The sequence below is a fragment of the Candidatus Omnitrophota bacterium genome (genome assembly GCA_040755155.1).
Classification (GTDB): domain Bacteria; phylum Hinthialibacterota; class Hinthialibacteria; order Hinthialibacterales; family Hinthialibacteraceae; genus JBFMBP01.
On record JBFMBP010000039.1, the window covers coordinates 1 to 55,383 of the forward strand.

The window sequence follows — 55,383 nt, forward strand, 5'->3', positions numbered from 1 at the left end:
GCAACAACGCGCGCTGGACTTGCTTCGCGTTCCCCTGTAGCGCTTTTGTACCCAGTAATCAACCTCCCGTTTGGGTTTATCTCCCAGAGTATTATATACTTATGACTTTTGAGGGGGGGAACTTCGGTTTAGGGATTGGATACCGTGTTTCTACAGATTTTATATCAGCCGTCGAATCCGAGCCGTAGGATTGTTTCAGTAATAGGTCGTTATGCAGCTTCTTATTATTATTCTCAATAAAGAGGAGTATCTGGACGATATCCTGGCCGAAATGGTGGAATTGGAAATCACCGGCGCTTCCGTCGTGGAAGGGGTGGCGATGGAGCGGGTGCTGGCGAAAGACGTTCCCATCTTCGCCGGTCTATTGCAATCCACCCGCGGATCGCGCGCATACAACAAGAATATCTTCGCCCTGATTCCATCCATGGAAATCGTCCAAAGATTGATCGCCATTCTGCGCGATCTCGACATCGATTTGACCGATCCCGCCATCGGAACTCTCTTTACGCTGCCGATCGGCTTTTTTCTTTCCGCCAAAAACAATCGGCATTAAAATACCCTCATTTCAAGCGAATTTTTACGAGGTGGATTTTATCTTACGATGAACGCAATCGCCGGATTCGTTCTCATTCTTCTTCTGGGTTTCGCCGGATCGCGTCTGGCGTTGTTCCGCGGCCGTTTTTCCCTGGGGCTGCAATCCATTTTTTTGGCGGGAACGGAATTTTTGTTTATCGGAGTGATTCTGGGGCCATACGCCGCCAATGTGTTGACGGAATCCGCCTTGCAGCGATTGGCGCCTATTCTTAGCTTAGGGCTGGGGTGGATTGGATTGTTGATCGGGCTGCAATTCGACCGGCGCGTCGTCCGGCGCATTCCAGCGGCGATCTGGTGGACTGGCGCCGCGATTTCCCTCGTCTGTTTTTCGACGGTGTTTCTGGCTTTATGGAGCGCGAGAGGTCTTCTCTTGCGAATGCTGCCTCTTTCCTTCGCGGACGATCTATCCTGGTCTCGTTTCGGAACGCTGGCGGAAACGAGTTTTTGCGTTTTGCTGGCCGCTGCGTCGACGGAATCTACTTATACCGCCTTGGCGTTGGCGAAGAGAAGGACGGATGCGCGGGGGGAGACGATCAAGCTGTTGCAATTGCTTACCGATATCCGCGCTCCCCTCGCCATAATCGGCATGGGCGCATGGTATTGCCTCTACCATATTTCAAACCAGGGAACTCTAAGCGGAATCATCCCGGAAAACGCTTCGCTTCCCAACAAAATCATGGATGCGCCGCTGGATGGAATTTCCTTGGAGGCATTCTATTGCCCCCCGATCATGCACGGCGGCTTATGGCTGGCGGCGGCGCTGCTTCTTGGCGTTTCGCTTGGCTGGATGCTGCATTATCTGACTAGCGAAAGAATGGAAAGCCGGGAAATGCTATTGGCGCTGACCGGATCGGTAGTGTTGTCGACCGGACTAGCCGCCTCTCTGCACTTATCGCCTTTATTCGTCAATTTCATCATGGGCGCGACGTTGTCCAATCTACCTAATTTCGCACGCGGGCGCGTCTCGAATCTATTGACGGCGATGGAGAAGCCGTTCTTCGTTATCTTTATGATTCTAACCGGAGCGCTGTTGCCGGCGATTACTCCAATGGCGCTCGCCTTCGTTTCGCTTTATCTTTTTGCGCGAGTTTTGGGATTATACGCAGGAATGCGCTGGGCAAACGCTTTGTTTTTGAAAAGCAAAATCCCCATCCTTCCCCGCTTAGGGTTGGCGATGCTTCCGCAAGGCGGAGTGGCCATCGCTTTGGCGATCGATTACAAATTGATCTATCCCGGCCGCTGGGCGGATTTGGCGCTGAGCGTCGCGATCTTATCCGTTCTCGTCAATCAACTGATCGGTCCGGCGCTGCTGATGCGGGCGTTAAGGCGATCGGGCGATATCTCGGCTCCGGATTGGCGGAACTTAGCAAAATCCAATTCGTCTTAAAGGATCGTTCATGCGCTCTCGGTCGATAGCGTTTTTTATTATGGCGGCTTTGATTCTAATTGTCCGCCAATACCCCTTTCCCTTAGGAGAAAGCGGAATAGGCGGCATGGCCGTCGCTTTGGGCGGGGTGATTCTCGCCGCCTATCTAGCGGGGGAAATTCTGTCTCGCTTGCGGCTGCCGCGCATTTCCGGATACCTCTTCACCGGCATGGCTTTGGGTCCTTATATCGGCGGCTTTTTGACGAATGACATGATCCGCGATTTTTCCTTGATCGATCAAATCGCGCTGGCCTTGATCGCGTTGTCCGCCGGGGGGGAATTGCGCTTCGCCTCTATACGACAAAGATGGCGGGGAATCGCCTACATCACGCTGGCGCAAACGATTTCTCTCTTTCTAGCCGGAGCCGCCGTTTTTTTCGTTATAATTCATTGGCTGCCTTTTCTTTCCTCGCTCTCTTTTCGCGGGCGGTTGGCGGCTTCGGCGATTTTCGGCGTTATATCCGTCGCCCAGTCGCCTTCTTCGACCATCGCCGTTATCACGGAAACTCGTTCTTCGGGAAAGGCTACGGAAGCCATTTTGGGCGTCGCCGTCGTCAAGGATGTTTTGGTGATCGTACTTTTTACGGCGTTGATTCCCCTTGTCAAAATTTCAGAACAGGGCGGCAGCTTCGAATGGGGCTTTTTGGGCGAGTTGGCCGAAGAACTCGTCTTTTCCTGCGGCGCGGGATTATTAGCGGGGTGGATGATTTCGCAATATCTGAAAATGATCCGCATCGACGCCATTCTCTTTGTGCTCGCCTTTTGCTATTTAGTTTCTGAAGGCTCGAAGACGCTGCACTTGGATACGCTGATTATATGCATCATCGCCGGATTCTGGGTTACGAACGCTTCGAAGCAAGGCAAAGATTTGATCGAGACGATCGAAAACAGTTCGTTAATCGTCTACGTGATTTTCTTCTGCATCGCCGGCGCTTCGTTGAATTTAGCCGCTTTAGCCTTAGCCTGGGCGGCGACGATCGTTTTGGTATTGGCGAGAATGCTGGCCATGGCGGGATCGACGTGGATCGGCATTCGTCTTTCGAGAGACATTTATCCTTCGGCGTCAAGTTTATGGACGGCGTTCCTGGCGCAGGCGGGCGTCAGCCTGGGTTTGGTTACGATCTTGCAAAGAGAAGGCATCTCCTGGGGCGCCGATTTGAAAACTATTGTCGTCACCGTCATCGCCGTGAATCAAATCGTCGGCCCTATCGCATTAAAATTCGCGCTGCAGCGTTCCGGGGAGACGGGGAAGCATCGGCGATGACTTCTAATCCGAAGTTCCTAAATAAATAATTGGAATATTAGGCGTAACCTTTGGATATTTTTGAGGTTGCGCTTTTTTGTGCTGCAAGGAATGTAGTCATGTAAATATGTAGATAATTTTATAACTCTCGCACTTGCCGGGAACGGGATTTAGTCGTCGCTATGATCGCCGCTCGCATTTAGCAACCCTCCTCGAAATTGGCGCTGTCTCATGAGTTGAGGGAATGGAGCGCCTCGACCACGTTCGGAAAAAGTGGTGGAATCCTACAAACGGCTTTCCACGGTGGAACGGGCTTTTCGCAGACTGAAGAGCGTCGATACCGGCCTTTAAGAAAATCACTCAACCCAATCCGATGCAACAACGCGCGCTGGATTTGCTTCGCGTTCCCCTGTAGCGCTTTTGTACCCACTAATCAACCTCCCGTTTGGGCTTATCTGTCAGATTATTGTATACTTATAACTTATGAGGAGGGGAACTTCGGCTTAATTTAATTTTTTTTGGTTGATAATATCTATTTTTTGTTATATATTATTAATAAAAGCATAATTATTTTACAATTCTTCTTGGGTTCATCCTTTTCGTTGGCGAGAAGAAATCATGATGGCGGTTTTGTTGGGGGTTATTCTATTACTGATAGGAGGAATAGCGCTAGCCTTGTTTACGGCTCCAAGCGCAGCCTGCGACAACAAGAGGATTCTAGAGGACTTAGGGATTGTCGATTCCTGGGCGGGCGAAGAGACGGTTCCCTTTTTCAAATGGGGATGGCATGAGGAAGAAGAGGGGCGTATTTCGGCGGAACGCATCGTTAAATTAGCCTTTCAAAAAACAGACTTGTGTCTGGATGCGGACGATCTCGCTTTTTTCGAAAATTTATGCAAACGCCACCAGTTGGGAATCGAGATTAAAGCCGAAGAAGTCGAAAGCCGCATTCAAGAGATCGCTGGGAAAGCGCAAATCATTCGCGATTGGGCCGCCAAGGAAGTTGGGAAATCGATCTTTTTTGTTGTGGGAGCTTCTCCCGCCGAAACGCAATTGCTGCTCAAGCGCGCGGGGGTTCAAGCGGAGCCGGACAAAGCGCAAGGCCGGCTTTGCGCTGTGGAATTCCAGCGGTTGATGAGCCGGTTGGGAATGCAGTTTCTCCGGCGCGAGACAACCGGCTTTATCATAGAAGATTCCGCCGCGCAAAAAGAGATTCGGCTGTGCGGATTGGACGCCTGGCTGCAACTGATTGGGATTTTCAAAGCGGAAATCGAACGGCAATCGGAAAACCAGGCGCATGTTTTTTATCCTGCCGTCATGCGGGCTTTGAAGCATATAGCGGGAGACGGGGGACTGTTTCAAGAGTTGGAAAGGGATGTCGAGAAGGCCAAATCGTTCCGCAAGATATTATCCAACTCTTCGAATCGCAGCGATTTTTCCATGAATGTAGAACGGGCGAAACAATGCGACTCCCTGTTCTACGAATGGAAATACACGGAGGGCGTTCCCTTCAATCAAATCGATCAAAACCGCTTCCGCGATCTATTGACCAACGAAACGCTTTCACCGCACTTTCGCCAGATTTTATTGGAACGCATCGACGAAGATATCCGCAGCCTCGCCAAACTCGTAAATATATTTCCCCGCTTCGTTATCTTTTATGGCGGAACCCCAACGTCCCGTTCTTTTCTGTGCGATCAATATTCCCACCATCTCATGGTGTTGCAGGAGACGTTGTCGGCGGTCGCCAAATGCGAAATCGCCCCTCCTACCATTCTTCTGTTTCCGGAAGAGGAAGTAGAGGAAGTTCGTAAATCTCCCAGGCGGGGGCCTAACGCGGCGCATCTCGATAAAAGAATGGCGGAAAAACAGAGCGTGATCTGCATGGAACTGGGATTGAACCAGCAAGTGGCGGAAACGCGGGGCTGGCTGGTCAATCTCGGCTTGAACGATCCCAGCGACAACGAAGTGGAAGCGCTGGGGAAAGACCCTTTCAAGCGCTATCTCCGCTTCAATTGCAATTCCGCCGGTGATGTCGATTTCGCCAATAACACGTTCAACGCCCGCAAGTCGCGAGTCGATTTTTTCAACATGGCTCTCGACTCTCTCGTCGTCATGCCGCCTATTCAGAAGAAGAAAGGCGAGTCCAACGAAATCACCTCGGCGAAGGCGTGATTTTTATATTCCGTTTCTTCCAATTGGAAAGAGTTTTTCCAATAAAAATGGATAGTCCCTTTCTACTTACAACGACCATCCTTCGCGGAACGTTGGATGGACGATGGCGTTGGCTTTATCGTTGTTTTTGATTTCCATATGTTGCGGATCCCAATACAAGCGTTCGTCTTTGACTTGCATGGCGAGTACGCCTAACAGCGCCATTTCGGTCAAGGCGCCGCCGTATTCGAAACTGGCGCTGGAGGGCTTGCCGTCTTTACAGGCGCGCAGCCAATCCTGCACGTGTCCGCCTTGGCCGCCCTTTACTCGCGGAATCGTCGCCGGGGGGCGATTATATTCCTTCATTAGCGATTCCGGTTCCAAGCGAAGGCTGCCCGCGCCGTGGGAGCCATGCAGGATAATTCCCTTCTCGCCTACGAACATGGCGCCGTTGCCGCCCAGCTTCTCTCCATTGATATAATTCGCCGGGATGGGCGGCTTCAACCTGCCGTCGAACCAAGTTAGTTTCACTGGAGGATGAATGCCGCGAGCCGGAAATTGGTAACGCACGATGGCGGCGCGGGGATAGGTTTCGGCGCTGATTTCCGGCTCCCAATGGGTGGTTGTCGCTTCCACGTATTCGGGAGCGCCGAGGTTCATCGCCCAGAAGGCCGGGTCCATGATATGGCATCCCATATCGCCGATGGCGCCGGTGCCGAAAGCGAGCCAGCTGCGCCATTTCGTGGGGCAATAATCTGGGTGATAAGGACGGAAAGCGACGGGGCCAAGCCATAAATCCCAATCCAAACCTTCTGGGACGGGCGGCGTTTCTTTGGGACGAGCCTGCACTAGAAACATCGACCAAGGATCGCCGCCGACGGGGCGGTCGCTCCATGCGTAGACTTCGCGGATTTCTCCCACAACGCCATCGGCGATCCACTCGCAGAGCATACGAATCTCGTCGGAGGAATGGCCTTGATTGCCCATTTGCGTTATCACGCCGGCCTGGCGCGCCGCTTCGGTTACCATCCGCGTCTCGTAGATCGAATGGCATAGTGGTTTTTCGCAGAACAGATGCTTCTTGCGCTTCAACGCGGCCATAGCGGCGACGGAGTGGCAATGATCGGGAGTGGCGACGAGGACGGCGTCGATTTCTTTTTCCATTTGGTCGAACATGACGCGGAAATCTTTAAACGGTTTGGCGTTGGGAAATTGCCTGAACGAACGCGCGGCGCTGCGGGAATCCACGTCGCACAAGGCGACGATATTTTCCGAGACGGCGTTTCGAAGATCGTCGCCGCCCCGTCCGCCTACGCCGATGGCGGCGAGATTCAATTTATCGTTGGGCGAGGCAACGCCGTTGCGTACCAGAACCGAATTGGGAACAATGGTAAAAGCGGCGGCGCCCATCGCGCCGTTCTTAAAGAAACTGCGTCTCGTGGTTTTCGTTGCTTTCATCGGATTCTCCTTAACGCTAAATGAACATGATTTAAGACAATTCTATTTTATACAAAAACGATAAGATTTCGATAGAGGAGCGAATGGGCAACTTTCTAAACTATCATTATCTGGCGCGTAACAATCGCCAGTAACTGTATCTCCACTGCATGCAGCGACCAACGTTTCAATCCACATTGAGTCCAAATTGCATATACATTTGTTATCATACGCATCGAATTTATTATCGAACGCCAATACCTATTTTATTCCAGTTGATGGGACCTATCATGAAGACGACGAAAGAAAAATCTCTAATTGTTATTGCATAAAAATATTCCGCTGCGCGGGGGTAGCTTTATGGATATGAATTGCTTATCGATTCGTACATCGCTATGGATTTTAAGGCAGTCTCTCAGAATCAATCCATCGTCTAAGCCAAGCGTATGGACGGGAACGAGCAAATTCTTCCATTCATTGAAATTGTTAATGGCAATGATTGCGGCATGTTTATCGAGGATGCGCGCATAGACATACTCTTGGTCGTTTATGACAAGATGGACTAAACGCCCGCCGCGCAGCGGCGCCATGGTTCGGCGCAATGATGCGAGCGTCTGGACGTGTTTCAATACGCTTTGCTCTTGCTCCGTCCGGCCAGATTCATAAAACGCATTGCGCTCGTCGTCAGGCCAACCGCCGGGGAAATCTCGGCGATTGTCCGGATCGCCGCCGCCCGGCATGGCGATTTCATCGCCGTAATAAATAAGAGGAACGCCGCGCGTCGTCATCAAAAAGGTATAGGCGAGTTTCAATCCTTCCACCGTGGCGTTTTCTTCGTTCATGAAGCGGGCGACGTCATGCAATCCCAAAAACGTCACAAGCAACTCTGGATTTTCATATAACCAATCTTTGCTCAATGCGATAACGGCTTCGCGCAAGGATTTTTGTTTCGCGAACGCGTCGCGTATTTTGTAAAATAGAGGAAAGTCAAATAAAGCATCGATTCCGGAATCGATGCCGTCGAAGCGAGAGCGGCCGCCTTGATAGAACGATACTTTGGCAGGATCGCCGTCGAACATTTCGCCAAGCAATATAAAATGAGGATACTCTTTCTTAACGGCTTTCGCCCAGTCGCGCCAATAGGAACGAGGAACATAAGGCAGCGTATCTTGTCGAATGGCGTCGATTCCCGATACGCCAATCCACCAAAGTGAATTTTGGATTAAGTATAATGCTGTTTCCTTGTCGTTTTGGTTTAGGTCGGGCAAAATGTCGATAAACCATCCCTCAAGAGTATCTTTTTGAGCCGCGTCCGACGCGTAGGGATCGTTTAACGTCCATGTTTGCCAGACGTTCTTCAAATGCTGGCCCTCGCTGCCATTATACCATGTAGGCGTTGGCGGATCTTTCACCCAGCGATGATAAGGGCTTGTATGGTTCGCCACTTGGTCCATGACGACTTTGATTCCATGCGCATGAGCTTGATCGACAAGTTTGCGAAACAAATCAAAATCGCCGAAGTGTTCTTCCACGCCATAAAAATCGACGGCTCCATAGCCATGATAATCCGTAATTGGACCTTCGTCGTAAATTTCCTTCTCATTGAGCGCGTTATGGTTGTCGTAAATGGGATTTAACCATAACGCCGTAACGCCGAGATCTTTGAGATAAGGCAGTTTGTCAATAATGCCTTGAAAATCTCCTCCATGATAGTAGCGCGTTTTTAAGCGGTTGCACAATCCAGCCGATTGGGAAGGATTGTCGTTGCTTGCATCTCCATTGGCAAACCGGTCTGGCATTAACAAATAAATCACGTCATCGCTTGAGATGCCTTGAAAGCGTCCTTCTCGCGTTAGGGGCTTTTGCAGAGAAAAAGGAATTTGTTCCTGCTCATCATGAGTGGAAAGTTCTAAAGAAACGTTTCCAAGACCGGCGTTTTTATCGATATGCAGATCGACAAATGCATAGGTTCCGCTCTGATTTATGCTTACTAATCCGATTTGAACGCCGTTGTGATGCGAAACAACGCGAGCGCCTTGCAAGTTTTTTCCATGGATTAATAGGCGAATGGGATTCCAGGAATGATTCGTCCACCAATTGGGCGGTTCGACTTTATGGATGATGGATTGCGATAGAACCGAGTGAGTAAAACAAGCGATGATAAAGGCAATAGCAATCGAACGAGTTCGTTTCATGATGAGACCTCTATGGAACTTTCTTCGCGATGCTGTTCTTCAACGCGAAGAACAAGAATCGCCGCCGTAATCATGCTTGCTCCCGCAACGACAACCGCCGCCAGCCGGTTGTTGTGAAGCGCATGGCTCATAATCCAGCCGCCGCCAACCGCCGCAAGAATCTGAGGCAGTACGATGAAGAAATTAAATACTCCCATATACAACCCCGTTTTTTCTTTAGGCAGGCAGCCTGCAAGGATCGCATAAGGCATAGCCAAAATGCTCGACCAGGCGACGCCGACGCAAATCATGGGGATGATAAGCAGATAGTGATTGCCAACAAATAGAATCGCAGACGCCAAACCCAGTCCGCCCAAAAACAAACAAATCGAGTGGGTTTGTTTGTTCCCAAATACTCGGGCCATAGTCGGCAATAATAAAGCCATCGGCACAGCCACCCCGTTATAGACGGCGAAGCAAATGCCTCCCCAAGCGATTCCATCGGCGTAGAGAGGATCTTGCGTCGATGTTGCGCCGAAAAAATGAAACGCGACGGCGGGCGAAAAAAACAGCCACATAATAAACAGGCACAACCAAGTGAAGAATTGAACCAGGGCGAGTTGTCTCATGGTTTTGGGCATGGCGAGAATGGAATGGAATATCTCGCGAATCGCTCCCGCCGCGCCTGCGGTTTTCGCTTTCTTCCGTTTGAATTCTTCCAAATTATCCGGAGGATATTCTTTGGTAGTGAAGATCGTCCATAAAACGGCGAGCAGAAAGACGCACGCGCCGATATAAAACGACATTTTCACGTTTAACGGAATCGCCATTTCGGATGTGCTTTCGCTGCTGATTCCTAAAATGTTAATCATGATCCACGGAAGCGAAGAGGCAATCACTGCGCCTAAACCGATCAGAAAACTTTGCATGGCGAAGCCGAGCGTTAATTGTTCGTCGGGTAGCAAATCGGCGACAAAAGCGCGAAATGGCTCCATGCTGACGTTTACGGACGCGTCGAGAATCCATAATAAGCCTGCCGCCATCCATAATGCCGATGAATTGGGCATAATGACAAGCGCGAATGAACTTAATAATGCGCCCATCAAAAAGTAAGGACGGCGACGGCCTAAGCATCCCCATGTTCGATCGCTCATATAGCCGATGATGGGTTGAACAATCAATCCGGTGAGAGGAGCGGCTAACCACAATATGGGAATCTGGTCCGGATTGGCGCCGAGATATTCATAGATCGAACTCATGTTGGCCATCTGCAGTCCCCAACCGAACTGAATGCCGAGAAAGCCAAAACTCATGTTCCAAATCTGCCAGATTTTTAAGCGCGGTTTAACCACTTGAGGTTCCTCCCCAAAGGAAAATTCACTCGTTTTCGGCGTTTCTAATTTTTGGAATACGGCCGTAGGTTTCCGTCAGTTCGAGCAAACGATCTCGGATTTCATCCGTCAACCAATCGGCTTGCAATCGCCATTGCCAGTTTCCTGAAGGACGGCCGGGAAAATTCATGCGCGCTTGGCCGCCTAATCCTAACAAGTCCTGCACGGGGATTATCGCGGCGTTCGCAACCGACGCCATCAATGCGCGAATAAAATCCCAATGAATTTCCTCTCCGTTCGTATGTAAATATTTGCGCGCGTATGCCTTTTCTCGATCGACTTCTTCCGCAGTGCGCGTGCTGTCGTTCTCTCCGCTTGACAACCACCACGCCATGGTCGTGTCGTTATCGTGCGTGCCTGTGTAGGCTGTAATATCTTGGGGATAATTATGAGGAAGGTCTTTGCAGTCCGAGCCGCTTCCAAAGGCGAATTGCAATATGGCCATGCCGGGGAAATGAAAGCGCTTTCGTAAATTTTCTACTTTGGCGGTGATTACGCCGAGATTTTCGGCGATGATCGGCAACTCGCCGCCGAATTCTTGCTGCAAGCGTTCAAAAAATGCTGCGCCAGGCCCTTCGATCCATTCGCCGTTGATGGCGGTCTCTTCGCCTGCGGGAACCTGCCAGTAGGCTTCGAATCCGCGAAAATGATCCAATCGAACAATGTCGACTTGTTTGAATATATGGCGAAAACGATCTGTCCACCATGAATAGACCGGGCCGCGTTCGATGTCCCATCGGTAGATGGGATTTCCCCATAATTGTCCTGTTACGCTGAAATAATCGGGGGGGACGCCGGCGACGACGGTCGGAGAACCGTCCGCCTCGAGCTGAAACAAATGTTGATGGGCCCAGACATCGACGCTATCGTGAGCGACGTAGATAGGAATATCGCCGATAATTTTTATTCGATGGCGATTGGCGTATTGTTTGACATTCTCCCACTGTCTGTCGAAGAAATACTGCCATACTTTAATCGATTCGATCTCGCCGGACAATCGTTGATTCCAATGATCGATCGCCTCTTTATTTCTATGCGCTAACTCCGGCGGCCACTGCGTCCAAACGGCTCCTTTATGGCGATCCTTCAATGCAATAAATAACGCATAGTCATCGAGCCACCAATGATTGTCCTCCAAAAACCGATGATAATTGTCGCGGTCGCTTTTCGATAATTTTTCGCGAAACCGTTTCGCCGCGATTTGCAATAATCGCAATTTGGCGGGAATGACGGCGCCGTAATCGACATGATCGTCCGGAAAAGATGGCAATGAGTCGAGTTCGTTTTGCGTAAGCCAAGATTTTTGCCGCAAGAGTTCCAAACTTAACAGTAATGGATTGCCGGCAAAGGCGGAGAACGATTGGTAGGGGGAGTCGCCGTACCCGGTATGCCCTAGCGGCAGCACCTGCCAGTAATGTTGACCGCTTTGATGGAGGAAGTTGATAAATTCATATACAGAGCCGCCCAAATCGCCGATGCCATATCGTCCCGGCAACGATGTTGGATGCAACAAGAGTCCGCTGGCTCGTTCAAAAATCATTAAAGATGCAATTCTCTATAAACCGGGATTTCCCATTTAAAGCGAAAAATATTTTATACTTCTTAATTTCCAACCGATTATCCCGCGACAGTCAGCGCCATGTCAAGCGACTTAACAAACATGTTTTTGACTCCCATTCGATCATAAATTTCCGTCTTTGATCGACAATCCCCGGCTTAACTTAAATTGCGGCCTTTGATACGATCTTCGCATCGTTTCTTGGGGAACAGCGGTAATCTTCGGAAAAGCGAGGGAGGAACAAACGCTCATGCAACTGCAATTGAATGCGATCGATATCGCGATCGTCATCATTTATCTCGTCGTCACCATCGGGCTGGGATTTTGGGTGTCGCGCCGGGCTGCAAAAAACCTCGATTCCTATTTCCTGGGCGGCAAATCGATGCCGTGGTATATTCTGGGCGTCTCCAACGCATCCGGCATGTTCGACATTACCGGCACCATGTGGCTGGTCTACATCGGCTTCGTGTACGGCCTCAAAAGCGTCTGGCTGCCGTGGTTGTGGCCGACTTTCAACCAGATTTTCCTCATGGTTTATCTCAGCACCTGGCTGCGGCGCTCCAACGTGCTGACGGGCGCGGAATGGATAACGTTCCGCTTCGGTTCGGGCCGGGGCGCCAATCTCGCCTACATCAGCGTCGTCATCTTCGCCTTAGTCAGCGTAGTGGGCTTCCTCGCTTACGACTTCAAAGGCATTGGAAAATTCGCCTCCATCTTTCTGCCCTGGGATATCTCGGAAAACGCTTACGCCGTCATTATTCTCAGCGTAACCGCCGTATACGTGGTAAAGGGGGGAATGTTCAGCGTGGTGTTGACCGAAATATTGCAATTTCTCATCATGACGATCGCCTCCATCGTCGTGGGCGTCATCGCCATGTGCAAGGTCTCGCCCCAGATGATCGAACGCATGACGCCGGATGGATGGCAGAACCTCTTTTTCGGCTGGAAACTGGATTTGGATTGGACGGGCGTTCTCGATTCGGTGAATCAAAAAATCGTAGCCGACGGCTACTCGCTCTTCGGCATCTTCTTCATGATGATGATGTTCAAAGGAATTTTGGTCAGTATGGCCGGTCCGGCGCCCAATTACGATATGCAGAGAATTTTAGCCACCCGCAACACCCGCGAAGCGAGTCTGATGAGCGGATTCGTGAACGTGGTGTTGTTCATCCCGCGCTATATGCTGATCGCCGGATTAATTATTTTGGCGCTCGGCTATTTCATTCCGGAACTCAAAGCGATGGGAGACAAGCCCGATTTCGAGTTGATCCTGCCATACGCGATCAAAAATTTCGTTCCGATTGGATTGATGGGTTTGTTGATCGCCGGACTTTTGGCGGCGTTCATGTCCACATTTGCGGCCACGGTCAACGCCGCTCCGGCTTATATCGTCAACGATATCTATAAGCGTTTCATCAATCCCCATGCGGAGCCCAAAAAGTATGTCCGAATCAGTTATGCGGCGTCCGTCGCCGTGGTGGTGGTTGGCATAGGCTTCGGCTTCGTCGTGGAATCGATCGACAACATCACGCAGTGGATCGTGAATGCGCTTTGGGCGGGCTATGCCGCCTCCAATGTTTTGAAATGGTATTGGTGGCGCTTCAACGGCTATGGATTTTTCTGGGGGATGATCTCCGGCATCGCCGCCGCCTTGATCGCGCCTATCGCGATGGCGGCTTATTATCCCCATCTTCACGCTATATACGGTTTTCCGCCCATTCTGGCCGTTTCGACGCTGGGCTGCATCCTGGGAAGCCTTCTGACTCAACCGGAAGACGACGCCGTCTTGAAAAAATTTTATATGAGAGTACGCCCGTGGGGCTTCTGGGGACCGATTTACCAGAAAGTAAAGCAAGAGAATCCTGAGTTTCAAAAAAATAACCGATTCTGGTTGGATTTCACGAACGTTCTGGCAGGCATGGTCTGGCAGGTCGGCTTAGTCGCGCTGCCTATGTTTATCGTGATTCGCAAAACCGAAGGCATCCTAACGTCGCTTGCCGTTATCGCCGCGACTACATTCATATTAAAAGTGAATTGGTACGATCGTTTGGAAAAAGAAGACGCTTTGCCAACGGAAACCGAATATTCCGCGCGATAACGTCGTTTCGGAGGATGAATCATGAAAACCGCCATTCTTTCTCTCTGCTCTCTTGTCGCTTTGACGACATCCGTTTTCGCCTATGGCTTCGAACATTTCATCACCCGCGACGGCGATCGGTTGATGGACGGGAAAGAGGAGTTCCGTTTCGTTTCCTTCAACATTCCCAACCTTCATTACGTTGAAGACGATATGGAATTCGAGCGCGTTATGCCTTTTCGAATGCCGGACGATTTTGAAATCAACGATGCGTTGGAAACTATCCGGCAAATGGGGGGACGAGTAGCGCGCACGTATACTCTTGCCGTATTCAAAGCAGGGGAACCGGCTAATACGCCCAAATACGTAGTCGGTCCGGGAAAATTCAACGAGGAGGCTTTTCAAGCCTTGGACAGAGTCTTGGCGGCGGCCAACCGCTGCGGCATTCGCCTTATTATCCCCTTCGTCAATAATTTTCAATGGTGGGGCGGAGCGGCAGAGTACGCCGCTTTCCGAGGGAAGAAGAGAGACGAATTTTGGAACGATCCCGAATTGATCGCCGATTTCAAGAAGACCGTCCATTTCGTCCTTACCCGCGTCAATACCATCACCAGTGTTCCCTACCGGGAGGATAAAGCGATTCTGGCTTGGGAAACCGGCAACGAAACCATGTGCCCGCATTCGTGGACTCATGAAATCGCAGCCTATATCCATTCGCTGGATGCCAACCATTTGGTTATGGATGGCTACAACACGACCGTTCTGCGGGATGAAACCATTGCCGACGGCGCCATCGACGTTGTACAGACGCATCATTACGAAAAAGACCCGCGCGAGATGCTTTCCCACATCGAAGCCAGCGCTCGCAAAGCGGCGGGAAAGAAGCCTTATATGTTGGGCGAGTTCGGATTCATCGGTACGGAAGGCGTGCGGATGATTCTCGACGCCGTTCTGCGGGAACGCCTATCCGGCGCGTTGATTTGGAGCCTGCGCTATCACCATCGCAACGGCGGCTTCTTTTGGCATTCGGAGCCATCGGGCGGCGATTTCTTCAAGGCGTACCATTGGCCGGGATTCTCCTCCGGCGAGATTTACGACGAGAAGAATTTGATGGGGTTGATGCGCGCCAAGGCCTTCGCTATTCAAGGCCAACCGGTTCCGGAACTCGAAATCCCAAATCCGCCCGTATTATTGCCTATCGAAGACGTTGGCGCCATTCGCTGGCAAGGATCGGCGGGCGCCTCCGGCTATGACGTCGAACGCGCGGAAAGCGGTCAAGGCCCTTGGAAGCGCATGGCGCAAAACGCATCCGACGCGGAATTCCAATATCGCCCATTATTCAATGACGATTCGGCGGAGATCGGAAAGGAGTATTACTATCGCGTGCGGGCGGTCAATAGTTCGGGAACCTCTCAACCGAGCCATGTCGCGGGGCCGGTTTTAGTGAAGCATCGTTCTTTTATCGACGAATTCGAGAACGATTCCAAAATTCTGATTCGATCCAATAAGCTATACTTGGCGCGCAACGAAGCGCGCAAGTACAAGGAGGATATTCACCGCCTCAACGGAGATCGGAACGAGTGGTTGATCTATCGCGTGGAAGGGCCGATGAAGGCCTGCAAACTCTATTCCTTTTTCGCGGATGCGGCGTCCGATTTGACATTCGCGATTTCCGCCGATGGCAAAGAGTTTAAGAAGATCGCAACGCAAAAAACCGATTTCTCCGCTGGAGAGGGCGAGTATGGCTATTTGCGGCCGATTCTGTATACGCTTGATTCTTTTCCGGAAAATGCGCAATTTCTGAAAATCGAATTCGCCGGGCCGGGAAGCCTTTCCCGCATTGAAATTCAATATGGACAATAAGACAATTCTCGATTTTAAAAACCGAGTCGGACGCGAACTTAACGAGGATATCCTTCCCTTTTGGCTGGAACGTTCGCTGGACGGTAAGAACGGCGGATTCATCGGACGCATGGCCAACGATCTGACCGTAATTGAGGACGCGCCCAAAGGCTTGATCCTCAATGCGCGGCTTCTATGGACGTTCTCCTCCGTCTTTCGCTGGAACTGCGATTTTCGTTGTCTCGAACTAGCGCAACGGGCTTACGAGTATTTCGTACGCTTTTTCTGGGATGGCGAATACGGCGGGGCCTTCTGGCTGCTCGATGCTCAAGGCCGATGTCTCGACGATAAGAAAAAAATCTACGGTCAGGCGTTTTGCGTCTATGCGTTGTCGGAGTTTAGCCAAGCCTTTCGCTGCGAAGCCGCCCTGCAACGAGCGCAGAACATATATCGTCTGATAGAAGAATATAGCCATGACGAGGAAGGATTGGGGTATTTTGAAACCTGCAACCGCGATTGGACGCTCGCCGAGGATTGCCGGTTGAGCGACAAGGACATGAACGAAAAGAAGTCTATGAACAACCACTTGCACCTCCTCGAAGCCTACGCCAATCTGTATCGGGTTTGGAAAGAGGATAGTTTGCGCCGCCGTCTATTGGAGTTGATCGATATCTTCCAACAGAAAATTTTCGATCCCGCACAAGCGCATTTCCGACATTTCTTCAACGAACGTTGGATTCCCCAATCCGCCTCTTACACCTTCGGCCACGATATCGAAGGCAGCTGGCTGCTTTGGAAAGCTGTGGAAGCATTGGGCGATAAGTCGCTTGAACCGAAGGTGCGGAAAATGGCGCTGTCGTTGGCCGATGCTGTATTCAGCCAAGGATTCGACGCCGACGGCGGCTTGTTTTACGAAGGAGAACGGGAAACCATCATTGACCATAATAAAGAATGGTGGCCGCAGGCGGAGGCGGTGGTGGGACTTCTCAATGCTTATCAATTATCCAGCGAAGATAAATATTTCCATACGGCGCGCAAATGTTGGGATTTTATCGAGAACCGGATCGTCGACCGTCAGCGCGGCGAATGGTTTTGGCGCGTATCGCGGGAAGGAACGCCGGATGAAAGCGAACCCAAGGTTTCCGAATGGAAAGGCCCTTATCACAATACCCGCGCCTGCCTGGAAATCCTGCGCCGCTTGCAGCGAATCGGGAAAGGGATTGAACCATGACCAAAAATGAATTCGAAAAACAAACTCAAAAGATTTTTGAACGGCATCAGAAATTATTGAAGCAGAAAAATAAAAAGCTGGAATCGGGGAACGGGATCTTCGACCGCTACGAATATCCCGTCCTGACTGCCGCGCATGTTCCTCCATTTTGGCGCTACGACTTCAATCGCCAAACCAATCCCTATCTGATGGAGCGCATGGGAATCAACAGCGTCTTCAACGCGGGCGCCATCGAATGGGAAGGCAAGATGTGCGTGATGGCGCGCGTGGAAGGATGGGATCGCAAATCGTTTTTCGCCGTCGCTGAAAGTCCTACAGGCGTGGATCGTTTCCGCTTTTGGGACGAGCCGGTAGTAATGCCCGATGCGGACGAACAGGAAACCAACATCTACGACATGCGCCTGGTCCGCCATGAAGACGGTTGGATTTACGGGCTGTTCTGCGCGGAAAGCCATGATCCCAAGCAGCCGGACAATCTATCCGCCGCCGTGGCCGCCTGCGGAATCGCGCGTACGAAAGACCTGAGAAATTGGGAGCGCCTGCCAAATTTGAAGACGAAATCCAACCAGCAGCGCAACTGCGTGCTTCATCCCGAATTCGTCAACGGCCAATACGCATTCTATACGCGCCCCTTGCGCGATTTCGCCGCCACCGGCTCCGGCGAAGGCATCGGTTGGGGTTTGTGCGGCGATATGGAAAACGCCGTTATCGAGGAAGAGATTATCATTGACCGGCGCGAATATCATACCATTAAAGAAGGCAAGAACGGCCTTGGACCCGCTCCCATTAAAACCGAAGCCGGATGGCTGCATCTCGCTCACGGCGTGCGCGACACGGCGGCGGGGATGCGCTACGTCCTCTATTTATTCCTGGCGGATTTAAAAAATCCTGCGAAGATTATCAAAGAACCCGGCGGATATTTTCTCGCTCCCACCAGCGAAGAGCGCGTCGGCGACGTATCGAACGTCGTCTTTTCCAATGGTTGGATCGCGCGCGAAAACGGCGACGTCTTCATTTATTACGGATCTTCCGATACGCGCCTGCATGTGGCCGCCTCTACCGTCGAACGCCTGCTCGATTATACGCTGAACACGCCGTCTGACGGATTGCGCTCGTCCGTTTGCATCCAGCAAAGAATGGAATTAATCGAGAACAATCGCAAAATCATGGAAAAATGGGATAAAACAATCCGTATTTGAATTGTCGCTTATAAGTTCCCTCGCCCTTTGGGAGAGGGCTGGGGTGAGGGAATAGTAAGTCAATTATTATCAACCCTCACCTAACCTCTCCCAATCTTGGGAGAGGAAAAAAAACAACATTCTCATTGCAGGTTGGAATGACGAATCGAGCCGATAAATCATGATCCAATTTCCCGAAAACTTTTTATGGGGATCCGCTACTTCGAGTTATCAAATCGAAGGGGCGTGGCTTGAGGGCGGAAAAGGGCTTTCCGTCTGGGACGCCTTCGCGCACGAACCGGGAAGAATCCAAAACGGCGAAACTGGCGACGTCGCCGCCGATCACTACCATCGCTTTCGCGAAGATGTGGAGTTGATGGCGGAGATGGGATTGAAAGCCTACCGCTTTTCCATCTCCTGGCCGCGCATTCAGCCTTCCGGACGCGGCAAGATCAATCCCGAAGGCATCCGTTTTTATTCCCAACTCATCGACGCTTTGCTGGAGAAGGGAATCGAGCCGTGGGCGACGCTGCATCATTGGGATTTCCCTTTGGCGCTGCAATTGGAAAGCGGTGGCTGGCTAAATCCCCGCTCGGCGGAATATTTCCGCGATTATGCGGATATTTGTTTTCAACATTTCGGCGGTCGCGTCAAGCATTGGATCACCCTCAACGAACCTTGGGTTACCGCCGTGTTGGGATATGGGCAGGGCTTCTTCGCGCCGGGAAGAGTCTCCAACGAAGAGCCGTATATCGCCGCCCATAACCTGCTGCGCGCCCACGCCCTCGCCGTGGAGGCTTACCGGCGAAAGCATCAAGACGAACAGAAAGGAGTTATTGGAATCGCCAACAACTGCGATTGGCGCGAGCCGCTCACGGATTCCGAATCCGACAAACTGGCGGCTCAACGGGCGGTGGAATTCTTTTTGGGTTGGTTCGCCGATCCCATCTATCTCGGCGATTATCCCGAAAGCATGAAGTCGCGCGTAGGGTGCCGGCTGCCGCGATTTAGCGAGAAGGATAAAGAACTCGTTATAGGTTCCGCCGACTATTTCGGATTGAATCACTACACGACGATGTACGCCGCCGATGCGGGAGACGCGGATTCGCTGCAAGAGGACGTAAAAAACAACAGCGGCCTTTGCGAGGATCACGGCGTGCTTCTCTCCGCCGACGAAGCCTGGCCGAAGACTGATATGGGATGGAGCATCGTTCCTTGGGGATGCCGCAAGCTGCTGGAATGGATCGACGAACGTTACGGACATCCCGATATTCTGCTAACCGAAAACGGCTGCGCAACGAAGGATGAGGTTGCCGACGGCGAAGTGAACGATCAAGACCGCATCGATTTCCTCTCGCAATACATGATGGAATGTCATAAGGCGATTCAAAACGGAGTACGATTGAAGGGCTATTTCGTCTGGTCGTTTATGGATAATTTCGAATGGGCGTTTGGTTACTCCAAGCGCTTCGGCCTTCATTACGTCGATTACGCCTCCGGCCAACGCATCCCGAAAGCCTCGGCGAAATGGTATCGAAGCGTAATCCAGCGGAATGGATTTTAAAAAAAGGCGGAATTCATTCGAAATCGGCCTGCGAATCTTCCATAATACGATTTCAAGTCAATTATAAGGTGTTTGCAGGCGATTCATATATAAGCAGTTGTTTTTCCAACCTCTTTTCTATGGTTGAAAGAGAGAGGATATGGTTCGCCGTCATAAGACTTATTGATCCCTGCTATTCTATTTGAAAATAATGGAGAACGAGATGGACTCTTCGAACCGGCGTCAATTTATCAAGCAAATGGTAATCGCTTCCGGAAGTTTAATCGTATTGCGGAGTTCTCAGGCAAAAAGCGAAAATGATATCCTCGATGGAATTCTGACTTTTATCCATCGAACTGCGAATAAGAATGGTTCATTCCAGCCGGGAATCGATCCCCTATATAAAGGAATATCGGATACGAATTTATCGGGGATTGCGGCTCCCGTATACGCGACTATTCTTTGCCATACGTTCGATTGGAATCTCCCCAATTCCAATGAAACCAAAGACTTTCTCTATCGATGTCAAAAACCCGATGGCGCTTTCTATCCCCCAACGGGCAGTATGGATCCCAATTCTCCCCAAGCGAAATTTTACAATACCGCCCAAAGTACGGTAGCGTTGAAATTATTAGGTGAAAAACCAAAATACGATCCAACGCCGGTTGCCGAATTCTTTTTCAAGACGGAGGAACTGGAAAAATTGCCTCTGTATATGACCAGTTTTTTCCCCTACTTCTACACGGTCCTTGGCGTCTCGATGCCGGATAAGATCGATCGGTTTCTACGCGGTTTAATCGAACGGAAGCAAACTGAGGACGGTTATGTGGGAAACCACGTAGCTTCCACGTTTCACGCCGCTCATTATTACCGATTAATCGGTTTGCCGACGCCGAAAGCCGATGCGATGGTAGAACGGGCGTTGCGCGATCAAAAAGAAGATGGCTCGTGGCATTTATGCGAACCGGATTGGGATGTGCACGCCGCATTCGACGCTCTTTTCATCTTGCGGCAGTTGGGGAAGAGCGAAGATTCTCGCATTCAAAAATGCTATAAGCGCGCTAACAAATGGATTATGAAATGCCGGAAGCCGGATGGCGGATTCGCCCATTATCCGGAGAATCTGGATTCCGATATGGACGCCGTCTATTTTCAAACCGGCTCGCTTGTCCAAACTGGGATTTTGCCCATCGCGAAAAAATTGCAGTATGAAGAGATACTGGGTTGGGGACACGCCATGATTCCGGGAAAAAAGTATTCATGTCTGGCGGGCTGAAATGACCAAATCATGGAAAGGGTTGATAAGGAAGGAAATATTATCGGTTTTTCAATTTTGAATATCAGTTCGATCAAGAAACAATCCATCGAAGTCTCATTGGCGGATTAAAAACAGAATATCTCTTATCTCCTGAGACGATGGGGAATACATCTAACGACGGAAATCTTTCAATATAGATGAAGAAATGATGTCCGTCGAAATCCGTCTTAATGTTGGCTATTTGTTGACTAGGGTTTTGGGGCGGAAAGAATGAATATGCGTAAGTCTAGGAAAATCAATCAGGCGTGGAGGGACTCGAACCCCCGACCTGCTGATTTGGAGTCATTCAAAACCTGATTTCTTAGAGTTTGGAAAATTGAAAGTTATTGATTTTCCTCGATTTTATTTTGCTGAGACCTTGGAACTGTTAGCTAAACTTGTTACCGTGGAGTTACCTTGCTTTTTGATGACCGATCGGGATGGAAACTCCATGAAAATAACCGCGAAACTTCTTAAATCTCTCGCTGATCCTACTGTCTCCGCCGCTTCCGCTTCCCCTGGAAAGGATTATTCGATCTTTGACGATGACATCCCCGGTTTTGGCGTTCGAGTTTATCCCAGCGGAAAGCGCGCCTTCATTTTCATGTACCGTCATGGAGGCCTCCAGAAAAAACTTACCCTAGGCCGCTATCCGGCTATTACTGTTGACCAGGCGCGGCGCATGGCCGCTGAGAAAGCGCTGATCCTCGCCAGCGGCATCGATCCCGCTCGATCCGGTGAAGCGATAACGGTGGGCGCCTTCTGCGCCAAGTACCTGGAGCGCTGGGCGAAGCCGCGCAAGAAGACTTGGCGTTGCGATGAGCGGCGTATCAATCGAGTGATTCTACCGCGCTGGGGATCGAAGCGGCTGGAGACGATCCGGCGGGCGGATGTGGAGAGGCTTATCGTTGAGTTGGGACGAACGGCGCCTATTGAGGCGAACCGCATCCTTTCCCTTCTTCTCAAGATATTCAATCTCGCCGTTCAGTGGGGCGCGGTTCCTAACGGTTTCGTCAACCCAGCGCAGCGTGTGGAAAAGCATCGCGAACGCAAGCGTGAACGCTGGTTGACGCCGGCGGAAATTCCACGATTCTTAAGGGCGGTGGCTGAAGAGCCGGATATCTATGTTCGGGCGGGGATAATCCTCTATTTATTCACCGGGCTGCGGAAACTCGAGCTTTTGCATCGCCGGTGGAGCGATCTGGATTTGGATCGGCGCGTCTTGCGATTGGAGGATACGAAGGCGGGACGGGCGTTCGAATTGCCGCTTTCCGAAGCGGCGGTAGAGGTCTTCTGCGCTCTCCCCCGGCTTTCCCCTTGGATTTTTCCGGGGAAGGGAGATAAACCTGTCCAGGATTTCTATCGCAAGGCGTGGGCACGCATCCGGGCGCGGGCGGGAATGCCTGACCTCACGATTCATTCGTTGCGCCATACGTTTGCCTCTTGGCTGGCTTCGAGCGGGGAGTCCATGCGGATCATCGGCGGGGCGCTGAATCAGAGCACAGCGTCGATTACCGAGCGATACGCCCACCTTGGCGACGATCCTCTCAGACAGGCGGTAGAGCGGCATGGGAAGCGGCTTCCTGGAGCCTTGGAGATTGTGAATCCCAGAAAAAAAGAAGAGGCTATTTAGAAACGCAGTTAACTTTTTGAAATGAATATTGTAGTATGGCGTTCTAGTGTTAATTACACTTCAGGAGGAGACGATGGAAGAGTTAACTATAAAGACAAGCCGTTCTTATGCTTTTTGGTGCTTTAAGACCATAAAATTTTGGTTTCCCGATAAAATGACGCTTAATCAAAATGGAATTAGTACCGTAAAGCGCAAAAGCGTCATCCTTTTTTGGATAAAGGAAAACGAACAGATACCCTATGCGCGGATCGCTTCTGTTCGCCATATTCGCGGCATGTTTTGGGATAGCATCATCCTCGAATCATCCGGCGGTTCCAATACTCTTGACGTAATCGGTCTTAGAAAAAGAGACGCAAAAACCCTTGCCGAAAAAATCAATGCTGAAATAGCTATGAAATAAATCACCCCCCTAAAGAGACTACGGTTTACTATATCCCCCGCCGGTTGCGATCAGCGGGGATTATTTTGGAGACAATTCAATATAGGTATCAACTCCAGACCAAAAGCCACCGGAAACTTTAATTCTGTAACGATTTTGTTGTGGGATATCAAAAAGAAGAAATCCTCTTCTGGCTACACCTGGATTAAGACTTTCAAAAACTGTTGTAATAAAATTATCGCCCATCCCCCGATGACTCATTTCATATTCTGCCCCCCTTTCATCAACTAAATTGAAAGGAGGAATGCTCCTTGCCTTCAAGTCGTCATTCCTAATAGAAATCTCAACGAATAGATACACGGCATTCGGCTTCACGTTCAAATAGGGGTTGTTAGAAATTCGGTTTGACCACCATGATCGATAGACGTAATAAGACATATACCCGATTTTTGCATCCTGTTTTTCCTTGAAATATCGCGGGGCTGGAGTCGGCGTCAACGTTGGAGGAGGCGCTAAGGTTGGCGTTTTAGTTGGTTTTGGTTCCCGCATTGGCAAGGTTCTAGGCGTCGATATATTTAGAATCAACGACGATTGAGTATTTTCGTTATTATGTATAGAGTTATCCGATTCAATTAAAAATCCAATAAAAACGATGACAAGGAAAAACGCTAAAATTACGCCAACGAAACCTAAGATTATTAAAAACAAAGGCTTAGATGCGTTAATTATATTGTTATATAGGTCCATAATTATTTCTGTCATTCAAAAATTAGGGATTCGATTGATTGGAATTCTTCTGGACTTCTTTTATAATTTCTTCTTTCGGTTCTGCGCTTTCTTGAATATCTACATCTTGCTCTTCCTCGTTATCCGGTTTCTCCAATTTCTCGGTCGCGTTTTTTGGAGATTGTTTGTTGGCCGTGACTTTTTTAACCTTCCGAATCGATGCCTTCAATTCTTCTCCGTCGAATATCTCTCTCTTTATGACCTCGCTTGTCAGCGTTGCTTCGATTTCGTCGAGATCGACTTTAATGTTTGGAGCCAACCGCCGGAGCTCGCGTCGAAGAAACGAAAGCCCGGTTTCGCTCAGCAAAACGGCGGATATGCAATATTTACTGGTGGCCTGTTTCTTATTGTGAAAATCTTCGAGGGCGGATTTTCCCAACGCCTCTTTGGTGAGAAGGAATAGGCTTTCAATGTGACTGCCGGTTCGGAAATTCAATTCCGATAAATTGATCTGGAGCACCAGCTCAAAAGTTATCGGTTTTGTAAAAGAAACCTTATAGATGTGCCATATTGCTCCATTGGTTAAAGCAACCCATTCGACTCCCTCGTTCGAAGCGTAATCGACGGCTTGGCGGACATGATTTTCTTTGAGTTCCAATCCAATGGCCTTTACCTCAATAAGCAATTGGATTTTACCGCTCAAGATGATCGCCAAGTCAACATAGGTGCCGCGAATGCTGTGCTCCCGTGTTATCTCCGTATATTTGTCGAAGCCAAAAACATCGGCCAGGAGATCGGTGACCAGAGTAACGGTATCCGATTCATTAACGTCCTTATCTTTCAGTGAAACAATGATTGGTTGATATTTTTTCAATCCTTCAATCAACCTATCTTCAACCTTTTTAGGAATATCCGCCATGACACAAGTCGCTCCTTTATAAAATACCATCCTGAATTTCGGCAAATATATCAAACATTAATTAATTAGTAAACGCCATTAGTCAGCAATATATGGATTTTTTTTATCCGTTAAAAAAGGGAGTTTTCGGGGGGCGTTTTGGGGGTGATTCCCGCCTTTTTCTCTTCAAATTCCGCAAAATGACGGTGAATTGACGGCAAAATAGGGGTGAATGGGGGATGAACGGGTGGTGACTTTCGGGTTATTCTTTTGTCTTGAGTACTGAACACTAGTTCACCAATTCGGACAAAGGGAGATTCATATGAAAACGTTGCGGCAGTCGGCGAGATCGTTAGGCGTGGAGGCTGAGACATTGATTCGGGCGGCAGCTTGGTGGGTGGGAAGGTTGCCAGAGGAGGAACAATTCAGGATTTTGAGGTTGTATTTTCAGAGGAATGCTTCCGACGCGCCATCTCTTCCAGCTTGCCATAATAATCGGCAATACGCTTGCGGCGATCCGGGAGAGAAAGGGATTTGAATTGTTCCACCGCCACATCCACAAGACGACCAGGAGTAAGACCGAGTTCGTGGGCGAGAGAGTAGATTTCTTTAATATCAGATTCATGAAATAAACGTAAAGCAGATAAAACAATATCTGTTTTATTTTCAAGTGAATCCAACCATTCGATTAAATCTTCAGGTGGACGAAAAGCAATTATTTTTTCTTTTTTCATAAAAAAAGTATTGACACTGCGTTTTACGTGCGTTATACTTGTGTTATACACAAAAGAATCATAAACGAATCATCTACAGTGAAAAACGAATCATGAATGATAGCACAAAATTGGTTCCAGTAACAGTGAGGTTGACGGAAGAGGAAGCGCAACGTCTTGATGAGCGCCGCGGACAACGCTCTCGCCAATATATTTTCAAAGGTCTGGCATCGGCATTCATCGACGGCAAGCTTGATGTACCGCAGCCGCCGCCCACGGTGGTAGTAAGTGGCGAAGGGAAAGGCGAGGCGGCGTGATGTCAGGCGACATGGTCACAATTTGCGACCGTTTACGAAAGAATCACGATTCGTCCTTGGGCGGCCAGGCGGGGTCGAAGTACTTGGCGATGATGGCGGCGCGCTCCGAGGGCGTGCAATGGATCAGATGATAAGTAGCAATCTCAACAAATTTCGTAGCAGAGATATCCAAACCGGAAGACGTTTCATTCAAACGATCAACCAATTCTTGAGGAAAATAAATTTTTCGTCCAACTTTTTTTTCATTTGGTGTTGACATGGTGTATCTTTTACCCTATAATTACACCATAAGGTGAACAAATATAAAGCCGCCTAGTCCTCCTTGGGCGGCCAGGCGGGGTCGAAGTACTTGGCGATGATGGCGGCCCGCTCCGAGGGCGTGCAATGGGTCACATAGTAAATAATGATTTCGCCTAATTTGCTTGTAGGAATATCCAATTCAGAAGCGATCGATTTGAAATGGTCAATCAAATCGCTAGGGGCATAAATACGAAATTGTTCTTTTTCGATGTTTTGTCTTGACATCGCCTAATATTTAGGCTAATATAGCCTATAAGGTGAACAAATAATGAACAAGAAACGCAGCGTAAGAATACCCGTAACGGAGCAAATGCTCAAGGAACTGCGCCAGAAAGCGCGGGAAAACGATATTGACGTAACCGATGCGACGCGCATTTTTTGGCGCGATTGGATTACAGGGAAGATTCATATCGGTTCTCATGCGAGATATCAGCCGCCGGTGGAAACGGCGTAAAAGGAGAAGGAACCATGCAAGAAGAATGGAAAAAGAAACAGATCAATGAATTTCGCTATCATCCGCCGACGCATAGAGCCTCAAACGATCTTAAGATTCTGGAGATTATCTACAGCAATCCGAATATTGTTCCGACACGAGAGACGGTTCAGGAACAATTCAATCTGATTGTCGATCTGCTAAATGCGGAAGAAGAGCCGGTAATTCCCGATAAATCGAATCAAACAATCTAAGCGCGGCCTGTCCGTCCATTTCTCCTTTTTTTATGCACACATTAGGAAGATTTTGCGGCGTTGCATGTTGAAGAATGGCGACAGTCAAACCAAGGGCGATTTCTTCACGCGAGGTCATAACGCATTTCCTTTCAGTCCGATTTGCCCAAGAGGAATTTCAGGATGATCTTTTCGCGATCTTTTTCCGGTATCGAGATGAAGTATTCAAGGGAGATTTCCACGATGTCGGTAACATTTAATCCTCGATACTTATTGGAAAGCATTTTCAACTTTTCCAGCAATTCGGGTTCAAGACGAAAATTTCTTTGAATTTTTGGCATAATCCTATTGACAATACAGCCCAACGTATATACGATGATATAACGACGGGGCTACACGGTAAAATACAATGAGTAGACGAGCGCAAATCAATATACGGGTTTCCCAAGAGGAAAAGAAGGCTTGGGAGCAGATTTCCCGGCAGCACGATATGCCAGTTTCGGAGATCGCCCGGCGATTTCTCAACGCAATGGCCGCTGGGAAGATCAAGACGATACCCATCGTCCCGCGTCCGCTTATGGAAATTCAAACATCGGTCTGTTTAACGAGAGATTAATTATTCGCCTAGTCATCTAAAAAAGGGAGTTACCCGTAACGGAGCAAATGCTCAAGGAACTGCGCCAGAAAGCGCGGGAAAACGATATTGACGTAACCGATGCGACGCGCATTTTTTGGCGCGATTGGATCGTAGGGAAGATTAATATCGGTTCGCACGTGAGCCGTCCAACGCCGCAGGAAACGGCGTAAAAGGAGAAGGAACCATGCAAGAAGAATGGAAAAAGAAACAGATCAATGAATTTCGCTATCATCCGCCGACGCATAGCGCCTCAAACGATCTTAAGATTCTGGAGATTATCTACAGCAATCCGAATATTGTTCCGACACGAGAGACGGTTCAGGAACAATTCAATCTGATTGTCGATCTGCTAAATGCGGAAGAAGAGCCGGTAATTCCCGATAAATCGAATCAAACAATCTAAGCGCGGCCTGTCCGTCCATTTCTCCTTTTTTTATGCACACATTAGGAAGATTTTGCGGCGTTGCATGTTGAAGAATGGCGACAGTTAAACCAAGGGCGATTTCTTCACGCGAGGTCATAACGCATTTCCTTTCAGTCCGATTTGCCTAAGAGGAATTTCAGGATGATCTTTTCACGCTCTTTTTCCGGTAAAGATAAAACGTATTCCAAGGACGCTTCGATGATATCCGTCATCGTAACGCGCTTTAGATGTTCCGCCTCATCAATCAAGCGATTTCTAATAGATGGATGCAAGCGAACGGCAATTTGTATTTTTTTCTCTTTCTTCATAAAATTGACTTGACAGTGGTATTCGTTGCATATACAATGAATACCGCAAGGAATAGACAATGAGTAGACGAGCGCAAATCAATATACGGGTTTCCCAAGAGGAAAAGAAGGCTTGGGAGCAGATTTCCCGGCAGCACGATATGCCGGTGTCGGAGATCGCCCGGCGATTTCTCAACGCAATGGCCGCTGGGAAGATCAAGACGATACCCATCGTCCCGCGTCCGCTTATGGAAATTCAAACTACAGCCTGTTTGACGAGTGAATAACTTAAGCCTAGCCATCATTCAAAAGCCGATTCGCCTTTGTGCGATAGGCGAGACGTTGGCCCAATGAAGTCCGCCCCGGCGAAAGCGGGGAGACAGCTTTGAGGGATTTAAAGATCAACATGCAAGTAGTGGAGCGCGCCTTGGGCTAGTCAAGCGCTCTAAAAGCTACCCAAGGCCACGAAAGTATGTTGATCTTTAAATCCCTCAAAGAAAGCGTGATGGAGGCCTCCAACGCAGGGATGAACGCGAAGCGAAAGAGCCTTTAAGCCATCGAAGACCCTCCAGTATGTGAGTGGAAATGAGGCTTCGTGCTATTTGGATTTTCGGACGGATAGCACCGTCAGTAACCGGACGTAAGTGATAGGCGAAACCTGCCGAGAGACTTGGTTATTGAGTGGTTTGGCGGTCCGGAGAGACGGACGAATTCAAAATTCCAATTTGGAGGAATCCATGCCATCCAAAATAGGAAAAGTACGCGGACGCGAAATTGTTTTGAACTGGCAATCCAGCAACGGGAAATTAGTTTTCACGGCCATCGACAAAAAGACCGGCATTCGATCCTTCCAGAAGTTTTCCAAGCAAGACGCCATCAATTCTTTGTTTGAGCGATTAGAATCCGCCGGTAAAGAAGCGGCGGAACTTACCCAGGGGAGCGTGCGATGACAAACGAATTTACATGTCCACTGGCGGGAATGCTGGAGACGATGACCAGCTTGCTCAACGAGATCAAGTCGAAGCAGTCCCCGACAAACCATCAACTTAATTTTACCTCCAAGCAGGCCGCCGAGATATTGGGCATCTCCGAAGCGGAACTCTCGCGGATGCGGGCGCGCAATAACGGACCGAAATTCCATATCCTGAATGAGGTTGGTTCCAAACCTCGTTATTACTACTTCTGGAAAGACCTGGAAGAGTGGCGCGAGAATACGACGCTCTTTTCCAACCTGGCCGAAGTGCAGGAAATCCGCGACGGGCGGCGAGCGGTGGAACTCCAAGTTATCAAAGAGCGCGCCGGCATCTAACCAGCCAAGAGATTTTAGCGCTTTGGCGGTAAAGAAATTTATTCAATCGTAAGGAACGTTTCAACATGAGCGATCTGATTATCAACATCGACCAGGAATCACCCTCGCGGGCGGAGAGTTCGGCGTTGACGCGCCGGGCGATGGAACTATTGGGCGGCAAGAATCTGGGGCGCCTGTTCGCCGTGAAGATCGACTCCGCCCCCGCCGTGGTCTCGGCGTGGATCAAACGGGCGAGCGGGCCGCTCTTCTGGATGCGGCGGTTTCTCATCGAACTGGAAAAAGAGGGCGGCGGCAAACTGGTGGAGGAAATCCTGATCTACCTGTGCCGCCCTTTCAATTTGCAGCCGACGCGCATCCCGGACAAGCGCCCGTCATTTCTGTCGATGCTGCGGTCGCTGGCGGCGCAGGGCAAGGAATCCGCCGACGTGCATACGATCTTCGCGGCCATCGCGGAAGACGGGAAGTTGGCCGCTTCCGAATTGCGGAAGATGCAGGCGGAGATCGAGGAGGCGATCCGGGCGGATCGGGCGCTGCTGGACCAGGTGGAGTTTTTGCGGGCCAAGGCGGAAGAGAACGGCGGCGCGATCGAGATCGAGGAGTCGCGGACGCAGCGTTGGACATAAAGAATTTTTGACGCCATGCGGATATCCGACAGATTGGACAGATTGCTTGACACGCATCCTTCTAACCGGCGCCAGCCAAACCAACCTTCGGAAATTCCTCCAATATCCTATCTCCGCATGGCGGTTTTTTCCGAAGGCCGAGCCTATCAACGGCGAATCCCGCCAAGCGATTCGCCCGGAACCGGCGCGGCTCGGCCTTCGAAAAAAATATGCGTCAAAGATTACTTGGTGGCCAATTCTTGGCTAGCGCGTGAGATGACGTCGAGATTAAGCCGATGGTTCTCTTTGACGAATAAATTTTCGCCGGGCGGGAATTCATGGTCTCTCCAATACTGTATCTCCATTCCGGCCATAACTCGCCCCGCCCGGCGGTTTCTTAACCCCCACTCTGAAAGGAAACGATCATGGCGTTCGAAAAGGCGGTAGTGTTGGCAAGGACAACCAGTTCCATCGAAAGTGTGCGATTGAGTTTGTTTTATAACCGGGTATCAAAAAATAATAAGGAGAAAAAAAATACTTACCTGAAATTCGTGATCGCGGAACGCCTGTGGAAAAAGGAATTGTCGTGGCCGGCGGGAACCAAGATCGAGGTCGAATGCGATGCCGATGATGGCAGTTTTAAGTTATCTCACGAGAACATCGGCGGCTTTAAACTATGCGTGGGTAAAAGCAATAAAGGCTCCGCGCACATCATCATCAATATCCGCTGTTTCTCCGAAAAGACCCGCCAAAAAATTCAAAAACTGCTGGGAAAAGATAAGCATGACCTGAAGTGCACAGTCCAGAAAAATATGATCTTATGCAATCTTTAAGAAAAGGAGGTTACCGAAATGGAAAACGAAGTGAAGACAAACGGCAGGCAGGCGCTGGGGCGCAATCTCAATGACATAGAAGCGGATTATCGCCCGCCGCGCGCCATCGAAGAGAAGCGTCCGGAATCGGATAAGGCGCTGGATGAGTTGCGGGGCGTGGTGAGCGCCGTGCGCGCCGTACCGAAAGCGCGCCGGACGATCATCCTGAAGATGGCGTTCCAGGCGCTGGCCTTCGACGATCCGGAAGGGGCGCTGCCGGAACGAAGCGCATGGTACGAATTCGACGCAACACGCAACGTCGAAAGGCCGAAGAACGAAGGGAAGCAGAACGCTCCGCGTCCAAGTCTATGGCGGAGAATATTTAGGAGGACGGCATGAAACGAGCCTTTCATCAAGGAATCGAATTCGAAGTCCCGGAAGACCAAGAATTAATGACCTTTGAAATCAACGGTCATCAATGCCGCGTGATTATCAAATATCCGCTCACTTCTAAAGGCATATTTACGATGACCAATCCAATGAATGTTCAGCCGTGGTTTCAGATTTTGCGTTACGGACGCTGGGAGAACGCGGACGCCAACGACGCGGCGTTGATAGCGGTGGAAGCAGTGCGGCGATTGGCGATGGAGCGGGCGCAGGCGGGGAATCTTTTGCGTCCGAAGCCGGTAAGCGAATTCGCGGAGGTCAGCTGATGGGCGGCATGGCTCACGATCTGATCGAGGCGGCGGCTTACGAAAACTTAGTTGAAGACGCCGTTGAATGCGCCGCCTGCGAGAGTACCCAATTCATCATCAACCGGCGCGAAACGGGCATCCCCTGGGTTGAGTGCTCCCATTGCGGAGCGAGATTTTTATTATCCATCCCAAACGGTAAAAACGAAAAGCGGGCCGAAGCCCGCCCGTGAAAAAGAAATCTAAGCAATTTCATTTTCCACGGGACGGGGCTGGCGGTCAAGAGGAGAAGCATTATGACGACTGGATTCTATGACATTCACGATTTCCCGTTGCAGGCGGCGTGATAGGGAGAAACGGCCATGAACGAAACCACTATTCAAAATCCCGCCTCTCAGGCGAAATTTCTGCACATTCCCATCCACAAGATCACGCCCACGCCGGATAACCCCCGCCGCTCCCGCCCGAACGATCCCCGGCTGCGGGAGTTGACAGACTCCATCCGGGCGCTGGGGGTGTTGGAACCGATTCTCGTCCGTCCCCTGCCCGCCAAGGGCGATGGTGAGTACGAGCTGCGCTCCGGGGAGCGGCGCTGGCGGGCGGCGCGGGAGGCGGGACTGACGGAGATTCCCGCCCTGGCGCGGGAGATGGACGATCTTCAGGCGCTGGCCATCACGGTGACGGAGAACTTGCAGCGGGAGGACCTGCATCCACTGGAAGAAGCCCAAGGCATCCAGTCGCTGCTGGATCACGGCTGGACGCTGGAGCAGACGGCGGCTCAGATCGGTAAATCGCCGCGCTTCACGGCGCGGCGGGCGCAGTTGAACCGCCTGACGCCGATCTGGCGGGAGTTGGCCTTCGACGAGAATGGCTCGGTATCCGCCTGGTCCGCCGCCCATCTGGAATTGATCGCGCGGCTGCCGGCGGCGATGCAGGAACAAGCGGCTTATGAGTTCGACGACCGCCAGGACGCATGGAAACGCTATACCTCCCTCAATGATCTGCGCCGCCATTTGGCGGACCAATTGCGGGCGCTGTCCCTGGCCCCCTGGAAGTTGGAGGACGAATCCCTATTCCCGGAAGCGGGCGCCTGTTCGGCCTGCGTCCAGCGCTCCGATCACCAGCCTTTATTGTTCGACGAGGAAGAATTCCAAGCCGAAGCCAAACCGGGAAAGCGCAGTTCCAAGAAACCCGGCGCGAATGTCCATTGCCTGAACGCCGTCTGCTGGAAGCGGAAGGCGCAAGCCTTCATCGCCCGGCGGGAGGAAGAACTGCGGCAGGGATACGGAAAATCGCTGATCCTGGTGGGCGACCGCCAGAATGGCGATGACGGCGACGCCTTTGTCGATCAGAAGACGCCATCCTGGAAAATCAATAAATGCAGGAAATCGGCTCCGGGCGCCCGCCCCTGCCTCTCGGTGGACGGCCCCGACGCCGGGAAATTCTTCTGGGGAACGAATACGGTCCACGGCGACGGGAATCCGCCGCGCGAACCCGGCCAGCCTTCCACCCTGGAGGAGCGCCAGGCCAAGCATCGCAAACAACGCCAACGAATCGTCGTGCAAAAGGTCATCGAACAATTGGAGAAATGGCAGGAAGAAGATTCCGATCTTCCCGCCTTCATCGGCGCCTGCGAACGCTTGGCGCTGGTCTTGACCTTCGGCACTGCCGAACGCCTCGATAACGCCTGCTACGATCATCATTACGATGCGGATGGATGTTTTCGCTCCGACGAAAATTCCTGCCGCATCTGGGACGAGTTGGAGAAGCGGAAGCAACTTCCCTTGGCGGCCCTGACCGATTCGCTTTTGCGATCCGCCTGCGCGGTTTTATTCCAACGCTTGAAGCGGGGATTGAAGAACGATTCAGAACCGCCCATCGCGGAAGCAAAGAGAGCCTGCGCCTTCTTTGGCCTCGATTTCGCGCAGTTCGAGCGGATGGCGGAAAAGAAGAAGCCGGATCCAAAGTCCTGGGAAAAAGAAGCCGAAAAGACTCAATCGGAGCAAGCGCCGGAAGATGAGCAACCGGAGCAAGCGGCGGAAACGCTGGATATGGAAGCGCCACCGGCGAAAGCGCAACTGGCGGCGGAGGACAAGCCGCCGGAATGCCTGAAGTGCATCGAACAGCGCGCCGATTACTGCACGCAAGAGGATGGCGGTTGTTGCCGCTCATGTCCCGATCCCTGCAACGGCAGGCAAAGTTGCCAGTTGGAAATGCGATCGGAGGAAACGCAAGCGCCGGCCCGCCGAGGGCGGCCCAAGAAAGGAAAAACCACCGATGAAGTTATATGAAATATCCCAGCAATACGAAGAGATCATGGCGGAACTGGAAGGGACGGAAGGCGCGCTCACCCCGGAGATTCAGCAGCGGCTGGACGCCGTGGAGGACGACCTCAAACGGAAAGTGGAGAACATCGCCTGCCTCATCCGCCAATTCCAGGCGGACGGGGAAACCTGCAAGAGCGAGAGCGAGCGGCTGACCGCCTTGCGCAAGTCGCGGGAGCGCGCCGCCGAGGGCTTGAAGGCCTACGCTCTGGGCCAGTTGCAGCGCTTGGGTCTCAAGAAGGTGGAGACGGAGTTGTTCGTCGTCTCGCGCCAGGCCAACCCCGAACGAGTGGTCATCGACGACGAGAACGAACTGCCGGGCTTGTTCTTCACGGCGAAATTGACCATGCCCTTCGTCGAACTGCCGGAAGAGCTGCGGCCTCGCGCCAACCGGGAACCCGACAAAACTCTTATCAAGAAATTTATCGAAGCCCATCCCGACGCGCCCATTCCCGGCGTCCATCTGGAAGCGGGCGAATCGCTGCGCATCCGCTAGACCAAAAAGGAGAAGAGAGATGAATATCCAATTCAAGAAAGCCGAAAAGAAAAACGCGAAAATCCGCATGGCCTTTATCGGCCCCAGCGGATCGGGGAAGACCTATTCCGCTCTGAGGGTGGCGTCGGGCATGGGCGGACGAATCGCCTTCATCGACACGGAGCGCGGGCGGGGATCGCTGTACGCGGACAAGTTCAACTACGAGTACGTGGCGATGGAGCCGCCCTATTCCCTGGAAAAGTACATTGAATACCTGAAGGCGGCGGAAGAGGCGGGCTTCAATATTCTTATTATTGATTCCTTATCTCACGCCTGGGCGGGCGAGGGCGGACTATTGGAATTCGTTGACAACGTGAAAAAATCGGGGGCTGGAAAAAATCGCAACGAATTTTCCGCATGGGCGGATGCGACTCCCAAGCAGAACCGCATGATAGATGTCCTCATGGGATCGCAATGCCATGTGCTGGCCACCATGCGGACAAAGACGGCCTACGAGATGGAGGAGAAGAACGGCAAAAAAGTACCCGTGAAGATCGGCTTGGCGCCGATTCAACGCGACGGCGTGGAATACGAATTCACTTTAGTCGCCGATCTCTCCATCGACGGCCATCTCGCCTCATTCTCCAAGGACAATACGTCGCTGTTCGACAACCAACGGCTGGTTCCAGACGAGACGATGGGCCAGAAACTGATCGGCTGGATCAACGAAACTCCGATAACGTTGAACGAAGAGTTTCAATCCGTCATTCACAGCATCCGCGAGTGGATTTGCGGCGGATTGAAAGAGGACATCGATGACGAGCGCTACGAAGACCTATGGCGGGAGATTCTTAACGGCGATTTAAACCGGCAGACGCTGACGGCCATCCGCAACAAGCCGGAGGCCTCGGCGAAGCGCTTCATGGGCTGGTATATCGAACGGAACCGGAAGCCCCAGCCGCCGGAAACGAAGGAGGAACCTCCCGCAAAGCTGCCGGAAGAGAAAGAATCTTCCGATAAAAATTTTGTGCAAATCGATACGCAGGCCGTGTTCGAGGAAATCCTCAACGATGATAATAACCAGCGGCTGATAAATGAACTTAGCGGTAATCCCTTTACTCCGATTTCCCGCGCAATGCTCTACGCATTTCTCAAGCAATTCATCCCGGAAAAGGACAGGGCTATCGCAGCCCGCAAGGCGAAAGAGAATCCGCAAGCCTTCCTGGAGAAATTCTCGGATTACATCGCCAAGGAAAGCGCCGCCGTTCAAACCGCCGATTCGCGGTTTTGAGCCGATTAAGGGCGAACTTGCGTTGAGGGAAAAGAGATGTCCATCGCCGTCGCCATAGATCGAATAAAAGATCGATTAAATAAGATCATCGAGACCGCGCCCGAAGAACTGGCAGACGCCGACCGTAGATGCGATTGCGGCGCCTGTGACGGCTATGGCCATATCATCGACGAAGATGGCAGGGCGCGTCCCTGTCCCCGCGCTCTCGGCGAATCGAGGGCGAAGGCGATGGACGCGGAGATGGGCGGCTGGGAGGACTGGCCGCCGCCGCGCCTGGCGGAGATGCGGGCGCGTCCGGGATTTCAAGAAACGAAATCCTTTCTCGCCGTCGAGTTTTTCTTGAAGCGAATCTTCGCCGGCGATCCACCCCAAGGGCTGCTTCTCTGCGGCGGCCACGGCAGGAGCAAGACGTTATCGCCCCTCGCCCTGCTGCGGGAATGCGGCGAGCGGGGGATGGGGATCGCCGCCGTGAATTTCCCGGCGCTGATCGCCCACTACAAACGGGGGATCGACGGCCAGCCGTCCATCGACCGCCTCTTCCGCAAGATCGAGGCGGCCAAGGTGGTATTTGTGGACGAATTGGGCCGCGATCCAGGCTGGGGGAACGCGGATCACGCCCGCTTCGCCCTCCAAGAGATCGTGGGGCGCTGTTATCGGCGGAGATTTCTGATTATGGCCTCCAACCTGACTAGGAACAGACTCTTCGATTCCATCTTCCCGTCGAATGTGAGCAGCCGCTTGAATCCGTGCGCCGGCTACTGCGCCGTCACGGAAGAGCCGTTCGACGGCGATTTGCGCGAGACGAGATTATGGGAGGTAAACGCCTTATGATCCCCCTCGAAATCCAGGAAGAGATCAACGAGATCGGATTGCATCCCGGCGACGAATGCGAATTTGATCCTCAATTCGTAGAGAGATTCATCGCTTTTTATTGGCGTAACTGGGCTGATGTAAATCAAAATAATAAAGATGATGATAAGAAAGAAACTATCGGATTTATCGGCATTCTCTCGTTGTTGCTTTCCCTTGTGCAGAAGCTTCGATTCAAGATCGATCAGGAAGCCTACCTGAAGATCGCCGGAGATTTCGGCCTGCCGCGCGATCTTTCCCTTTCCATAATCGAACACCTATTCTCAACCCGCAACCTTTACATCAAACGCCTGGCGGAAGACCAAGGACAGGAGTCGAAACAAGTATGAAGCGCGGCGCGATCGATCATCCCAAAACAAAACGTCTGGCCAAAATTCTAGGAATCCAGCGTTGTCATGCGATAGGCATTCTCGAAGCGCTATGGCATTTTACCGCGCAACACGCCATCCAGGGAAATGTAGGTCGGTGGAGCAATGAAGAGATCGCGGAAGGCGTTTATTGGGAGGGCGATTCCGATACGCTCTTAAACGCCCTCCTAAAATCCGGATTCGTCGATCCCCATCCCACCCATCGCCTCATCATCCATGACTGGCACGATCACGCGGACGACTCCGTTAGAAAAACGCTGAAAAATCGCAATCTAATATTTTTGACCGTTCAGGAAAAATCTGGAATGGTTCCGAATGATTCCGGCAGTTTCGCGAATGGTTCCGACTTTTCCGGAAATTTCGCGAAAAGTCCGGAAAGTTCCGATAGGGTTCCAGAAAAGTCTGGAACCCTTCCGGAAAATTCCAGCGACTCGCCGGAAGATTCCCGAAACATTCCGACCGCCTTGCCTAGCCTAGCCTTACCTGAGCCTGTGCCTGAGCCGGGGCCGATAACGCGCCCGCCCGCCCCCGCACGCGAGGACGACCCGCCGCCGCCGGATTTCTCGAAATTCCAGCAGCCCGACCTGGCGCAAGCCATCCATCGAGCCAGCCGCTGGCGGGATTGGGATCAATTCGCCAGCGAGATTTTCCGCAGCCAGGCGGAATTCCCGCCGGAGGTCTGGGCCGAGGCGGCCAAGCGCTTCATCGCCCTTCCCAAGCCGGGCACGCTGACGACGCTGCGCAAAATGTGCCAGGAGGCGCTCAGCGAGTCTCTGAGCGCTCCGCTAACCGGCAAACGCTCCTCCCGGGCAAGTCCCGAACGCCGGCCCAGCGAGTACGACCGGCGCTTCGCGGAAGCCGAAAAGTCGAAAGTCACCGGCGAAGGCGAAAGTTGGCTGGATCGGGCGATAGCCGAGGAACGGGAGAAGCAAGGATTGCATCCAGACGATGACGAAGCGATGAGGAAAATCGATGGGTGGTAACGCGGCTTCCGAGAAGCGCGGAGAGGACATCGCAAATTTATTTTTTTCGCAGAAAGGAGCGAGCGTTATGGGAGCATTCCATCGCGGCGGATTTCTCGCGGCGGCCATCGAAGAAGAACATGTTGCGCGATTCCTTAACCAGCTCGACGCAACCGGGGCCATGATCCTCTTTCCTTCGCGGGAAGAGGCGCTGGCGGCGATCGGGAAGCAGAAGCCGAAGCGGCGGCTGCGGGGATGGCGGGGAATCAAGGACTTGTTTTACTTTCAAACGCGGCAAGGCAACGAATTCTATGAGATTTTCGAGATGGTTTCGGCTTTGCTGCCTTACCCGGAATGTCAAGACTGCTGGACGGCGAGGAATCATGGAAAAAACTCAACAACGCCTGTCGATCGAGGAATACAAAGCGTTGCAAAAGGGGATCAAGCCGAATAAATACCGCGCCGTCCGCACGGAGTACGGCGGGCGGAGGTACGACTCGAAAAAGGAGGCGGCTTTCGCGGCGAAGTTGGATTTGTTGCTTCGGGCGGGAGAAATCAAGTTCTGGATTCCCCAGGTCTCCATGCCGGTGGGGGCGAATAACTCGACGCGCTACGTTGCCGATTTCCTGGTCGGCTATCCCGACGGCGGATTCCGGCTGATCGATGTGAAGGGCAAGGATACGCCCATGAGTCGTCAAAAGAGGAAAACTATCCGCGAGAACTACGGGATCGAAGTGGAGTTGCGGTGACGAAAAGCGGCTGTCGCATCATGATGAATGACGTTTATCGAGAAAGCCCCGCATTTCGCCTGTATTGCGTTTTCTCGTCCAGATATCGCCTGGGGGCGAAAAAACGCGCCAGAGGCCAAGGAAAGGCCTGAATCGAGGGCGTCCCGGAGAGGATCGGATTCGGGAGACGGCCAAGGGAGCATGAGACGAAGCATGGTGGACATGACGGTCGAGGGATTCCGCAAGGCGCTGGCCTTCGCGTCGCAGCATCGCAGCCGCGCCTTTCGCGACGGCTTCATCTACTGCCTCACCCATCCCGGCCAAGCGCCGGAGGAGAAGCCCCCGGAACTCGGCGCTGGGAACGATGAGGAATTCTTCCTAGGAATGGAGGCGGCGCAAGAAATTATGGATGGTGAAATTGTCGCTTTTGCTATTGGCGCCGAAGAGGAAGAAACTGAAAATGAGATTACCCTGGATTGCGCCCCTAAATTTTCGCAGGAGATTTCCGATCGTTTCATCTCTTTCCTGCAAGAGGGGAAGACGTTCAGAGAAGCGGCGCGCCGGACGGGCGTAAGCCGCATTTCTGTTTACGCCTGGCTCAAGAGGGGTCGCTGGGAACTCGCCGGTCCCTATCGTGATTTCTGGCGGGCGGTGAGAGAGGCGCGAAGGAATTAATCCGAAGAGTAATGAAACTATCCGCCAAACAATCACGATTTATCGAGGAATACCTCGTCGATCTTAACGCGACTCGGGCGGCGATCCGGGCGGGATATAGCCCGAAAACAGCCGAAATAATTGGATTCGAAAACCTAAGAAAACCTAAGATTCAAAAAGCAATTGAAGACGCGACAAAACAACAGTCCGAGCGGACGCAGATCAAAGCGGACGAAGTGGTTAAGGAATTAGCCCGGATCGCCTTCTCTGATATCCGTCAAGTAATCGAGTGGGACGAGAGTGGGAAAGTCACGGTTAAGCCTTCCAGTGAGATTAAGAAGGACGCCGCGCGGGGAATCGTGGAGATTACGCGGAGAGTTGCATCTGACGGAGCCGTTACCTTAAAAATTAAAATGGCAGACAAGTTGGGCGCGTTGAATTCTTTGGGGAAGCATTTGGGTATGTTTATCGAGAAGATCGAGCATTCTGGATCAGTTCAAGGCGGGGTGCTGCTGGTCCCCTCCGAGGTGGACCAGGATTCTTGGCTGAAAACCGCCGCCGAATACCAAGCGAATCTGTTGCGGAAATCCGATGAAGAGAAAGAAGCATGACGGCGTCCGAAATCGAGCGGAAAGTGATATGGTCGCCGCAGCCCGGAAGTCAAACGCTTTTTCTCACCTGCCCTATTTACGAATGCCTTTATGGCGGGACGCGGGGGCCGGGCAAAACGGACGCCGGCATCATGGACTTCGCCCAGTTCGTGGGGCGGGGATTCGGTTCGGCCTGGGTCGGTTACGTCTTCCGGCAATCCTATCCCCAACTGAAGGATATCGTCCTCAAAACCAAGAAATGGTTCCGCCGAATTTTTCCCGACGCGGCTTTCAACGAAAGCAGTTACGACTGGAAATGGCCGACGGGGGAGGAACTGGCGTTGCGCTATATGCGCAACGAGAAGGATTACTGGAATTACCACGGCCACGAGCGTCCGTGGATTTTATTTGACGAGTTGACGATGTGGGCCACATCTGAGTGCTACATGATGTCGCGATCGCTCTGCCGTTCCTCCGAGCCGGGAATGCCGCGCCATCTGCGCTCCACCTGCAATCCCTATGGGCCGGGCCACAACTGGGTCAAGGCCTACTTCGTCGATCCCGCGCCCCCGGGCGTCCCGATCCGAAACGAAAAAGGCCAATGGCGCATTTATCTGCACGGAAATATCCGGGAAAACCTGAAACTGGAAACGGCGGATCCCAATTACAAAAAGAACATCGAGACGGACACCAATCCCCATCGGCGCAAAGCCTGGCTATTCGGCTCCTGGGACATCACCATCGGCGGCATCTTCGACGATTTGTGGAATCGGGACGTCCACGTCTTGCAACCCTTTCCCATCCCCCCTTCCTGGCGCGTGGACCGCGCCTTCGACTGGGGATCTTCGAAGCCCTTTTCCGTGGGCTGGTGGGCGGAGAGCGACGGCTCGCCCGCGCCTACGGGAAGAATCTATCCCCGGGGAACGCTGATCCGCGTCGCGGAATGGTACGGAGCGGCCAAGGACGGCCAGGGAAAGGTGATTCTCAATCACGGGCTGCGCCTCAGCGCCCCCCAGATCGCAGCAGGGATCAAGGAGCGGGAAGAAGCCCTAGTAAAAGGTCTATTAAAGGAATGCCGCATCCTGGCGGGACCCGCCGATCCCTCCATCTGGGACGGCTCGGCGGGCAAGAGCATCGCGGCGCAGTTGGATGAGAACGGAGTCAAGTTCGTTCGCGGCGAATCGGCGAATCGAATTTTTCGCTGGCAGCAGGTGCGGGAGCGCCTCTTCGCCGCCTTGCAGCGCCCGATGGAGAATCCGGGCCTGTTCGTCTTCGACGCGTGCGTGGACGGCTTCCTGCGCACCTTCCCATCGGCGTTGCGCGACGAGCGCAATCCCGACGATCTGGATACGAACCAGGAAGACCATTGCTGCGACGAAGCCGGCTACCGCGTCATGGGATACACCCGGACGCGCATCATGAAAGTCAAAGGATTATAAATCAAAGGAGTTCAGATATGCCAAATCAAGCGAAATCTAAAATTGATCCCAGCGTCGTCCATCCGCACTATGCGGAATATTCGGAGCAATGGCTGTTATGCCGCGACGCCTACGCCGGAGAGAAGGCGATCAAACAGCGGGCGGGGGGAGGCGGCGCCAAGGGTTCCTGGCCGGGAGCGGCTTACCTGTTTCCGCTGAGCAGCCATGAGACGCAAGAGGAGTACGCCTATTACCGCGACCGGGCGGTATGGTACAACGCCGTTTACCGCACGGTGCAGGGTTTGCGAGGCATGATCTTCCGCCAGCCTCCCCACGCCGTCATCCCCAAAGCCATAAAGGAGCACGCCGAGGATATCACCCAGGACGGCGTCAACCTAGAGCAGTTCGCCAAGAAGGCCACTGACGAGTTGCTGATTGCCGGGCGGGGCGGCATCCTGGTGGAGTATCCCAAGATGGACGCGCCGGGGGGCGGCGAGACGATGAGCGATTTTGAGAAGGCCAACCGGCGGCCCTTCTGGAAGTTCTATCCCGCCGAAGCCATCCTCCACTGGCGGCGGGAGTGGCGGCGCAATCGCTCCATGCTGACGCGAATCGCGCTGCGGGAGACGGTGGAGGTCCAGGACGCAGCCAACGAATTCGCCGCCGTGGAGGAGGAGCGCGTCAGGATATTGGAGATCAACGGACTGGGACAATACCAGCAGCGGGTTTTCGTCTATCAGGAGAAGGAATGGGCGCTGCAGGATGGACCGATCGTCCCCCTGCGGGCGGGACAGCCCCTGGATTTCATCCCCTTCGCCTTCCTGGGTTTGGGTGATTCCGCCGCCGAGGTGGAGAGGCCGCCGCTCTACGACCTGGCGGTCACCTGCGTCATGCACTACCGCAACAGCGCCGACCTCGAAAATGGGCTGCACGTCTGCGGCGTACCCACGCCCTGGGCGGCGGGTTTCAAGGGGAATGAAAAAGGGGAATTCCAATTAGGATCAAGTGAAGCCTGGGTGACGGACGAGGTGGGAGCGACGGCGGGCTTTTTGGAATTCACCGGCCAGGGTTTGGGAGCCATCGCTCAGGCGATGGCGGTGAAGGTGGAGGCGATGGCCGCCTTGGGCAGCCGGGTCTTGGCCCCGGAGAAGCGGGCGGTGGAGACGGCGGAGACGGCGCTCTTGCATAGGACGGGGGAGAACTCCATCCTGGCGGACATCGCGGGCAACATCTCGGCGGTGATGGAGAAGTGCCTCAAATGGCACGCGCAATGGATGGGATTGAAGGAATCGGAGATCAACTATCAGTTGAACCGCGATTTCTTCCCCGCGCCTATGTCGCCGGACGAGATCCGGGCGACGCTGGAAGCATGGCAGGCGGGCGCCATCGCCTATACCGACGTGGTGCGCCTGCTCAAGCAGGGGGAGGTGCTCGATCCCGGACGCGAGCCGGACGATATACGTGCGGAGAACGATATGGAACCAAAGCTGATGGCTACAAATATTGCCAATATGCCTTTCGCAATGGGTGAATAATCGATGGTTGCCATCTTCTTGAAATCCACATTTGCGCTCAAACAATTTGAGAATGGTCTCGTAAAATCCGTCCTGACTGAAATTGATAATGGACGAGGTCAAGTTCTGCAAACGCTTTTGGAGAATGATCCAACTGGTAAGTTAGGCCGGGCGCAAAACAAGGCCGTCAATGCGTTTAAAGAGGCATCGGAGAAAACCATATCAAAGATTTTTCAGAGAATGAGCGACGAAGTACGGAACATGCTCATTGAAATGGGCGTCGCCATCGGAAAGTTTAATGCCAAAGAAATCGATAGCCTGATCGATGAAGCGGAAGGATCGATTAAGAAGATGAAATTTATGAATCGCGATGATGTTTCGGCAATCTTGACGGAACTCCCCATTGACGGTGTGAAACTGGACGCCTGGTGGGACAGACAAAAGCACGATCTGGTCGAATCGCTGGAGCGCCAAGTCCGTAAGGGACTCTACCAGGGAGAAACGACGACGCAATTGAGTAAAAGAATCCTGGACTCGATGGAAGTCGAGAAGCGCGTCGCGGAGACGCTGACTCGAACCGCCGTTACCCACGTTAAGGCAACCGTCGATAAGGAGACCTTCGAGCAGAATCCAGACATAACGGAATGGTATGTCTACGAGGCCAAACTCGATAATCGCACGACGCCGATCTGCCGGACGCTGGACGGCAAGAAATTCCGATACGACGATCCAACTGCGCCAAAGCCGCCGCAACACTTCAATTGCCGCTCGCGCATCCGCCCCGTGATTAAGTGGGAAGAATTGGGTATCGAACCGCCGGATATCCGGCGCAAGAGCGTAGGCGCAAAGAACGAGGACGGCGTCCGCAAGCGTGAAACCGTTAGCGAGGACATCGACTATGAGGCATGGCTTAAGCGGCAGCCATCGGTGTTCCAGAATGAAGTCTTGGGTCAACAACGCGCCGAGTGGTTTAGGGCGGGTAAGGTTGGACTCGCTGATATGCTCCGCTCCGACGGGCGTCTTTTGACGCTTGATGGATTGAGAGCGCAACTGGGATTATTATCGAACTCTGTTGCCTTGCAATTTGATAGAGCGGAAGATCTTTTGGCGGCGGAAATTTCCGCAAAAAACGCCGCCGAAAATGCAACGCGAAGAATGAATGAAGCGTTACAATATGAGAGTTTCTCTACTGGAAACAGGGCTTTTGCGGGAAAACTCAAGGAAGGATACAATTGGGCGACAAAATCGACAAAAAGATGGAAGAGATCGTTATCGAAAGAAGAAAAAGATGCCCTTATCGAATATAAAGCAGGATCAGAGAAGATAAATGAATATCTGCGAAAAAATAAGCGGGTACTAAATAGTTTAAAAAACGATAAAAATCTTGCTAAAAAAGTTCAAGATTACATCAAGTCATTAAATGATGCGATCAAACGTTCTAAAGTTGAAAAGGATATTACGCTTTATCGCGGTCTCAATCCTGAATCGATGGGGATAAAGAAGAAATCTTATAAAGGATTGATCTATACTGATCCTGCATTTGCATCTTCTTCGTTAAGCAAGGTAACTGCGGAAACTTATGGCCAGAATTTTACGATGGAAATCAGAGTCAATAAGGGAGAAAGCGGAGCGTGGATGGAACATCAATTAAAAAAGGAGCAAGTTTTTTCGCACGATTATGAATTTTTATTGCCGAAAGGGTCTAAATTTCGTATAATTGACGATATCGTCGATAAAAGGTCAGGAGCAAGAAAATGGATCGTAGAACTCCTATAATGCGGAATAGAATTCCAGATAGAATTCCAGATAGAATTCCAGAAGACCGGGAAAATCGTTTTGTTGTCAAAATCAGCGATTTGATTTTCGATGGCGAGCCATCGGACGAGGAACCTCGTGTTGTACTAAATATCGATCCTGATCCGAGTGATATCGAAGCATGGAAAGATAAATATAATATCAAATAAAAACAGGGATGCTCACAGATAGTCCCGCTTTTCGCCCGCATCGCTCCGCCAAGCCATGCGGGCTTTTTATTGTTGAGTTACACTATTTTTTTCAACAGGAGTGTTAAGCTGGCCAGCTTAACACTTTTTTTTGAAAATTTTTTCGTAGAATTAACCCATTGATTTCAAGTGGCTTAGCGTAGGAAGAATTATCGCGGGCCGCTTTTCTATTCTCTCTCCAAAAATCACTGCCTCAAATTCGTCTATTATTCTCCGCGAAAATCAAACGTCATTACACGGGAAAAAATTAGGAGAAGAGACGATGCCGGAAGAGCCGAACCAGAACCAACAAAAACCCTTTAACCTACAAGAAGCGCTGAGCGATCCCACAGCCAAAACAGCCATGAACTCATGGCTAATCAGCGAGACCAAAACGCTGCGCGCCGAACTAGAGCGGCTTAAGCAATTCCAACAGCGCTATGCCGTGGGCCAGGACGAGAATACGGGCGAAACCGTATTCCTCGATCCTGACGAGGCGCGGCAAGTGCTGGAACAGCGTAAGCAATTCATCGGGAAATCCGGCGGGAATGAGAAAAAGGGAAATGCGGCGCTTGATAGCGAAGAGTTGCAAAAAGCGCTTAAAGCGCAGGAAGAGGAATTCAACAAAAAATATACAGCGCAATTCGATCCGTTGAAAAAGCAGTTGGAAGCGGAGCGTGGAATTATCCGCCAACTGCTGGTGGACAATCAACTGAAGACGGTCATGGCCGGGCGTGTTAAGAAGGAACTGCTCAAAGGAGCGGAATCGATCCTGCGTCCTCACTTCGCCGTCATCGAGGAAGGCGACAATCGCATCGCCGTGGTTCTGGGCGAGGATGGCAAGTCGCGATACGGCGCGCATGGACGGATGACCATCGAGGAATTTTTTAACGAATGGGCGCAGACGGATGAAGGCAAGGCCTACATCCTAGCCCCTGAGAATGGGGGCGGGGGCGACGGACAGTCCAATCGAGGAGGCTCCAATGGGGGAGCCTACATAGTCAACAACCGAACGATCACTACCAAAAGCAATCTAAAGACAACGAAGGATCGATCTGCCTTCGTGCATCAATTCGGGGCGGATGCCTATCACAATCTGCCGGCATAATAAGAGAATCAGGAGAATACGATCATGGCCATTGGAAAAGCTTCGGATTTTAAAATCAAGGACGAGGAATTCTTTGCAGGAATGAACGAAACGGTGTCGCAATTCGCCGATGTCTTCAACGCCCGCTCCAATAACTGCATTCGACTCATTCCCAAGTTAATCAAAGGCGATTACGAGAAGGAAGCCTTCATCAAGTCCGTCTCCGGCCTCATCGCCCGACGTGATACGACTACCGTATCCAGCCTCACCGATACCAAATTGACGCATGACGAAATCGTGGGGGTGAAGTTAAATCGGACTATTGGCCCTGTCGGCCAAACGTTGGACGCCTTCAAAAAACTGGGTCTGGACGAATCGGAGTTTTCCATGGCCTTGGGCGAGCAGATCGGCGAGGCCGTGGCGTTGAATATGGTCAATACAGGGCTATATGGTTGTATCGGGGCGTTGAAAAAGACCACCAGCGGCGCGAATCAGACCTCCTATCAGCCCTACAATAAGACTGTTGGCTCCGCGCGAACCACGACTCCAGCCAATCTGACGCAAGCGCTTTTTCTGATGGGCGACGCCCAGAACAAAGTCCTTGCTTGGGTCATGCACTCGACGACGGCTAAAGACTTAGGCTTGCAGGCGATTACCGACAAGGTGGACTCACTCTACGGCATTTACGTCATCCAGGGCGATTTTGCTCGTACTCTGGGTCGTCCCATCATTATTACCGACTCCCCGGCGCTGGTGACGGCGGGCGTCGGCTCCTCGCTGGAGAGCTACGACGGCTATCACATCCTGGGATTGACGGAAGACGCCATCGTAGTCGCGCAATCTGAAGAGCAAACGATCGTATCGCAAACGATCACTGGTTTGGCGAATTTGGTTCTTCGTCTCCAGGGAGAATATGCGTTCAACTTGCGTATCAAGGGATTCGCCTATGGAACCGGCGGCGTTAATCCCACCGACGCCACCCTCGCGGCTGCCGCCAACTGGTCGATTGTCGCTTCCAGCAAGAAGGGCTGCGCCGGCGTTCATCTGTACGTGCGAGCGGCCTAAACCATAAGGCGAAAGGGGCGGGATATATGTACGTTCACATCGTAACGACGGATATGGGATGGGGCGGCGCCCTAATGGATGGGATCGGCAAGGCGTTGGCTGAGAATGGCCATTCCATCGGCTGGCGGGCGCATGGTCCCTATACCCATGTGGAGGAGAAATGCGATGCCATTATCACTATTGGCATGGCGCCGGTGACGATGGGGCTGATCGAAGACTGCAAGCGGAAGAACGTGCAACTCTTTCTCATCACCGACGGCTTTCTCAAGCGGCATGGCGACCGGTTGACGGAGCGCTATTGGGCTGTGGGCCGCAATAGTTTTCATGCTTATGGGCGTCCGGTGGATTTCCTGGTTCCCGGCGACCGCTGGGAACGGCTGGGAGTGGAGATGCAGCCTTGGCGCAACGAAGGCAAGTACATCCTGGTCGCCCATCAGTATACCTCCGTGCCTCTGTACAACATCGACAAGCGGCCCTATTTCGAACGGGCTTACGAAGAGATTCGGAAATACACGGACCGGCCATTCAAAATCCGCAAACATCCCCTGGACAAGGGACGCACGGCGACGCCGGAAGGCTTCGCCGAGTCGTTCTCGGTGGGAGAACAGGCGGAATCCTTCGAGGAGGCGCTGCGGGACGCCTGGTGCGTACTCACCTACGACAGCAACGCGGCGCTGGAAGCGATTCTGCGCGGCGTCCCCGCCTTCACGCTGGGCAAGTGCCTGGCCGATCCCGCCGCCAATAAGGATTTGAGCCGCATCGAGAATCCGCTGCGTCCAGACCGCCAGCAGTGGGCGCATTGGATCGCTTACGCCCAATGGAGCGGGGCGGAACTGCGCGATTACGCCGCCTGGCGCGTCCTCTTGGATAATGAATACCAGCGGGTAGACGAACCCGCCCATGAAAACGATCTTCGTCGTTCTGCTTCTCCTCCCGGCGCAATGGATGGACAGGCGCTTCCCGCGGCTCCTGTCCATCCCCAAGCCGACACGGCAAAATCGAATAAAAAAACGGCGAATAAATCCCCGCGACCGGCTAAAACAGCCGCCGCGTAATGAGGCTAAATCATGGCGACTACTCCTCCGAATGGCAATCTGAGCAATATTGGCAATAGCGCCATCTATATGACCGTGGACGGCGAATTTGTGGGGTTATGTCTGCCGACAACAGAGTTTGAGGCGGGAATCGAAACATCCCCTGTGCAATTCGGAAGCGATACGGCTCCGCGCGGGGAGAAGGTCAACAAGCAGTCGATCACGCTCAACTTCACCTTGGCCGAAGTCACCAACGCCAATTTCAAGCGCTATCTGGGCAACTTCGCCGAGATCGACGGCTCCAACCTTTACTACGGCGACAAGAAGGGACAGTTCCTGCCGCTGGTGGAAGTGAAACTCTATCCGCTGCATCCAGACGGCCATCCTTGGGCGGGACAAGTCTTCACGCTGCATCAATGCACGATCAAGCCCAACGGCTCTTTCACGTGGGATCCCACCGACGACAATTACGAGGGCTTTCCTATCACGATTACAGTGATGAAGGACTCTACGCAGACAGCGGGCCGGGAGTTCTTCTCCGTGGCTCCCGCCGATGCGGTTGCGCCTACCGTCTCCAGCACCACGCCAACCAACGGCGCAACCAGCGTAGCCATTGACGCCGACATCGTCATCAACTTCAGCAAGGCGATGGGAGACGGAACCATCGGCGACGCCTCCATTCTAATTACTACGACGGGAAAGACGGGAACGGCGTTCAACGAGCATGTCGATCCGACAAGTTATACGCTGAATACGGCGCGGACACAGCTAACCATCGCGCATGGGGATTTGACGGCGGGAACGGAATATCAGGTCATCCTGGGTACCAATCTCTGCTCCGCCGGCGGCGTGGGCTTGGCCGCTCCTTATGTCTTCACCTTTACCACGGCGGCATAAAACCATGTTGGGAGAGGAAATGATTGGATCATGGCTTTCGTCTATACATTGGGACATTGGGAGCAGAACTCCTTCGTCGGCCTGACCGAAGCCGACGCTTTCTTTGCCGATCATATCGACGCGGCCTTGTGGGCCGGCTATACCAACGAGGTCAAGCAGCGGGCGCTGATTCTTGCTTCGCGCATTCTCAATACCGTTTTTCTCTTCGCCAACGGCAATCCTTATTTCTCTTCTGGGCCTTACGCCCAGGCGCTTGCGCTGCCCCTGGACGACCACGACGCCGTCAGCGGAACCGCGACCGGCGGAACTGCCGGAACGCTTATTTGTTCCTCCTTGGCGAACCCGGAAGCCTACCGCAACGATATTTTTAACTATGGCTCCATCCGCATCACGGAAGGAGCCAACATCTACGAGCATAAGCCGATCACGGATTTCGACGCTTCAACGGGGACGTTAACTGTGGGCGAAGATTTTTCCTCCGCTATCGACGCCACTAGCGGCTTCCTGATCCTCTATCCCCTTCCGCGCTACAAACGCGAAGCGGTCTGCGAGTTCGCGCTGATCGTCGCCCGCACCGGAGGCAAGTTCGACGCGGCGCTCAACGCCAACGCCCTGGAGCCGGGCGGATCCACCCCTTCCAACGTCTTACCGGGACGGGTGCTGACCATCCTGGAGAATCATCGCAAGGGGACGCGAAAGGTGGTGCGCTGATGCGAATGTCGGAGACGCGCATCGCTTCCTATCCCACGCTTGTGGCGCTAACGCCCGCCACGGGGCAGAGCGACTTTCCGAAACCGGTTTACGGAACCGCCGTCTCCTGTTTCTGCCGGGTGGAAGGTTCCCAGCGTTTGAATCTGCGGGGGGAGGACGCCTTGCAGCGCACAGATTCGCGAACCTTTTACTTCCAACCGGGCTGGACGTTAGGAAGCATCCTCACCGCCGCCATGACTAGCGCCTCTCTAGCCGTGGGATCGTTGATTGCCTATGACGGGGCGAATTACAAGGTGGAGGGCGTCGAGCCGCGCCGGGACGAGTGCACGGACGAGGCGATCGAGGTAATAGCCTACGCCTCCTATGCGGGAAAGGCGGAATGATGGCTTCGAAAGTGGTCATAGAAAATAAATTGAAAGTGAAATCGTTATCCCGGAATTACCGGGCGGCGATTCTAACGATGCTGAGCCGCATCGCCGATCATTTGCAGGGGGAGGCGGCTCATATCCTGGAGAGTCACAGCCATGCAAACGGGACGGGGCATATCTACAAAGGGAATTTGTTCGACGATCTGCGCAGCGAGCGCTTCGCCAACGGCAATGAGGATAAAGATCAAATGGGCGTAGCCTGCTTCGTGGGCGGTGCAAGCAAAGATTACGGGGAAGTCATCCACAACCAGCGGAAAGTCCCGGCCAAGGCGCCGCCTTACGCCGCTCTCTCCGAGTGGGTCGCCTACAAGTTGGGCATACCCAAGGACGATCCTGAGCATTTCATCGTCGTGCGCACGATTCAGCGCAACATCGCCCGGCGGGGGCTGAAGAGCATAGGACGCGACGGCCTGCAATTCTTCTGGGGGCCGCTCTTCGAGAATCATAAGAAATATCTGGAATGGATCGGCAAGGCTTGCCGGAAAGTGAGAGCATAATGGCCAACGTTTTCCCGCAATCCAAAACAGCGAAGGTCGAGCATCCGCCGCTTAGCGAAGCGCTCTACCAGGAATTTTCCATCGTCTATAAGCAATTCCTGCTCGCCTGGCGTTGTTTCGGCGAAGAAGTTTCGCTCGGCCTGGAAACCGGCAGGATGCGGGCGTTCGCGGTGGAAGGCGAGGAATGCTTTTCCGACGTGAAGTCGGCCTATAAACATGCCACAACGGCCTGGCGACGCTACCAGGATCGGAAATTGATCGAGTTGCAACAGGAAGCCGAAGCGCAGAATACGAATGGCCGGGAGAATCCGAGTGACCGCGAGGATTGAAAGCGACGTTGCCGATTATATCGCCGCTCATGTCTTCGGCTTGAGCCGGTGGAACGAGACAGAGCAGACGGGCAACGTCCGCGCGGGCGCGCGCAACGCCCACTGCACCGGCTTGCAAGTCGCCGTGCGGCGGACGGGCGGAGCGGGCAAATCGCCCATTACCGGTATGCGGAAGGCGAATGTGGAGATCGCCGTCTACGGCGATGGCGAGGCAGCGCTGGATATGGCGGAAGAAATCTTCGCCCTCTTTGAGCGGCCTATCGGTTTTGTTGGCGCAACCACGCGGATCGCCAACGTCATGACTACGGAGGATCAACCGCGCGATATGTCACTCATTGAAGGCGACGTGTCGCGTTATGACATCCCGCTGCGGGCGCAATATTCCGTGATTCCTGAGACAGAAGAGGATGAACCATCGGAGACAAGGGCGACTGATCGGGGAATACCTCACGACCTGCGGCCTTCGCCTTCCGAAGACATCAAAACCGGCATCCGCAAACGGACGCAACGAACTACGAGAGGAACAAGAATGTGAAAACCATCCAGTTAACCAACGGGAAGACCTGCGAGATCAAGCGTCTAGGGGCGCTCTCGCAGGCGCGAGCGCTGGGGATTATCTCCGAATTAATTGGCGACGAGCGCGTTCAGCGCGGCTATGCCGAAATCGAACAGCGGGGCGCGGCTCTTGTTTCTCAAGAATCCATGCAATTGTTGGGCGGCGTATTGCAAAGCCTCTTGATTGATCATATCGGCGCCGTCACCGAATTGATCTTATTGGCCTCTTCGTTGGAAAATAAAGACCTGGAGGTGGACGGCGATGACGCCATTGGACTCCAAGATATCGCCGCCATCCTGACGGCGGCCTGGGAAGAGAACGGCATGAGCCGAATGATGGAGAAATTGGGAAACGCGCCAAAGCCGCCCGCGATGGGCGGCGCCGACCGCAAAGCCGAAAAGAAAGCGCCCCGTCGTTAGAAACGATTCTATTGGACGCGCTTGGTTCGGCCTACGGATGGGGAACAGCGGACATTGAGGCGATATCGCTGACGCAAGCCGCCGATCTGTTAGACGCCATCGAACGCCGGGAGGCGGCGGAAGGACTTAAACAAATCGGGATTATGGCGTCGGCCATCGGTTTATGCTTTTCCGGCAAGAAGACGGAGCCGCCGCTGGTAGGAGAGTTGAAGCGAATCGCCGAAGGGCGCGGAGCGCGCGGCGGCAATCTCATAGACCTCGACGCCTTCCGGGAAACGAAGGCGGAAGCGGAGCGGCAATATCCTCAACTATTCCACAATAAGAAAATCGCAAGGCAAAAGGAAACGTAATCATGGGAACGACGATCGATGGCGGAACGATACTGGCGCGGTTGCTGTTAGAGGATAAGGAGTTCAAGGCGGGCTTGAATCGCATAACGAGCGCGGTGACGGCGGCCTTGCCGAAGATCAAAGCGGCGGTCTCCAAAATCGGGGAGACGATTTCCGGCGTAGGGGCGCGTATGGCCGAAATGGGAGAAAAACTTACCTTCATCGGCGGCGCCGTTTTCGCCCCGATGGTTCTATCGATGAAATCGTTTGCCGACAAGAACGCCGAAGCGCGGGCCAAAGTGCAGGAATTGTCGGCGGCCATCGCCGCCATGCCGCAAGGGATGACCGTCGAAAAGGCGCAAGCGCAGCAGCAATTGCAGTATTACATGATGGTTATACAAAAAACCCAGTCGGCGGCGAATTCGCAAAATCAATTAATTAATGCCTTTAAAACATTGAACAACGTCATCGCCCAGCTTCTCTGGCAAACTCTCGGTCCGTTTGTTCCGCAAATCGTCGCGGGAATCCAGGCGTTTATAGCCTGGATTAAAGCCCATAAGGAATTAGCTGCAAGCATCGTCAAGGTGGTGGCCGCCGTGGGACTGATTGCCATTGTCGTCGGTCCGCTTTTGGCTGTAGGGGGAAAATTCATGGTAATCCTGGGCGGCATGATCGGGCTTATCGCAGCGCTGATCAATCCGGTTACTTTGGCGATAGCCGCCTTTTCTTTATTTTTGTATTTATTCCGGGATCAAATTTATCCGGAACTTGAAAAGCACATAGAAAAGATTAAGGAGATTTGGAAAGAATGGATAGATGGCAAGAAATCGATAGCCGATTCCCTGACGGAAGCGGCAAGGCAAATATGGAATTTCTTGAAGAATATTTTGGCGGCCATTCTTGACGAGGGGGCCGCTCTGATTCTAAAAAAAATATCCGATTTTACCGGGGCCACCGAAATGGAAATCCTATTTAGGTTGGCGAATTTATCCGTGGAATGGGATTCCTTTCTTGAGGAAATTCTCGCCAGTTGGAAAGAATTTATCAAAAACCTGATTCCGGGGTACAAAACGCTGGAAAGCATCATGAATTATGTTTCCGGATTGGGAAGCGGCGGGACGGCGGTTTCCGGCCCCGGATTTTGGGATAACCTTTCGGCCAATCTGGCTCCGACGATGGGATCCAGCGCATTCACGCAAAATAATAGTTTTCCGTCGGCGGGCATCGCCACGACGGATTTGGTGAAGGCCATTTCCGAAGCCGTAAAAAGCGTGACGCAGAAAGAACTCGAAAAGATCGCAGAGGGGTTGAAATGACCCTCTACGCCGATTCCGCCTACCGTCCGCGCCTGGTCTACGGCGCTGCGACGTTCCTCTTCGACGACGGAGAGACGCGCATCGCCATTTTCGATCTCTCCCGCGAGCGGACGAAGCGGACGCAGGCCTACGCCATTCCCGGCGTCCCCGGCCAGGTCATCGTGGGCAAGCCGCTCACGGACGGCATGCAAATCTCCTTCTCCGTGGAGATTGCCGCCGCCGATTTAGCAACTTACGTCGCCCGGCGCGAGGCGCTGAAGACGGCGCTCGACGGCGGCGCCGACGGCAAACTGGATTTCTACCTGCGCTACCAGGACGCTTCGAACTATTACGCCTTCAAGAACTGCGTTCTCTTCTCCTCCACGCTGCCGGACGGGCCGCATGATCCGCTGACTGACGATATCGTTCCTCTGATGCAGGGATCGATAACGCTGATAAGCGAAGACGCGGAGCCAATCATCGTGGAGGATGGTGAAACGCAAAGCGCCGATGCGGACGAACTCTTAATCGATCAGGTCTACGAAGGCTCGCTGGCGCTGTACGCCTCCCAGGAAGCCGTGGTGCAGAATACGCTGGGCGAGGTAAAGGCGCGCTTTGCGGCAATCGTTCCCGCCATCGACATCGTCGGCGTTCTATCCGCGGACGGAACGCCCTTCGCGGGGACGGGCGGCGTTTCCGATCCCGATGCGCAGGCCGTCCATGCGCAATCGTTCCAGATCGAGGGGGGAATCACGATTCAGAATTCTTTGGGCGAAACCATGGCCATTCTTTCCGAAGAAGCAGGCGGCTTTAGCCTCAAAGGAGTGGTTTCTCAGACGCTATGAAGATAGAAATTTCAATCATTTCTTTTATCGATCAGATGGATGACATCAACGCAATCGTATCAAATTATTTGCCTGTAGATGATAGTTCTTGGGAACATTATGGTTCCGAGAATGAGAGGATTCTTAATAAAATTTTCGGACCCAAAACCGCCTTAGAATTTATTGAAGATTTGTTATCCTCAGATTCATACTCTCATTTCGAGGTTCGGCGATATGAAAGTTAGGATGGTCTCGCAAACGCTATGAGCATCCTCATCCAGCGCTATCAAGGCGGCTTGACGGTGCGCCTGGCGGCGGGCGAGACCTTCGAAATCCGCCGCCATACGGGGCGGATTCTGCTGCGCATCACGATGGGAAACGACGAAGCGTCGATTAAGGTGGAGACGATTCCCATCGCGACTCACGACGCCGGTTACGACGGCCTGGGCAACACCGGCTGGCATACGGAGCCGACGACGGAACAGCGGGCGACTGATCGGGGAATACCTCACGACCTGCGGCCTTCGCCTTCCGAAGACATCAAAACCGGCGTCCGCAAACGGACGCAACGAACTACGAGAGGAAAACGAACATGAATCGAACTGGCAAGCATCTCTTACTCGTCGGCCTGATCCTGGCCTATTCGCTGGGCGTCTGCGCCGATCCCGTCCCCCAAGTGAAGAATATTCATCCTCTGCCCGCCGAAAGCGTCGTCGGACAGCCGATAACGGCGGTAATTCCTTTAAGCGGGACGGGATACATAACCGTACTGCATAATTGGATCGTTTTTGATGTTACTGGGACCATGATTGATGATTTTGCGTCCAGTCAATATTTATCCGCAGCGACTGAAGGTTGGAGCGACTTATATTTTCAGCGGATTGTCTACACTCCTACGAGCATCGGATCGATTGTTTTGTCGGTAACCGATCCATCAATTGATGAATGGGCGACATGGACGGCGCGCGTCGTCGCTCCGGGCAAAATCCTCCAATCGACCATGTATTATTTGACCTCCTCGATCTCGCGGGACGACTCCTGGACCGTCTCCAGCCCTATCGTCCGTTCCTGCTCCGCTTATTACGACTCGGCGTTGGAAGAGGTTTACGTCAACGACCAGGACGAGATCGTCGATTACCACGTCTCCGTCTACGACTACTCCACGGCCATCGAGAATTTTGTCCAGAAGCGTTGGG

The 55,383-nt window shown here is 52.4% G+C and carries 66 protein-coding genes (1 of these 66 only partly in view); 55 read left to right on the plus strand and 11 right to left on the minus strand.

The features are described 5' to 3' along the window. The first annotated feature begins 211 nt into the window (after positions 1 to 211). The 4 genes from AB1656_04810 to AB1656_04825 all read left to right on the plus strand — a co-directional run bounded on the left by AB1656_04810 (position 212) and on the right by AB1656_04825 (position 5,438). Positions 212 to 553, plus strand: coding sequence for a hypothetical protein (locus tag AB1656_04810; GenBank protein MEW6234687.1), 342 nt, complete (start codon positions 212 to 214; stop codon positions 551 to 553). Between the two features lie 48 nt (positions 554 to 601). After that, on the plus strand, positions 602 to 1,981 hold the full coding sequence (locus AB1656_04815; GenBank protein MEW6234688.1) for a hypothetical protein: 1,380 nt from the start codon (positions 602 to 604) through the stop codon (positions 1,979 to 1,981). 10 nt (positions 1,982 to 1,991) lie between these two features. Continuing rightward, positions 1,992 to 3,284 carry a cation:proton antiporter gene (locus AB1656_04820; GenBank protein ID MEW6234689.1) on the plus strand — a complete coding sequence of 431 codons (1,293 nt, stop codon included), beginning with the start codon at positions 1,992 to 1,994 and terminating at the stop codon, positions 3,282 to 3,284. 597 nt (positions 3,285 to 3,881) lie between these two features. After that, on the plus strand, positions 3,882 to 5,438 hold the full coding sequence (locus AB1656_04825) for a hypothetical protein (GenBank protein ID MEW6234690.1): 1,557 nt from the start codon (positions 3,882 to 3,884) through the stop codon (positions 5,436 to 5,438). Positions 5,439 to 5,504: 66 nt separating this feature from the next. Here the strand turns inward: AB1656_04825 and AB1656_04830 are convergent, their stop codons facing one another. The 4 genes from AB1656_04830 to malQ form a co-directional block, all read right to left on the minus strand. Beyond that, entirely contained in the window at positions 5,505 to 6,875 is a 1,371-nt protein-coding gene (locus AB1656_04830) for a Gfo/Idh/MocA family oxidoreductase (protein MEW6234691.1), read from the minus strand. A 293-nt stretch (positions 6,876 to 7,168) separates the two neighbouring features. Further along, positions 7,169 to 9,049, minus strand: coding sequence for an alpha-amylase family glycosyl hydrolase (locus AB1656_04835; protein MEW6234692.1), 1,881 nt, complete (start codon positions 9,047 to 9,049; stop codon positions 7,169 to 7,171). Then, complete coding sequence (locus AB1656_04840; protein MEW6234693.1) at positions 9,046 to 10,380, minus strand: MFS transporter; 1,335 nt, start codon at positions 10,378 to 10,380, stop codon at positions 9,046 to 9,048. Before AB1656_04840 ends, AB1656_04835 begins: the two co-directional genes overlap by 4 nt. 25 nt (positions 10,381 to 10,405) lie before the next feature. After that, positions 10,406 to 11,959: a 4-alpha-glucanotransferase gene (malQ, locus tag AB1656_04845; protein MEW6234694.1), complete on the minus strand. Its 1,554-nt coding sequence runs from the start codon at positions 11,957 to 11,959 to the stop codon at positions 10,406 to 10,408. Positions 11,960 to 12,227: 268 nt separating this feature from the next. Here malQ and AB1656_04850 point away from each other — a divergent pair, with 268 nt between their 5' ends. The 8 genes from AB1656_04850 (at position 12,228) to AB1656_04885 (ending at position 23,178) form a co-directional block, all read left to right on the plus strand. Further along, positions 12,228 to 14,075 carry a sodium:solute symporter family protein gene (locus AB1656_04850; protein ID MEW6234695.1) on the plus strand — a complete coding sequence of 616 codons (1,848 nt, stop codon included), beginning with the start codon at positions 12,228 to 12,230 and terminating at the stop codon, positions 14,073 to 14,075. 21 nt (positions 14,076 to 14,096) lie between these two features. Further along, positions 14,097 to 15,917: a hypothetical protein gene (locus AB1656_04855; protein ID MEW6234696.1), complete on the plus strand. Its 1,821-nt coding sequence runs from the start codon at positions 14,097 to 14,099 to the stop codon at positions 15,915 to 15,917. Continuing rightward, positions 15,907 to 17,127: an AGE family epimerase/isomerase gene (locus AB1656_04860; GenBank protein ID MEW6234697.1), complete on the plus strand. Its 1,221-nt coding sequence runs from the start codon at positions 15,907 to 15,909 to the stop codon at positions 17,125 to 17,127. The genes AB1656_04855 and AB1656_04860 overlap by 11 nt, the downstream gene beginning before the upstream one ends. After that, positions 17,124 to 18,326: a glycosidase gene (locus AB1656_04865; protein ID MEW6234698.1), complete on the plus strand. Its 1,203-nt coding sequence runs from the start codon at positions 17,124 to 17,126 to the stop codon at positions 18,324 to 18,326. The genes AB1656_04860 and AB1656_04865 overlap by 4 nt, the downstream gene beginning before the upstream one ends. A 160-nt stretch (positions 18,327 to 18,486) precedes the next feature. Further along, positions 18,487 to 19,869, plus strand: coding sequence for a GH1 family beta-glucosidase (locus AB1656_04870; protein MEW6234699.1), 1,383 nt, complete (start codon positions 18,487 to 18,489; stop codon positions 19,867 to 19,869). A gap of 202 nt (positions 19,870 to 20,071) precedes the next feature. Then, positions 20,072 to 21,124 carry a prenyltransferase/squalene oxidase repeat-containing protein gene (locus AB1656_04875; GenBank protein MEW6234700.1) on the plus strand — a complete coding sequence of 351 codons (1,053 nt, stop codon included), beginning with the start codon at positions 20,072 to 20,074 and terminating at the stop codon, positions 21,122 to 21,124. Positions 21,125 to 21,596: 472 nt separating this feature from the next. Beyond that, on the plus strand, positions 21,597 to 22,778 hold the full coding sequence (locus AB1656_04880; protein ID MEW6234701.1) for a tyrosine-type recombinase/integrase: 1,182 nt from the start codon (positions 21,597 to 21,599) through the stop codon (positions 22,776 to 22,778). 73 nt (positions 22,779 to 22,851) lie between these two features. Further along, the gene (locus tag AB1656_04885) at positions 22,852 to 23,178 is read left to right on the plus strand and encodes a hypothetical protein (protein MEW6234702.1); all 327 of its coding nucleotides are present in this window, start codon (positions 22,852 to 22,854) and stop codon (positions 23,176 to 23,178) included. Positions 23,179 to 23,238: 60 nt separating this feature from the next. Here AB1656_04885 and AB1656_04890 read toward each other — a convergent pair whose 3' ends face one another. The 3 genes from AB1656_04890 to AB1656_04900 all read right to left on the minus strand — a co-directional run bounded on the left by AB1656_04890 (position 23,239) and on the right by AB1656_04900 (position 25,515). Next, positions 23,239 to 23,919: a DUF4352 domain-containing protein gene (locus AB1656_04890; GenBank protein MEW6234703.1), complete on the minus strand. Its 681-nt coding sequence runs from the start codon at positions 23,917 to 23,919 to the stop codon at positions 23,239 to 23,241. Between the two features lie 7 nt (positions 23,920 to 23,926). Continuing rightward, on the minus strand, positions 23,927 to 24,802 hold the full coding sequence (locus tag AB1656_04895; GenBank protein MEW6234704.1) for a type I restriction enzyme HsdR N-terminal domain-containing protein: 876 nt from the start codon (positions 24,800 to 24,802) through the stop codon (positions 23,927 to 23,929). A gap of 404 nt (positions 24,803 to 25,206) precedes the next feature. Then, on the minus strand, positions 25,207 to 25,515 hold the full coding sequence (locus tag AB1656_04900; protein MEW6234705.1) for a hypothetical protein: 309 nt from the start codon (positions 25,513 to 25,515) through the stop codon (positions 25,207 to 25,209). Between the two features lie 92 nt (positions 25,516 to 25,607). Between AB1656_04900 and AB1656_04905 the strand changes: the two genes are divergently transcribed. Further along, complete coding sequence (locus AB1656_04905) at positions 25,608 to 25,811, plus strand: hypothetical protein (protein ID MEW6234706.1); 204 nt, start codon at positions 25,608 to 25,610, stop codon at positions 25,809 to 25,811. Positions 25,812 to 25,854: 43 nt separating this feature from the next. On the opposite strand, the gene AB1656_04910 is transcribed toward AB1656_04905, so the two are convergent. Continuing rightward, positions 25,855 to 26,070, minus strand: a complete 216-nt coding sequence (locus AB1656_04910; GenBank protein MEW6234707.1) for a hypothetical protein — start codon at positions 26,068 to 26,070, stop codon at positions 25,855 to 25,857. A gap of 53 nt (positions 26,071 to 26,123) precedes the next feature. Beyond that, the gene (locus AB1656_04915; protein MEW6234708.1) at positions 26,124 to 26,336 is read right to left on the minus strand and encodes a hypothetical protein; all 213 of its coding nucleotides are present in this window, start codon (positions 26,334 to 26,336) and stop codon (positions 26,124 to 26,126) included. A gap of 43 nt (positions 26,337 to 26,379) precedes the next feature. Here AB1656_04915 and AB1656_04920 point away from each other — a divergent pair, with 43 nt between their 5' ends. The 5 genes from AB1656_04920 to AB1656_04940 all read left to right on the plus strand — a co-directional run bounded on the left by AB1656_04920 (position 26,380) and on the right by AB1656_04940 (position 27,817). Continuing rightward, the gene (locus AB1656_04920; GenBank protein ID MEW6234709.1) at positions 26,380 to 26,565 is read left to right on the plus strand and encodes a hypothetical protein; all 186 of its coding nucleotides are present in this window, start codon (positions 26,380 to 26,382) and stop codon (positions 26,563 to 26,565) included. Between the two features lie 14 nt (positions 26,566 to 26,579). Continuing rightward, positions 26,580 to 26,798: a hypothetical protein gene (locus tag AB1656_04925; GenBank protein ID MEW6234710.1), complete on the plus strand. Its 219-nt coding sequence runs from the start codon at positions 26,580 to 26,582 to the stop codon at positions 26,796 to 26,798. A 388-nt stretch (positions 26,799 to 27,186) separates the two neighbouring features. Then, positions 27,187 to 27,393: a hypothetical protein gene (locus AB1656_04930; protein ID MEW6234711.1), complete on the plus strand. Its 207-nt coding sequence runs from the start codon at positions 27,187 to 27,189 to the stop codon at positions 27,391 to 27,393. A gap of 47 nt (positions 27,394 to 27,440) precedes the next feature. Continuing rightward, complete coding sequence (locus AB1656_04935; protein ID MEW6234712.1) at positions 27,441 to 27,584, plus strand: hypothetical protein; 144 nt, start codon at positions 27,441 to 27,443, stop codon at positions 27,582 to 27,584. Positions 27,585 to 27,598: 14 nt separating this feature from the next. Then, positions 27,599 to 27,817, plus strand: a complete 219-nt coding sequence (locus AB1656_04940) for a hypothetical protein (protein ID MEW6234713.1) — start codon at positions 27,599 to 27,601, stop codon at positions 27,815 to 27,817. A gap of 131 nt (positions 27,818 to 27,948) precedes the next feature. On the opposite strand, the gene AB1656_04945 is transcribed toward AB1656_04940, so the two are convergent. Beyond that, complete coding sequence (locus AB1656_04945; protein ID MEW6234714.1) at positions 27,949 to 28,146, minus strand: hypothetical protein; 198 nt, start codon at positions 28,144 to 28,146, stop codon at positions 27,949 to 27,951. A 59-nt stretch (positions 28,147 to 28,205) separates the two neighbouring features. Here AB1656_04945 and AB1656_04950 point away from each other — a divergent pair, with 59 nt between their 5' ends. From AB1656_04950 to AB1656_04965, 4 genes are all read left to right on the plus strand, one after another. Next, a complete protein-coding gene (locus AB1656_04950) occupies positions 28,206 to 28,412 on the plus strand; it encodes a hypothetical protein (GenBank protein ID MEW6234715.1) in 207 nt (68 codons plus the stop codon). 450 nt (positions 28,413 to 28,862) lie between these two features. Then, positions 28,863 to 29,075, plus strand: a complete 213-nt coding sequence (locus AB1656_04955; GenBank protein ID MEW6234716.1) for a hypothetical protein — start codon at positions 28,863 to 28,865, stop codon at positions 29,073 to 29,075. Then, a complete protein-coding gene (locus tag AB1656_04960) occupies positions 29,072 to 29,434 on the plus strand; it encodes a helix-turn-helix domain-containing protein (protein ID MEW6234717.1) in 363 nt (120 codons plus the stop codon). The genes AB1656_04955 and AB1656_04960 overlap by 4 nt, the downstream gene beginning before the upstream one ends. 65 nt (positions 29,435 to 29,499) lie before the next feature. Then, positions 29,500 to 30,057, plus strand: a complete 558-nt coding sequence (locus AB1656_04965; GenBank protein MEW6234718.1) for a hypothetical protein — start codon at positions 29,500 to 29,502, stop codon at positions 30,055 to 30,057. 221 nt (positions 30,058 to 30,278) lie between these two features. On the opposite strand, the gene AB1656_04970 is transcribed toward AB1656_04965, so the two are convergent. Continuing rightward, on the minus strand, positions 30,279 to 30,410 hold the full coding sequence (locus tag AB1656_04970) for a hypothetical protein (protein MEW6234719.1): 132 nt from the start codon (positions 30,408 to 30,410) through the stop codon (positions 30,279 to 30,281). 51 nt (positions 30,411 to 30,461) lie between these two features. Here AB1656_04970 and AB1656_04975 point away from each other — a divergent pair, with 51 nt between their 5' ends. The 33 genes from AB1656_04975 to AB1656_05135 all read left to right on the plus strand — a co-directional run. After that, complete coding sequence (locus AB1656_04975; GenBank protein ID MEW6234720.1) at positions 30,462 to 30,869, plus strand: hypothetical protein; 408 nt, start codon at positions 30,462 to 30,464, stop codon at positions 30,867 to 30,869. Positions 30,870 to 30,887: 18 nt separating this feature from the next. After that, positions 30,888 to 31,247, plus strand: coding sequence for a hypothetical protein (locus AB1656_04980; protein MEW6234721.1), 360 nt, complete (start codon positions 30,888 to 30,890; stop codon positions 31,245 to 31,247). After that, positions 31,244 to 31,561, plus strand: a complete 318-nt coding sequence (locus AB1656_04985; GenBank protein MEW6234722.1) for a hypothetical protein — start codon at positions 31,244 to 31,246, stop codon at positions 31,559 to 31,561. The genes AB1656_04980 and AB1656_04985 overlap by 4 nt, the downstream gene beginning before the upstream one ends. Further along, positions 31,561 to 31,773, plus strand: a complete 213-nt coding sequence (locus AB1656_04990) for a hypothetical protein (protein MEW6234723.1) — start codon at positions 31,561 to 31,563, stop codon at positions 31,771 to 31,773. Before AB1656_04985 ends, AB1656_04990 begins: the two co-directional genes overlap by 1 nt. Before the next feature lie 129 nt (positions 31,774 to 31,902). Then, entirely contained in the window at positions 31,903 to 33,831 is a 1,929-nt protein-coding gene (locus tag AB1656_04995) for a ParB/RepB/Spo0J family partition protein (protein ID MEW6234724.1), read from the plus strand. After that, positions 33,818 to 34,360: a siphovirus Gp157 family protein gene (locus AB1656_05000; protein ID MEW6234725.1), complete on the plus strand. Its 543-nt coding sequence runs from the start codon at positions 33,818 to 33,820 to the stop codon at positions 34,358 to 34,360. Before AB1656_04995 ends, AB1656_05000 begins: the two co-directional genes overlap by 14 nt. Before the next feature lie 19 nt (positions 34,361 to 34,379). Further along, positions 34,380 to 35,630, plus strand: coding sequence for an ATP-binding protein (locus tag AB1656_05005; GenBank protein MEW6234726.1), 1,251 nt, complete (start codon positions 34,380 to 34,382; stop codon positions 35,628 to 35,630). Between the two features lie 36 nt (positions 35,631 to 35,666). Continuing rightward, positions 35,667 to 36,461 carry an ATP-binding protein gene (locus AB1656_05010; protein MEW6234727.1) on the plus strand — a complete coding sequence of 265 codons (795 nt, stop codon included), beginning with the start codon at positions 35,667 to 35,669 and terminating at the stop codon, positions 36,459 to 36,461. Continuing rightward, a complete protein-coding gene (locus AB1656_05015; GenBank protein MEW6234728.1) occupies positions 36,440 to 36,829 on the plus strand; it encodes a hypothetical protein in 390 nt (129 codons plus the stop codon). Before AB1656_05010 ends, AB1656_05015 begins: the two co-directional genes overlap by 22 nt. Continuing rightward, a complete protein-coding gene (locus tag AB1656_05020) occupies positions 36,826 to 37,851 on the plus strand; it encodes a hypothetical protein (protein ID MEW6234729.1) in 1,026 nt (341 codons plus the stop codon). Before AB1656_05015 ends, AB1656_05020 begins: the two co-directional genes overlap by 4 nt. 67 nt (positions 37,852 to 37,918) lie before the next feature. After that, a complete protein-coding gene (locus tag AB1656_05025; protein ID MEW6234730.1) occupies positions 37,919 to 38,284 on the plus strand; it encodes a hypothetical protein in 366 nt (121 codons plus the stop codon). Then, a complete protein-coding gene (locus AB1656_05030) occupies positions 38,214 to 38,579 on the plus strand; it encodes a DUF1064 domain-containing protein (protein MEW6234731.1) in 366 nt (121 codons plus the stop codon). The genes AB1656_05025 and AB1656_05030 overlap by 71 nt, the downstream gene beginning before the upstream one ends. 180 nt (positions 38,580 to 38,759) lie before the next feature. After that, on the plus strand, positions 38,760 to 39,233 hold the full coding sequence (locus AB1656_05035; GenBank protein ID MEW6234732.1) for a helix-turn-helix domain-containing protein: 474 nt from the start codon (positions 38,760 to 38,762) through the stop codon (positions 39,231 to 39,233). Positions 39,234 to 39,244: 11 nt separating this feature from the next. Next, a complete protein-coding gene (locus tag AB1656_05040; GenBank protein ID MEW6234733.1) occupies positions 39,245 to 39,823 on the plus strand; it encodes a terminase small subunit in 579 nt (192 codons plus the stop codon). Beyond that, positions 39,820 to 41,241, plus strand: coding sequence for a terminase (locus AB1656_05045; GenBank protein ID MEW6234734.1), 1,422 nt, complete (start codon positions 39,820 to 39,822; stop codon positions 41,239 to 41,241). The genes AB1656_05040 and AB1656_05045 overlap by 4 nt, the downstream gene beginning before the upstream one ends. 17 nt (positions 41,242 to 41,258) lie before the next feature. Further along, complete coding sequence (locus tag AB1656_05050; GenBank protein ID MEW6234735.1) at positions 41,259 to 42,755, plus strand: DUF4055 domain-containing protein; 1,497 nt, start codon at positions 41,259 to 41,261, stop codon at positions 42,753 to 42,755. Positions 42,756 to 42,758: 3 nt separating this feature from the next. After that, the gene (locus AB1656_05055) at positions 42,759 to 44,510 is read left to right on the plus strand and encodes an ADP-ribosyltransferase (protein ID MEW6234736.1); all 1,752 of its coding nucleotides are present in this window, start codon (positions 42,759 to 42,761) and stop codon (positions 44,508 to 44,510) included. Next, positions 44,489 to 44,698 (plus strand): hypothetical protein, encoded by a 210-nt coding sequence (locus AB1656_05060; protein ID MEW6234737.1) that lies wholly within the window; start codon positions 44,489 to 44,491, stop codon positions 44,696 to 44,698. The genes AB1656_05055 and AB1656_05060 overlap by 22 nt, the downstream gene beginning before the upstream one ends. 301 nt (positions 44,699 to 44,999) lie before the next feature. Continuing rightward, a complete protein-coding gene (locus tag AB1656_05065) occupies positions 45,000 to 45,824 on the plus strand; it encodes a hypothetical protein (protein MEW6234738.1) in 825 nt (274 codons plus the stop codon). A 24-nt stretch (positions 45,825 to 45,848) separates the two neighbouring features. Continuing rightward, on the plus strand, positions 45,849 to 46,868 hold the full coding sequence (locus AB1656_05070) for a major capsid protein (GenBank protein ID MEW6234739.1): 1,020 nt from the start codon (positions 45,849 to 45,851) through the stop codon (positions 46,866 to 46,868). A gap of 26 nt (positions 46,869 to 46,894) precedes the next feature. Continuing rightward, the gene (locus AB1656_05075; GenBank protein ID MEW6234740.1) at positions 46,895 to 47,923 is read left to right on the plus strand and encodes a hypothetical protein; all 1,029 of its coding nucleotides are present in this window, start codon (positions 46,895 to 46,897) and stop codon (positions 47,921 to 47,923) included. 12 nt (positions 47,924 to 47,935) lie between these two features. After that, complete coding sequence (locus AB1656_05080) at positions 47,936 to 48,799, plus strand: Ig-like domain-containing protein (GenBank protein ID MEW6234741.1); 864 nt, start codon at positions 47,936 to 47,938, stop codon at positions 48,797 to 48,799. A 30-nt stretch (positions 48,800 to 48,829) separates the two neighbouring features. Continuing rightward, a complete protein-coding gene (locus AB1656_05085; GenBank protein ID MEW6234742.1) occupies positions 48,830 to 49,510 on the plus strand; it encodes a hypothetical protein in 681 nt (226 codons plus the stop codon). Further along, on the plus strand, positions 49,510 to 49,893 hold the full coding sequence (locus AB1656_05090) for a hypothetical protein (GenBank protein ID MEW6234743.1): 384 nt from the start codon (positions 49,510 to 49,512) through the stop codon (positions 49,891 to 49,893). Before AB1656_05085 ends, AB1656_05090 begins: the two co-directional genes overlap by 1 nt. Next, positions 49,890 to 50,435, plus strand: a complete 546-nt coding sequence (locus AB1656_05095; GenBank protein MEW6234744.1) for a hypothetical protein — start codon at positions 49,890 to 49,892, stop codon at positions 50,433 to 50,435. The genes AB1656_05090 and AB1656_05095 overlap by 4 nt, the downstream gene beginning before the upstream one ends. Continuing rightward, complete coding sequence (locus tag AB1656_05100; protein MEW6234745.1) at positions 50,435 to 50,764, plus strand: hypothetical protein; 330 nt, start codon at positions 50,435 to 50,437, stop codon at positions 50,762 to 50,764. Before AB1656_05095 ends, AB1656_05100 begins: the two co-directional genes overlap by 1 nt. Further along, positions 50,748 to 51,299 (plus strand): hypothetical protein, encoded by a 552-nt coding sequence (locus tag AB1656_05105; protein MEW6234746.1) that lies wholly within the window; start codon positions 50,748 to 50,750, stop codon positions 51,297 to 51,299. The genes AB1656_05100 and AB1656_05105 overlap by 17 nt, the downstream gene beginning before the upstream one ends. After that, on the plus strand, positions 51,296 to 51,739 hold the full coding sequence (locus AB1656_05110; protein MEW6234747.1) for a hypothetical protein: 444 nt from the start codon (positions 51,296 to 51,298) through the stop codon (positions 51,737 to 51,739). The genes AB1656_05105 and AB1656_05110 overlap by 4 nt, the downstream gene beginning before the upstream one ends. Positions 51,740 to 51,750: 11 nt before the next feature. Next, positions 51,751 to 52,089: a hypothetical protein gene (locus AB1656_05115; GenBank protein MEW6234748.1), complete on the plus strand. Its 339-nt coding sequence runs from the start codon at positions 51,751 to 51,753 to the stop codon at positions 52,087 to 52,089. 2 nt (positions 52,090 to 52,091) lie between these two features. Further along, positions 52,092 to 53,384 carry a hypothetical protein gene (locus tag AB1656_05120; GenBank protein MEW6234749.1) on the plus strand — a complete coding sequence of 431 codons (1,293 nt, stop codon included), beginning with the start codon at positions 52,092 to 52,094 and terminating at the stop codon, positions 53,382 to 53,384. Continuing rightward, positions 53,381 to 54,208, plus strand: a complete 828-nt coding sequence (locus tag AB1656_05125) for a hypothetical protein (protein ID MEW6234750.1) — start codon at positions 53,381 to 53,383, stop codon at positions 54,206 to 54,208. The genes AB1656_05120 and AB1656_05125 overlap by 4 nt, the downstream gene beginning before the upstream one ends. Before the next feature lie 242 nt (positions 54,209 to 54,450). Next, the gene (locus tag AB1656_05130; GenBank protein ID MEW6234751.1) at positions 54,451 to 54,783 is read left to right on the plus strand and encodes a hypothetical protein; all 333 of its coding nucleotides are present in this window, start codon (positions 54,451 to 54,453) and stop codon (positions 54,781 to 54,783) included. Next, positions 54,780 to 55,383 carry the 5' portion of a hypothetical protein gene (locus tag AB1656_05135; protein ID MEW6234752.1) on the plus strand. The gene runs 92 nt beyond the window's last position, so 604 of the gene's 696 nt are visible here — the first part of the coding sequence; its start codon is at positions 54,780 to 54,782; its stop codon lies beyond the right edge, outside the window. The genes AB1656_05130 and AB1656_05135 overlap by 4 nt, the downstream gene beginning before the upstream one ends.

Bases quoted from the DNA above. Each gene is read 5' to 3' on its own strand.
- AB1656_04810 (MEW6234687.1), top strand. From the start codon at position 212: ATGCAGCTTCTTATTATTATTCTCAATAAAGAGGAGTATCTGGACGAT.
- AB1656_04815 (MEW6234688.1), top strand. From the start codon at position 602: ATGAACGCAATCGCCGGATTCGTTCTCATTCTTCTTCTGGGTTTCGCC.
- AB1656_04820 (MEW6234689.1), top strand. From the start codon at position 1,992: ATGCGCTCTCGGTCGATAGCGTTTTTTATTATGGCGGCTTTGATTCTA.
- AB1656_04825 (MEW6234690.1), top strand. From the start codon at position 3,882: ATGATGGCGGTTTTGTTGGGGGTTATTCTATTACTGATAGGAGGAATA.
- AB1656_04830 (MEW6234691.1), bottom strand. From the start codon at position 6,875: ATGAAAGCAACGAAAACCACGAGACGCAGTTTCTTTAAGAACGGCGCG.
- AB1656_04835 (MEW6234692.1), bottom strand. From the start codon at position 9,049: ATGAAACGAACTCGTTCGATTGCTATTGCCTTTATCATCGCTTGTTTT.
- malQ (MEW6234694.1), bottom strand. From the start codon at position 11,959: ATGATTTTTGAACGAGCCAGCGGACTCTTGTTGCATCCAACATCGTTG.
- AB1656_04850 (MEW6234695.1), top strand. From the start codon at position 12,228: ATGCAACTGCAATTGAATGCGATCGATATCGCGATCGTCATCATTTAT.
- AB1656_04855 (MEW6234696.1), top strand. From the start codon at position 14,097: ATGAAAACCGCCATTCTTTCTCTCTGCTCTCTTGTCGCTTTGACGACA.
- AB1656_04860 (MEW6234697.1), top strand. From the start codon at position 15,907: ATGGACAATAAGACAATTCTCGATTTTAAAAACCGAGTCGGACGCGAA.
- AB1656_04865 (MEW6234698.1), top strand. From the start codon at position 17,124: ATGACCAAAAATGAATTCGAAAAACAAACTCAAAAGATTTTTGAACGG.
- AB1656_04870 (MEW6234699.1), top strand. From the start codon at position 18,487: ATGATCCAATTTCCCGAAAACTTTTTATGGGGATCCGCTACTTCGAGT.
- AB1656_04875 (MEW6234700.1), top strand. From the start codon at position 20,072: ATGGACTCTTCGAACCGGCGTCAATTTATCAAGCAAATGGTAATCGCT.
- AB1656_04880 (MEW6234701.1), top strand. From the start codon at position 21,597: ATGAAAATAACCGCGAAACTTCTTAAATCTCTCGCTGATCCTACTGTC.
- AB1656_04885 (MEW6234702.1), top strand. From the start codon at position 22,852: ATGGAAGAGTTAACTATAAAGACAAGCCGTTCTTATGCTTTTTGGTGC.
- AB1656_04890 (MEW6234703.1), bottom strand. From the start codon at position 23,919: ATGACAGAAATAATTATGGACCTATATAACAATATAATTAACGCATCT.
- AB1656_04895 (MEW6234704.1), bottom strand. From the start codon at position 24,802: ATGGCGGATATTCCTAAAAAGGTTGAAGATAGGTTGATTGAAGGATTG.
- AB1656_04900 (MEW6234705.1), bottom strand. From the start codon at position 25,515: ATGAAAAAAGAAAAAATAATTGCTTTTCGTCCACCTGAAGATTTAATC.
- AB1656_04905 (MEW6234706.1), top strand. From the start codon at position 25,608: ATGAATGATAGCACAAAATTGGTTCCAGTAACAGTGAGGTTGACGGAA.
- AB1656_04910 (MEW6234707.1), bottom strand. From the start codon at position 26,070: ATGTCAACACCAAATGAAAAAAAAGTTGGACGAAAAATTTATTTTCCT.
- AB1656_04915 (MEW6234708.1), bottom strand. From the start codon at position 26,336: ATGTCAAGACAAAACATCGAAAAAGAACAATTTCGTATTTATGCCCCT.
- AB1656_04920 (MEW6234709.1), top strand. From the start codon at position 26,380: ATGAACAAGAAACGCAGCGTAAGAATACCCGTAACGGAGCAAATGCTC.
- AB1656_04925 (MEW6234710.1), top strand. From the start codon at position 26,580: ATGCAAGAAGAATGGAAAAAGAAACAGATCAATGAATTTCGCTATCAT.
- AB1656_04930 (MEW6234711.1), top strand. From the start codon at position 27,187: ATGAGTAGACGAGCGCAAATCAATATACGGGTTTCCCAAGAGGAAAAG.
- AB1656_04935 (MEW6234712.1), top strand. From the start codon at position 27,441: ATGCTCAAGGAACTGCGCCAGAAAGCGCGGGAAAACGATATTGACGTA.
- AB1656_04940 (MEW6234713.1), top strand. From the start codon at position 27,599: ATGCAAGAAGAATGGAAAAAGAAACAGATCAATGAATTTCGCTATCAT.
- AB1656_04945 (MEW6234714.1), bottom strand. From the start codon at position 28,146: ATGAAGAAAGAGAAAAAAATACAAATTGCCGTTCGCTTGCATCCATCT.
- AB1656_04950 (MEW6234715.1), top strand. From the start codon at position 28,206: ATGAGTAGACGAGCGCAAATCAATATACGGGTTTCCCAAGAGGAAAAG.
- AB1656_04955 (MEW6234716.1), top strand. From the start codon at position 28,863: ATGCCATCCAAAATAGGAAAAGTACGCGGACGCGAAATTGTTTTGAAC.
- AB1656_04960 (MEW6234717.1), top strand. From the start codon at position 29,072: ATGACAAACGAATTTACATGTCCACTGGCGGGAATGCTGGAGACGATG.
- AB1656_04965 (MEW6234718.1), top strand. From the start codon at position 29,500: ATGAGCGATCTGATTATCAACATCGACCAGGAATCACCCTCGCGGGCG.
- AB1656_04970 (MEW6234719.1), bottom strand. From the start codon at position 30,410: ATGGCCGGAATGGAGATACAGTATTGGAGAGACCATGAATTCCCGCCC.
- AB1656_04975 (MEW6234720.1), top strand. From the start codon at position 30,462: ATGGCGTTCGAAAAGGCGGTAGTGTTGGCAAGGACAACCAGTTCCATC.
- AB1656_04980 (MEW6234721.1), top strand. From the start codon at position 30,888: ATGGAAAACGAAGTGAAGACAAACGGCAGGCAGGCGCTGGGGCGCAAT.
- AB1656_04985 (MEW6234722.1), top strand. From the start codon at position 31,244: ATGAAACGAGCCTTTCATCAAGGAATCGAATTCGAAGTCCCGGAAGAC.
- AB1656_04990 (MEW6234723.1), top strand. From the start codon at position 31,561: ATGGGCGGCATGGCTCACGATCTGATCGAGGCGGCGGCTTACGAAAAC.
- AB1656_04995 (MEW6234724.1), top strand. From the start codon at position 31,903: ATGAACGAAACCACTATTCAAAATCCCGCCTCTCAGGCGAAATTTCTG.
- AB1656_05000 (MEW6234725.1), top strand. From the start codon at position 33,818: ATGAAGTTATATGAAATATCCCAGCAATACGAAGAGATCATGGCGGAA.
- AB1656_05005 (MEW6234726.1), top strand. From the start codon at position 34,380: ATGAATATCCAATTCAAGAAAGCCGAAAAGAAAAACGCGAAAATCCGC.
- AB1656_05010 (MEW6234727.1), top strand. From the start codon at position 35,667: ATGTCCATCGCCGTCGCCATAGATCGAATAAAAGATCGATTAAATAAG.
- AB1656_05015 (MEW6234728.1), top strand. From the start codon at position 36,440: ATGGGAGGTAAACGCCTTATGATCCCCCTCGAAATCCAGGAAGAGATC.
- AB1656_05020 (MEW6234729.1), top strand. From the start codon at position 36,826: ATGAAGCGCGGCGCGATCGATCATCCCAAAACAAAACGTCTGGCCAAA.
- AB1656_05025 (MEW6234730.1), top strand. From the start codon at position 37,919: ATGGGAGCATTCCATCGCGGCGGATTTCTCGCGGCGGCCATCGAAGAA.
- AB1656_05030 (MEW6234731.1), top strand. From the start codon at position 38,214: ATGGAAAAAACTCAACAACGCCTGTCGATCGAGGAATACAAAGCGTTG.
- AB1656_05035 (MEW6234732.1), top strand. From the start codon at position 38,760: ATGAGACGAAGCATGGTGGACATGACGGTCGAGGGATTCCGCAAGGCG.
- AB1656_05040 (MEW6234733.1), top strand. From the start codon at position 39,245: ATGAAACTATCCGCCAAACAATCACGATTTATCGAGGAATACCTCGTC.
- AB1656_05045 (MEW6234734.1), top strand. From the start codon at position 39,820: ATGACGGCGTCCGAAATCGAGCGGAAAGTGATATGGTCGCCGCAGCCC.
- AB1656_05050 (MEW6234735.1), top strand. From the start codon at position 41,259: ATGCCAAATCAAGCGAAATCTAAAATTGATCCCAGCGTCGTCCATCCG.
- AB1656_05055 (MEW6234736.1), top strand. From the start codon at position 42,759: ATGGTTGCCATCTTCTTGAAATCCACATTTGCGCTCAAACAATTTGAG.
- AB1656_05060 (MEW6234737.1), top strand. From the start codon at position 44,489: ATGGATCGTAGAACTCCTATAATGCGGAATAGAATTCCAGATAGAATT.
- AB1656_05065 (MEW6234738.1), top strand. From the start codon at position 45,000: ATGCCGGAAGAGCCGAACCAGAACCAACAAAAACCCTTTAACCTACAA.
- AB1656_05070 (MEW6234739.1), top strand. From the start codon at position 45,849: ATGGCCATTGGAAAAGCTTCGGATTTTAAAATCAAGGACGAGGAATTC.
- AB1656_05075 (MEW6234740.1), top strand. From the start codon at position 46,895: ATGTACGTTCACATCGTAACGACGGATATGGGATGGGGCGGCGCCCTA.
- AB1656_05080 (MEW6234741.1), top strand. From the start codon at position 47,936: ATGGCGACTACTCCTCCGAATGGCAATCTGAGCAATATTGGCAATAGC.
- AB1656_05085 (MEW6234742.1), top strand. From the start codon at position 48,830: ATGGCTTTCGTCTATACATTGGGACATTGGGAGCAGAACTCCTTCGTC.
- AB1656_05090 (MEW6234743.1), top strand. From the start codon at position 49,510: ATGCGAATGTCGGAGACGCGCATCGCTTCCTATCCCACGCTTGTGGCG.
- AB1656_05095 (MEW6234744.1), top strand. From the start codon at position 49,890: ATGATGGCTTCGAAAGTGGTCATAGAAAATAAATTGAAAGTGAAATCG.
- AB1656_05100 (MEW6234745.1), top strand. From the start codon at position 50,435: ATGGCCAACGTTTTCCCGCAATCCAAAACAGCGAAGGTCGAGCATCCG.
- AB1656_05120 (MEW6234749.1), top strand. From the start codon at position 52,092: ATGGGAACGACGATCGATGGCGGAACGATACTGGCGCGGTTGCTGTTA.
- AB1656_05125 (MEW6234750.1), top strand. From the start codon at position 53,381: ATGACCCTCTACGCCGATTCCGCCTACCGTCCGCGCCTGGTCTACGGC.
- AB1656_05130 (MEW6234751.1), top strand. From the start codon at position 54,451: ATGAGCATCCTCATCCAGCGCTATCAAGGCGGCTTGACGGTGCGCCTG.